Annotated in this window: 42 protein-coding genes, 3 tRNA genes and 5 pseudogenes (1 of these 50 running past the window's edge); 14 read left to right on the top strand and 36 right to left on the bottom strand. The window is 35.5% G+C overall.

The features are described 5' to 3' along the window. A protein-coding gene (locus LA754_RS00250; RefSeq protein ID WP_255324046.1) for an IS5 family transposase crosses the window boundary here: on the top strand, positions 1 to 69 show its 3' end. The gene continues 459 nt to the left of window position 1, outside the view; the window shows 69 of its 528 coding nt (coding positions 460-528); its start codon lies off the left edge, out of view; the stop codon is at positions 67 to 69. A gap of 537 nt (positions 70 to 606) precedes the next feature. Here the strand turns inward: LA754_RS00250 and LA754_RS00245 are convergent. From LA754_RS00245 to LA754_RS00205, 9 genes and pseudogenes are all read right to left on the bottom strand, one after another. Then, positions 607 to 1,241: pseudogene (locus tag LA754_RS00245) on the bottom strand (hypothetical protein). Between the two features lie 128 nt (positions 1,242 to 1,369). Continuing rightward, positions 1,370 to 3,886 carry a leucine--tRNA ligase gene (gene leuS / locus LA754_RS00240; RefSeq protein WP_006279878.1) on the bottom strand — a complete coding sequence of 839 codons (2,517 nt, stop codon included), beginning with the start codon at positions 3,884 to 3,886 and terminating at the stop codon, positions 1,370 to 1,372. A gap of 12 nt (positions 3,887 to 3,898) precedes the next feature. Beyond that, the gene (locus LA754_RS00235) at positions 3,899 to 4,495 is read right to left on the bottom strand and encodes a murein hydrolase activator EnvC family protein (protein ID WP_006279879.1); all 597 of its coding nucleotides are present in this window, start codon (positions 4,493 to 4,495) and stop codon (positions 3,899 to 3,901) included. A 45-nt stretch (positions 4,496 to 4,540) separates the two neighbouring features. Further along, positions 4,541 to 4,867, bottom strand: coding sequence for a MerR family transcriptional regulator (locus LA754_RS00230; protein WP_006279880.1), 327 nt, complete (start codon positions 4,865 to 4,867; stop codon positions 4,541 to 4,543). Beyond that, positions 4,867 to 5,172, bottom strand: coding sequence for an integration host factor subunit alpha (locus LA754_RS00225; RefSeq protein WP_006279881.1), 306 nt, complete (start codon positions 5,170 to 5,172; stop codon positions 4,867 to 4,869). Before LA754_RS00225 ends, LA754_RS00230 begins: the two co-directional genes overlap by 1 nt. Positions 5,173 to 5,232: 60 nt before the next feature. Beyond that, positions 5,233 to 6,420 carry an MFS transporter gene (locus LA754_RS00220; protein ID WP_006279883.1) on the bottom strand — a complete coding sequence of 396 codons (1,188 nt, stop codon included), beginning with the start codon at positions 6,418 to 6,420 and terminating at the stop codon, positions 5,233 to 5,235. Positions 6,421 to 6,721: 301 nt separating this feature from the next. Continuing rightward, a pseudogene (locus LA754_RS00215) lies at positions 6,722 to 7,670 on the bottom strand (IS5 family transposase). Positions 7,671 to 7,858: 188 nt separating this feature from the next. Next, on the bottom strand, positions 7,859 to 9,361 hold the full coding sequence (locus tag LA754_RS00210; protein ID WP_174930903.1) for a leucyl aminopeptidase: 1,503 nt from the start codon (positions 9,359 to 9,361) through the stop codon (positions 7,859 to 7,861). Between the two features lie 96 nt (positions 9,362 to 9,457). Continuing rightward, complete coding sequence (locus LA754_RS00205) at positions 9,458 to 10,099, bottom strand: protocatechuate 3,4-dioxygenase (RefSeq protein WP_006279956.1); 642 nt, start codon at positions 10,097 to 10,099, stop codon at positions 9,458 to 9,460. 424 nt (positions 10,100 to 10,523) lie between these two features. On the opposite strand from LA754_RS00205, the pseudogene LA754_RS00200 reads away from it, so the two are divergent. After that, positions 10,524 to 11,109: pseudogene (locus LA754_RS00200) on the top strand (DUF6444 domain-containing protein); the annotation flags it as partial. Between the two features lie 7 nt (positions 11,110 to 11,116). Here LA754_RS00200 and LA754_RS00195 read toward each other — a convergent pair. Then, positions 11,117 to 11,527 (bottom strand): annotated as a pseudogene (locus LA754_RS00195) (IS4 family transposase); the annotation flags it as partial. Here LA754_RS00195 and LA754_RS00190 point away from each other — a divergent pair. From LA754_RS00190 to LA754_RS00165, 6 genes and pseudogenes are all read left to right on the top strand, one after another. Further along, a pseudogene (locus tag LA754_RS00190) lies at positions 11,519 to 11,797 on the top strand (hypothetical protein); the annotation flags it as partial. The pseudogenes LA754_RS00195 and LA754_RS00190 sit on opposite strands and share 9 nt — an antisense overlap. Before the next feature lie 218 nt (positions 11,798 to 12,015). Then, positions 12,016 to 12,963: a hypothetical protein gene (locus LA754_RS00185; protein WP_006279723.1), complete on the top strand. Its 948-nt coding sequence runs from the start codon at positions 12,016 to 12,018 to the stop codon at positions 12,961 to 12,963. Between the two features lie 63 nt (positions 12,964 to 13,026). Continuing rightward, positions 13,027 to 13,104, top strand: a tRNA-Arg gene (locus tag LA754_RS00180). 82 nt (positions 13,105 to 13,186) lie between these two features. Then, on the top strand, positions 13,187 to 14,305 hold the full coding sequence (dnaJ, locus tag LA754_RS00175) for a molecular chaperone DnaJ (protein ID WP_006279724.1): 1,119 nt from the start codon (positions 13,187 to 13,189) through the stop codon (positions 14,303 to 14,305). A 208-nt stretch (positions 14,306 to 14,513) separates the two neighbouring features. Further along, positions 14,514 to 16,148: a ribonuclease J gene (locus tag LA754_RS00170; RefSeq protein ID WP_006279725.1), complete on the top strand. Its 1,635-nt coding sequence runs from the start codon at positions 14,514 to 14,516 to the stop codon at positions 16,146 to 16,148. Between the two features lie 5 nt (positions 16,149 to 16,153). Beyond that, on the top strand, positions 16,154 to 17,416 hold the full coding sequence (locus tag LA754_RS00165; protein WP_006279726.1) for a Tol-Pal system protein TolB: 1,263 nt from the start codon (positions 16,154 to 16,156) through the stop codon (positions 17,414 to 17,416). Between the two features lie 41 nt (positions 17,417 to 17,457). On the opposite strand, the gene gatC is transcribed toward LA754_RS00165, so the two are convergent. The 3 genes from gatC to LA754_RS00150 all read right to left on the bottom strand — a co-directional run bounded on the left by gatC (position 17,458) and on the right by LA754_RS00150 (position 19,897). Then, positions 17,458 to 17,811 (bottom strand): Asp-tRNA(Asn)/Glu-tRNA(Gln) amidotransferase subunit GatC, encoded by a 354-nt coding sequence (gatC, locus tag LA754_RS00160; protein WP_006279727.1) that lies wholly within the window; start codon positions 17,809 to 17,811, stop codon positions 17,458 to 17,460. Continuing rightward, positions 17,801 to 18,727, bottom strand: a complete 927-nt coding sequence (locus LA754_RS00155) for a ribose-phosphate diphosphokinase (protein WP_006279728.1) — start codon at positions 18,725 to 18,727, stop codon at positions 17,801 to 17,803. Before LA754_RS00155 ends, gatC begins: the two co-directional genes overlap by 11 nt. A gap of 303 nt (positions 18,728 to 19,030) precedes the next feature. Further along, positions 19,031 to 19,897: an ankyrin repeat domain-containing protein gene (locus LA754_RS00150; RefSeq protein WP_006279729.1), complete on the bottom strand. Its 867-nt coding sequence runs from the start codon at positions 19,895 to 19,897 to the stop codon at positions 19,031 to 19,033. Positions 19,898 to 20,310: 413 nt separating this feature from the next. Here LA754_RS00150 and LA754_RS00145 point away from each other — a divergent pair, with 413 nt between their 5' ends. Continuing rightward, positions 20,311 to 21,810, top strand: a complete 1,500-nt coding sequence (locus tag LA754_RS00145) for a WD_0033/WD_0034 family tandem repeat-containing protein (protein ID WP_236718307.1) — start codon at positions 20,311 to 20,313, stop codon at positions 21,808 to 21,810. 93 nt (positions 21,811 to 21,903) lie between these two features. Then, on the top strand, positions 21,904 to 22,179 hold the full coding sequence (locus LA754_RS00140; protein WP_010962319.1) for a hypothetical protein: 276 nt from the start codon (positions 21,904 to 21,906) through the stop codon (positions 22,177 to 22,179). Between the two features lie 636 nt (positions 22,180 to 22,815). Here LA754_RS00140 and purD read toward each other — a convergent pair. Together purD and serS are read right to left on the bottom strand one after the other, a co-directional pair. Next, a complete protein-coding gene (gene purD, locus LA754_RS00135) occupies positions 22,816 to 24,087 on the bottom strand; it encodes a phosphoribosylamine--glycine ligase (protein WP_457923645.1) in 1,272 nt (423 codons plus the stop codon). A gap of 34 nt (positions 24,088 to 24,121) precedes the next feature. After that, positions 24,122 to 25,399 (bottom strand): serine--tRNA ligase, encoded by a 1,278-nt coding sequence (gene serS, locus LA754_RS00130; RefSeq protein WP_077188478.1) that lies wholly within the window; start codon positions 25,397 to 25,399, stop codon positions 24,122 to 24,124. A gap of 143 nt (positions 25,400 to 25,542) precedes the next feature. Between serS and LA754_RS00125 the strand changes: the two genes are divergently transcribed. Then, a complete protein-coding gene (locus LA754_RS00125; protein ID WP_077188476.1) occupies positions 25,543 to 27,474 on the top strand; it encodes a Ulp1 family isopeptidase in 1,932 nt (643 codons plus the stop codon). A 5-nt stretch (positions 27,475 to 27,479) separates the two neighbouring features. Then, positions 27,480 to 28,442: a tRNA dihydrouridine synthase DusB gene (gene dusB / locus LA754_RS00120; protein WP_457923644.1), complete on the top strand. Its 963-nt coding sequence runs from the start codon at positions 27,480 to 27,482 to the stop codon at positions 28,440 to 28,442. Between the two features lie 6 nt (positions 28,443 to 28,448). Here dusB and LA754_RS00115 read toward each other — a convergent pair whose 3' ends face one another. The 12 genes from LA754_RS00115 to rpsL form a co-directional block, all read right to left on the bottom strand. Beyond that, entirely contained in the window at positions 28,449 to 36,962 is an 8,514-nt protein-coding gene (locus tag LA754_RS00115; protein ID WP_457923643.1) for a DNA-directed RNA polymerase subunit beta/beta', read from the bottom strand. A 58-nt stretch (positions 36,963 to 37,020) separates the two neighbouring features. After that, a complete protein-coding gene (gene rplL / locus LA754_RS00110) occupies positions 37,021 to 37,422 on the bottom strand; it encodes a 50S ribosomal protein L7/L12 (protein ID WP_006279537.1) in 402 nt (133 codons plus the stop codon). A 26-nt stretch (positions 37,423 to 37,448) separates the two neighbouring features. Then, the gene (gene rplJ, locus LA754_RS00105) at positions 37,449 to 37,967 is read right to left on the bottom strand and encodes a 50S ribosomal protein L10 (protein ID WP_006279539.1); all 519 of its coding nucleotides are present in this window, start codon (positions 37,965 to 37,967) and stop codon (positions 37,449 to 37,451) included. 12 nt (positions 37,968 to 37,979) lie between these two features. Continuing rightward, complete coding sequence (gene rplA / locus LA754_RS00100; protein WP_006279540.1) at positions 37,980 to 38,633, bottom strand: 50S ribosomal protein L1; 654 nt, start codon at positions 38,631 to 38,633, stop codon at positions 37,980 to 37,982. 4 nt (positions 38,634 to 38,637) lie between these two features. Beyond that, positions 38,638 to 39,078: a 50S ribosomal protein L11 gene (locus tag LA754_RS00095; RefSeq protein ID WP_006279541.1), complete on the bottom strand. Its 441-nt coding sequence runs from the start codon at positions 39,076 to 39,078 to the stop codon at positions 38,638 to 38,640. Between the two features lie 2 nt (positions 39,079 to 39,080). Beyond that, a complete protein-coding gene (gene nusG / locus LA754_RS00090; RefSeq protein WP_006279542.1) occupies positions 39,081 to 39,917 on the bottom strand; it encodes a transcription termination/antitermination protein NusG in 837 nt (278 codons plus the stop codon). After that, entirely contained in the window at positions 39,907 to 40,107 is a 201-nt protein-coding gene (gene secE / locus LA754_RS00085) for a preprotein translocase subunit SecE (protein ID WP_022626186.1), read from the bottom strand. Before secE ends, nusG begins: the two co-directional genes overlap by 11 nt. Before the next feature lie 19 nt (positions 40,108 to 40,126). Continuing rightward, positions 40,127 to 40,199 (bottom strand) — tRNA-Trp (locus LA754_RS00080). A gap of 13 nt (positions 40,200 to 40,212) precedes the next feature. Further along, positions 40,213 to 41,385 (bottom strand): elongation factor Tu, encoded by a 1,173-nt coding sequence (gene tuf, locus LA754_RS00075; protein WP_457923642.1) that lies wholly within the window; start codon positions 41,383 to 41,385, stop codon positions 40,213 to 40,215. 11 nt (positions 41,386 to 41,396) lie between these two features. After that, positions 41,397 to 43,472 carry an elongation factor G gene (gene fusA / locus LA754_RS00070; RefSeq protein WP_077188470.1) on the bottom strand — a complete coding sequence of 692 codons (2,076 nt, stop codon included), beginning with the start codon at positions 43,470 to 43,472 and terminating at the stop codon, positions 41,397 to 41,399. Positions 43,473 to 43,493: 21 nt separating this feature from the next. Further along, positions 43,494 to 43,973 carry a 30S ribosomal protein S7 gene (gene rpsG / locus LA754_RS00065; protein WP_006279788.1) on the bottom strand — a complete coding sequence of 160 codons (480 nt, stop codon included), beginning with the start codon at positions 43,971 to 43,973 and terminating at the stop codon, positions 43,494 to 43,496. Positions 43,974 to 43,978: 5 nt separating this feature from the next. Beyond that, a complete protein-coding gene (rpsL, locus tag LA754_RS00060) occupies positions 43,979 to 44,353 on the bottom strand; it encodes a 30S ribosomal protein S12 (protein ID WP_006279787.1) in 375 nt (124 codons plus the stop codon). A 971-nt stretch (positions 44,354 to 45,324) separates the two neighbouring features. Between rpsL and prmC the strand changes: the two genes are divergently transcribed. After that, positions 45,325 to 46,164, top strand: coding sequence for a peptide chain release factor N(5)-glutamine methyltransferase (gene prmC / locus LA754_RS00055; protein ID WP_006279785.1), 840 nt, complete (start codon positions 45,325 to 45,327; stop codon positions 46,162 to 46,164). Positions 46,165 to 46,320: 156 nt separating this feature from the next. Here prmC and LA754_RS00050 read toward each other — a convergent pair whose 3' ends face one another. From LA754_RS00050 to LA754_RS00015, 8 genes are all read right to left on the bottom strand, one after another. Beyond that, positions 46,321 to 47,187 (bottom strand): P44/Msp2 family outer membrane protein, encoded by an 867-nt coding sequence (locus LA754_RS00050; protein WP_006279784.1) that lies wholly within the window; start codon positions 47,185 to 47,187, stop codon positions 46,321 to 46,323. Positions 47,188 to 47,308: 121 nt separating this feature from the next. Further along, on the bottom strand, positions 47,309 to 49,312 hold the full coding sequence (locus tag LA754_RS00045) for a type IV secretory system conjugative DNA transfer family protein (protein ID WP_077188467.1): 2,004 nt from the start codon (positions 49,310 to 49,312) through the stop codon (positions 47,309 to 47,311). A 30-nt stretch (positions 49,313 to 49,342) separates the two neighbouring features. Then, positions 49,343 to 50,335 carry a P-type DNA transfer ATPase VirB11 gene (gene virB11 / locus LA754_RS00040; protein WP_006279783.1) on the bottom strand — a complete coding sequence of 331 codons (993 nt, stop codon included), beginning with the start codon at positions 50,333 to 50,335 and terminating at the stop codon, positions 49,343 to 49,345. 1 nt (position 50,336) lies between these two features. Next, positions 50,337 to 51,797: a TrbI/VirB10 family protein gene (locus LA754_RS00035; protein ID WP_006279782.1), complete on the bottom strand. Its 1,461-nt coding sequence runs from the start codon at positions 51,795 to 51,797 to the stop codon at positions 50,337 to 50,339. A 16-nt stretch (positions 51,798 to 51,813) separates the two neighbouring features. Next, positions 51,814 to 52,614, bottom strand: a complete 801-nt coding sequence (gene virB9 / locus LA754_RS00030; protein WP_174930886.1) for a P-type conjugative transfer protein VirB9 — start codon at positions 52,612 to 52,614, stop codon at positions 51,814 to 51,816. Further along, a complete protein-coding gene (locus tag LA754_RS00025; protein ID WP_006279780.1) occupies positions 52,601 to 53,281 on the bottom strand; it encodes a VirB8 family type IV secretion system protein in 681 nt (226 codons plus the stop codon). The genes virB9 and LA754_RS00025 overlap by 14 nt, the downstream gene beginning before the upstream one ends. A 72-nt stretch (positions 53,282 to 53,353) precedes the next feature. Continuing rightward, positions 53,354 to 54,436 carry a GTP cyclohydrolase II gene (locus LA754_RS00020; protein WP_006279779.1) on the bottom strand — a complete coding sequence of 361 codons (1,083 nt, stop codon included), beginning with the start codon at positions 54,434 to 54,436 and terminating at the stop codon, positions 53,354 to 53,356. 29 nt (positions 54,437 to 54,465) lie between these two features. After that, a tRNA-Leu gene (locus LA754_RS00015) sits at positions 54,466 to 54,553 on the bottom strand. Between the two features lie 190 nt (positions 54,554 to 54,743). On the opposite strand from LA754_RS00015, the gene LA754_RS00010 reads away from it, so the two are divergent. After that, the gene (locus tag LA754_RS00010; protein ID WP_006279778.1) at positions 54,744 to 56,018 is read left to right on the top strand and encodes a metallophosphoesterase; all 1,275 of its coding nucleotides are present in this window, start codon (positions 54,744 to 54,746) and stop codon (positions 56,016 to 56,018) included. Between the two features lie 27 nt (positions 56,019 to 56,045). Here LA754_RS00010 and dnaA read toward each other — a convergent pair whose 3' ends face one another. Next, the gene (gene dnaA / locus LA754_RS00005) at positions 56,046 to 57,428 is read right to left on the bottom strand and encodes a chromosomal replication initiator protein DnaA (RefSeq protein WP_006279777.1); all 1,383 of its coding nucleotides are present in this window, start codon (positions 57,426 to 57,428) and stop codon (positions 56,046 to 56,048) included. Positions 57,429 to 57,671: the final 243 nt, after the last annotated feature.

Genomic DNA, 57,671 nt, shown 5'->3' with positions numbered 1-57,671 from the left:
ACAACATCTACTGAAAGTTTCATATATCTGGCTATGAGTAAAGTTATGTTAAGTAGGGAATATGCTTGATTTACTGGTTTGTGGACAACCTCTAACTATTGCATTCCAGAACAATTTGATGCATCATTCTTTTTGTAAAAAACATTCCAAACTTTCTCTCCACTTTTTCTGGGTAAGGTCAATTGATAACTGTCCACTTTCTATTCCCATGGATTCATATTTTTTGCCTTGACCAAGAAAAAATTCAGCTATTGCCTTACTTTCTCTTGCAACAACTTCTTCCTTAACAATTTTTCCTTTCTCATCAACGATACTTATAAAAGTTTCTTTTAGTGAGATCGCTATAATATTCCATGAGACTGCTCCTACTAATAAAAGTTTAAATTATTTTTGAAGAACTTATTCTACTGAATTCGTTACTTCGTGCTAAAATAATGGACTCCATCATTCAACAGCAATTACAGTATGTTTACCCTTTTTCTTGTTATTTTTCTAATCTATAGCTAGCGTTCAAAACCATATTCGAAAATACGTTTTCGGATTTTTTTTAATGCTGTTTATTTCATCCTCAACATCGTCTCTACCTTTATGAACTAAGTAGCAGCATTAAAAATTATAACGTACCCCTATCTCTAGAGTTGCATCTGGTATTTGTTTTGCTTTTATACCACTTAGTTGCCCACCCATGGTCATACCAACTGCACCAATTATCTGCGGAGTAATTTCATAATCAACACCTAACTTTAGTTTATAGGAAATAGAACTCAGTATTTTATCTACTACAGATGAACCAGCAGCTTCACCACCTGATTCTGGAGCACCTTGTGTTTCTTCTTCCTTTTCTTTTTCTTCTTGTGAACTATTGTCATCACCATCAACTGTATCACTAACACCAAAGCCAAAAGGTGTTATTTGGAGATATCCTCCTAAACCTCCGCTGACATATAGTTTAACGGGATCAATATCAAGGTCAGGATAGAAGCGGTAGTTTGCCAATAAGCTAGCTCCTATGCTCTTTAATGACTTAATATTACTGAGAACCTCAAGTTCAAATTTAGAGTTTTGGTCATAATGGTAACAAGAACAACACCAGGTTTCATTTTAAAGCCACCACCCCAACCAGCACCAAAGTTTAAACCTGCATAGTACTTATCTTCTGACTTACTTGCACTATTACTAGCTGCACCTGCTAGAGATGAAGTAAGCAACACAGCCAAAACGCACAATCTCTTTATTTTCATATAACTCCTCATACAAAAAAATATATAATGCATAAGTATATATCCTTTATATTAAAAAAGATATAACTACATGTCAAAAAAAGTATAGCCATAAAATCAGATTATATAAAACGTACTACTCAGGTCTTTTATATAACTATATTTACTATCTTATTTGGTACAGCATATACAGTGCGAACTTTGCTTTGATCGATCTTACTGGACACAGAGTCTATCGCTATTTTCTTCAATTCTTCTTGAGGTAAGTTAATTGCCACCTTGATTGTTGTACGTAATTTTCCATTGATTTGCACTGCTATAGTTACCGTATCGTCAACTAATAATGATTCATCAGCTTTTGGCCAAGGTTGACCTCCTATTTCTTGCCATAGGCTTTCAGCTAGATGTGGTATGAATGGTTCGATTACTCTGATTAATATACATATACCTTCATCAATAAGAGATTTTCCAGTTTTTACGTCTATTTCAGCTATTAAATTCGTCATCTCACGAAATTTTGCCACTACACAGTTTAATCTGCAGTTTTCCAAGTCATCTGTAAGTCCGTGTAAGAGTTTATGAATTTTTTTTCTGTACTCTAGAAGTCCACCCGTAACATTTTCATTATCATAGTGTATATTTACAGGTCTTAGCTGCATGACCATACGCCACAATTTATTTACATAACGAGAACAACCTTCCACGCCATTATCGGACCATTCCATATCTTTCTCCGGAGGAGTGTCGGACAACACAAACAAGCGGGCAGTATCAGCACCATACTTTTCTATGATAAAATTTGGATCAACTGTGTTCTTTTTCGATTTGCTCATTTTCTCGACTTTTCCAACTTGAACCTTAGCTCCTTGTGCAATCAACTCTTTTGCTTCTGCGGGAAATAGCCACTTACCATTTTCGTCTTTATAAGTTGCATGGCAGACCATTCCTTGAGTGATTAAAGTAGAGAAAGGCTCTTTAATATCAAAATAGCCACATTTGGTTAAAGCACGGCAGAAAAATCTTGAATAAAGCAAATGCAGAATTGCATGTTCTATCCCACCTATATAATAATCAACAGGCATAGAACGATTACATGCATCTTTGTCTATTGATTTATCTTCACTACAGAATGCAGCAAAATACCAGGAAGATTCAAAAAAGGTGTCGAATGTATCAGTTTCACGCTCTGCTTGCTTTCCGCACTTTGGACAATCAACAAATTTCCAAGTTGGGTGCTTATCCAGCGGATTGCCACCACTTGTAAATTCTACATCTATTGGTAGAACTACAGGAAGGTCTTTTTCTGGCACTGGAACAGTTCCGCAATCTTTGCAATATATGATAGGTATAGGGCATCCCCAATAACGCTGCCTTGAAACTCCCCAATCGTGCAAACGATAGTTTATTGTTTTTTTGCCTATTTTTTTTTCTTCAAATTTTTTAACTATGGCTTCCTTTGCTTCACTAACCATTAATCCGTTTAAGAATTCGGAGTTAAACATTGTCCCGTCTCCAGTATACGCCTCCTTTGTCATCTGAGTAGCTTGACACTGGGATCCATTGTAAGAATTCTGGTCACGCGCTGGAATGACACCTAAGTGGGCTGAAGAAATAACGGGAATTATCGGCAAATTATATTTCTGTGCAAATTCAAAGTCACGCTGATCATGTGCAGGGCAACCAAAAATCGCGCCTTCCCCATATTCCATCAACACAAAATTCGCTATGTAAAGCGGCAATTCCTTATCAAGAAATGGATGTTTGACGTTTAATCCGGTGTAAACTCCTATTTTTTCATCGTTCTCTCTTTTCGATTTTATTTCCTGGATCCCAGTGTCAAGCACTGGGATGACAACAGAAGAACCATTCTTTAAATCCTGCACAATAGGATGCTCTGCTGCCACTGCACAAAAAGAAGCCCCAAACAAAGTATGAGGATAAGTTGTAAAAACTTTTAATTTCTTATTCAGGCCAACTACTTCAAACTCTATAGTTGCTCCTTCAGATTTTCCTATCCAACGCTCCTGCATTGTTTTGACTTTTTCTGGCCAATTTTTCAAACTTTGCAGGCACTTGAGTAAATCTTCAGCGAAATCAGTAATCTTTAAAAACCATTGGGACAACTTACGTTTTTCAACAACTGCACCTGATCGCCATCCTTTTCCATCAACCACCTGTTCATTTGCAAGCACTGTTTGGTCCACTGGATCCCAGTTAACCCATGATTCTTTTCGATAGGCAAGCCCATGCTTTAAAAAATCCAGGAAAAATTTTTGTTCGTGTTTGTAATAATCAGGCTCACATGTGGAGAGTTCACGCTCCCAATTATAAGAAAGACCTATAGATTTCAACTGTGTACGCATATTATCTATATTCTCTTTTGTCCATGTTTCGGGGCTAATATTGTTATCCCTTGCTGCATTCTCAGCTGGTAATCCAAACGCATCCCAGCCAATTGGATGCAAAACCTCAAATCCATTAGCTCTCTTGTAACGCGCTATCACATCCCCTATTGCATAGTTACGTAAATGTCCCATATGAATTTTACCAGATGGATATGGAAACATTTCCAACACGTAACACTTTTCTTGTTTACCACTCTTGCTTACAGAAAAATCCCATTTATCTTGATAAAATTTTTCAACACTTTTAAAATCATATTTCATATAAATCCAAATTCAATTACAGTTCATATGCATCAAAGGATCAACCGCTTGGCCATTATGTCGTATTGTGAAACACATCTGTGGATCTTTATCTTGTGTGCTTGATTTACCTGCAGATCCAATTACTTGACCTTGCTTTACTTTATCGCCAATTTCAACATGTATGTTTTTTAAATAGGAGTACACAGTCATGTAATTATCTTTGTGTTCCACTATAATTAAATTCCCATACCATCTCAGCCCTTTGCCTACATATATCACTTTGCCTGGTGCAGAGGAAACTACGTTCGTTCCATTTTGAGCAGCAATTTTTATGCCATCCTTACACATTTCATCAGAAGAGGTAGCTGAACCTTTAACTGGCATTACAAATTTACAATTTACCCCCACATTTTGTGTATTATTGTTATCTTTGTATATCCTATTTATGATGGCTTTTCTACTTTCTTTTTGCACTGAAGGCTCCCTAATTAAATGGTACTCTCTTGTATATTCCAGATCTCTTTTTCCGTAAAATTCTTCGCCTTTAAGCAGCACAGGTGCAGGTTTTTGCAGGCCACAGCCTATTAATATTGCTAATAACATAAGAAATGAGGCTATATGCCACATTTTAAACTCTCACAAAACTCCAAAATTTTAGCGAGACGTAGTGTTTCACGCCTGCTTGTTACTTTCCTCGTTATTTATTTTACTAGTTAAATAGTCCCTCAAATCGGTGAGTTCTTGCAACAAATTCTTTGTGACTTTTATATCATTACCAAATTCTTTTTGCACTCCTTTTATTGTATATCCTTTATCATATAGCATGTATTTTACTTTCTTTATGGCCTCTATACACTTGCGATCATATAGCCTTCTTCCTTTACGCTTTGTAGGCTTAATTTGATGAAATTGACCTTCCCAAAATCTCAAAACATGCTGTTCCAAATGTAGCTCTTCAGCTACTTCCCCAATCGTATAAAATAATTTTTCCTTGTTCATTAATTATTGATTGATTTTTTTATAATTTTTGAAGGCCTAAAAGAAACTGAATTTCTTGCCTGAATCATCACTTTCTCCGATGTATTTGGTATATTTCCTGGTCTTTCCTTCTTTTTCTTAACCAAGAATGTTCCAAATGACGATATTTTTACTATTCCATCCTTTACCAAGCTTGTCTTTATTTCGTCCAATATATCATCTATTATCGAAACAGAGTCTTCCTTTGATAATCCTATTTCTTGGTTTATATCTCCAGCTATCGTTGCCTTAGTTACTGTTGTGTCTTTTGTTGTAACGTGATCCATTATTGATAAATATTACAATACGTAAATATAATATAGCAATCGACTCGAGATTCAGCTACTTTATTTTTTAGAGTATGTCTCTTTTGTTGCATAATTTAAAATACCGGCAACTATCAATATCGCAAATATTGCAAAAAGTGCCATTTTATGATCTGTAAAAAGTGCTAACATTGACACTATAACTCCACTGCCAATAAACATAAATCCATTGATAATGGATGATGATGTGCTGATGTATTTTCGTTTCACAATCTCGCTGCCGACAGTAAAATTAAGCATATGTCCTCCCGCAAAAAACCCGAACATTAACATACAAAAGTACACAACGTGGACTGTTAAATGGCTGTATAGTAAAATAATAATTGAGACGCCTTGCAATAAAGCAAAAGCAGAAATTACATGTTTCCTATTTTTAAATAAGTTTGAGATTCGATCTGCAATTGGAGCACCAACTGCAAGACCAAGCCATAGTATTGCAGTTGCTATACCTGACTCCATTGCATTGAGTTCTGAGTTGCCCAGTAACCTTGGAGCCCACAAGGTATTAAGTGCTAAAAATGTTCCAAAAGTAATAGCACCCACCACTGAAGTTATCCAGATATCTCTTAATTTTAGCACTGTTAATATAGAGCACATTACTGTCTTCATAGAGCTTTTTATTGTGCGCTTTTCTGAGCTGCTTTCTGGAAGTGTGTTTGGACAAAAAAGCGTAAGTACAAATATCAACACACCAAATAGTATTATGCATACAATCAGATTTTTCCAATATGCATCTTCGGCAAGCAAGTTAGAGAACAGTATTTGAATTACCAAAGCAGAAAGGCTTGAAATTGTCTGCACTAGTGAAAACATTAGTCCAAATTGGGCAGCGGAAAAACATATGCTACTTGTGTGAGCAGCACCAATAAAACCAAATGATGCTCCAGTTGCAATCAACACTTGAGACAAAATCAAATGGGAGAAATTGTCACTATTAATAAGGACAAAAAACCCCAAGATCATAGTTGATAACGAGAAAAAATAAATTTTTTTACTGGAAAAAACATTAAACGTTGCTCCACTAAAAAATTGTAAGATGGCGAAAGTCCAAGTATATACTGAATTAGCCAGTGCAACTTGCGCGATTGTAAGTCCAAGTTCCTTTTCGAGATTTACACTTATAAAGGTATAAATTATCTGCATGTTGCTGAATATAACAACCAAGTTACTAATCAGCCAAATGAACCAAGCCTTAGCTCTGCTTTCCATAAGATTTATTTTTATAAGTAATCTATTAGAAATTTAACACTAAGTCTCTTTTTAAGCTATTGTTTCCTGACTACTGTTATAGCTAACCCAAAAAACGGTTTCCCTACGTCATGCCGCCGCGGTATCTCTTAGCCGCTAACAAGCAGCGGGACGACGATTGTCAGGGTGTCATCCTAGCGCCCCTATGATGTCATCCGAGTAGCCAACACTGGTTTCCATCCAAGACGGTGTCATTCCAGTGCTTGACACTGGAATGGCTTTGTTGCATCGCTCTTCGGATAGTAGGTAACGTACAATAAATTCATGAAGCTATCTCAAACTTAGCCATGCCTATTTCAGTAAATTTGTTAAGCAAATAACACTTGAGTAGCAGTTCCTTCTCACGATTAATTTCAGATTTGCTCCTAAAACTAAACCCAAATATTCGCTTCAACCTTGAGAAAAATCCTTCAATATACGATCTTTTTCCGTAATTTACTTCTTCTTTCCATCTTTTTATACCATTCTCACCATGTAATTTCATTAACTGAATAGCGGCATTTCTATCAAGCATATAATCCAATTTTGGATGCTCTGCTGCGTTGTTTTTCGGAGGAATTTTCGTTTTTATACCATATTGATTACACAGCTTATAGAGCTTTTCTCTGTCATATGCCCTATCTGCATATAGTACTTTTATGACATACTGAAAATCGACTTCTTTTAGCAAATCACAAGCTCCATAGTGATCAGAGTAGACACCGTTACTGTATTTTACAGCTATGGCTTTTTTGCTGTTTGTATTCAACATTACATGCAATTTTCTTGTCTGTTCATAGCTGCGATACTTTCTATCTTCGCTATTTTCTTTGCTATGACCAGGAGTGTTGTTGTATATACTAATTCCTGTACTGTCTATAGCAATTTCGATATCTTCCATATTATTTTCTGCAATCATTGATCTTAATATTGGGTTTCTTAAACCTTCTTGATGATTGTGAATAGCTGATAACTTGCAAATTTTTCCCAATTTGCTCAAGGTATCCTGCTATAAACCCAACTGTTTGCCTCAGGCCTATTCTAAATAAACAAGTTATTATGTGCACCAAAATTACAACTTTATCGCTATAAATATTGTTGCCACCTGGTATTTTTGGACCATTCTCGTACCACTTTTCTATGGCTTCGTTGATATAATGAAAAATATTTCCTCTTTTTTCTAGAAATTTGTTATATTCGCTATGGTTACTGACCCTCATTTTTTGTGGCATATTTTTTCTTCAACAGTTAAATCGCTATTTATAATGAATTTTGTCAGTAGCCACCAGATTTTTCAGTTGCTATGCAACAAAGCCCACTGGCATCCAGAAAAAAAGAAATATGTATCAGCTACTTTCATTTGCTGCGCCTCGAAAATAAACGTTCATGTAGCTAAGCCATAAATCCAGTATAAAGACCTTTAATCATTGGCTTCGTAGTACTTCTCAACCAACTTATTAAGTAACCTTACACCAAAACCTACTGCTCCTCTTGGACAAATGTCAGTACCTTTCTCGTGCCAAGCAGTGCCTGCGATATCTAAATGTGCCCAGCAAGTTTCATTCACAAAACGCTGTAAAAACTGTGCAGCCATTATGCTATCTCCACCAGAGCCTGCAGGAGCGATGTTTTGAACATCAGCAATCGGTGAATCAATAATTTTGTCATAAGTTTCATTCATAGGAAAACGCCATAACTTCTCATTTACTTCATTTCCTGCATCAATCAGACGGTTTGCTAATTCATCATTATTTGAAAAAAGACCAGCATATTCGTTATTTCCAAGTGCAACCACTATAGCACCAGTTAAAGTTGCAAGATCAATCATAAATTTTGGTGAGAATCTATCTTGCGTATACCATAAAGCATCTGCAAGTATGAGCCTTCCTTCTGCATCGGTGTTCAACACTTCTATTGTTTGTCCAGACATTGAAGTTACTACATCACTTGGTCTTTGAGCATTACCACCCACTGCATTTTCTGCAAGTGCGACCACGCCAATTGCATTTACTTTTGCTTTTCGTCCTGCTAAAGCATGCATCACCCCAACCACAGTAGCAGAGCCTGCCATGTCATATTTCATCGACTCCATACCACGTGAAGGTTTGAGTGATACTCCGCCAGTGTCAAACGTTATACCTTTACCAACAAAAGCTATAGGCTTTTGTTCTTTAGAAGCCCCATTCCATTTTATCACTACTAATTTTGGTTCTTTACTACTTCCTTGTGCAACTCCAAGCAAGGCTCCCATTTTTTTCTCTTCCATCTGCTTTTTATCAAGCACCTCGATTTCAAGGCCAAGCTTAGTAAGTTCCTTTTTTATATGATCAGCATAGGATTCTGGATATAGAATGTTAGGAGGCTCTGTTATAAAAGAGCGCGCAAGGAATATACTCTCACCTTCTTGCCTTAAGTGCTCAAATGATCTTTCAGCATTACTTAATTGTTCATCTTTTACTAATACGGTAATCTCCTCTACCTCTGTAATTTTCTCATCCTTTTTAGTTTTATACTTATCAAACTTAAAACTACGCAGAAACGCACCATATGCAACATTTGCTGCACTATCTTCGATTAAAACCGCTGCTTTTTTAATTTTTAATCTGCTTAGCTCACAATATATTTTACCACCAATATTTAATTCTTTATTTTCATTCCATTCATCCTTCTTACCCAGTCCAACAACTATAACATTTTTTTCTTCTGGCAAAGCAGTAGAGAAAAATTCACCAAAACTTCCATTGAAATCGCTAAATTGCTTTATATTATCTATGACCTGTTTTCCTTGCAAAACTCCGCCATCATTTACGGTTTCGTTGTCTTCAAATAAACCCATTACTATTGTTTTAAAATCGGGCGAAATTTTAGAAATTGTTATTTTCATTGCTGGTATCTCCGTTGCAAATAATTGTAAACTGTACATAAAACATAGCAAAAACATCAGTAAGATATTTTTCATATACATCCTAAGTACAATAACACTTAAGTTTACTATGGACTCCCTTACATGCAAGTTTTTTTATCTTTTATTAGAGAACTTATTATATCCGCCCAAGGTAATGTTAAACGTATAGGTTTTTATGACCTGATCACTGTAAGTAAATGGTGTTATGAGAAGGCTTGCAAGCCCATTACTAACAAAATCTTCAAGAACAGGATCAGCGCAATTATCGCAATTATGGTCAGCAAAAAACATTTGCGTTGTGAATTCTGGAAAATCCGGATGTTGAACTAGAAAGTTGATATGTGGAGCTCTATCACCAATTTTACCAGGTGCTATCGTAATAAAATTATAATAGCCAAGATTATTCACTACAAACCTTCCTGATCCAGCAAAATTCGGATCATCCTCTATATTCTTATCGTAATGGTTCACGCCGCGTGAATTCGCGTGCCATATAGAAACTACAGCATTTTGTATTGGTAAACAGTTTATATCAGTAATTCTACCCACTATGTGTATTAATTCTCCTGTTGCACTATTTGGAGAACCAGGTTTCCTTCTTAAATTGTTTGAAGAGCTAAAATTTTTTGGCCTTGCATCAAGGTCATATATTTCTGGAGTTTCAATGCAGTTGAGCAAAACAGGATCAGCTGCAAATAGCGGCAAACTGAATACCATTTGTACTAAAAACGCTAATAAGATATTTTTCACATTCATTTCATTTATAATAGACTTCTTGCATAACCATATAACAAACTTTTATTGGAAATAGAAACGAAAAAACTTGCTTGACACCCTTCGCCAGCCCCCTTATCATAAAACTGAAGGTATTCAGTTATCTTCATCTGTGCAGATTAAACAGCAAGAAAACAACGTAGTTGGCGTCTTATTTTTAGTTTTTTGCACTATGTGCACCTTATGTCTTCACAATATTTCTAGGTTTTTACCTACACAAGCTGAAACGCGCTATTTAAAACATTAAAAAACGCCAACTTAAAAAATGGATAGTGAATAACTAGCTACCCTAGGGTTTCTTTTGCCTTTTTTTCTGTTTAGTAAATTGTATCCGTTCAGCGGAGTGGTAGAATAAGGTAGACAAAGCAAGATAATAAAGATAATCATAGAGCAAAAGTGAGGTAATGTGGTAAACCTTTTAGAACTTTGCAAAAATTTACAGCAAAAAATAGAAAAGTTGGAAGGGAGGATAGAAGAGTTAGAGGCAGAAAATAAGGCCTTGAGGATTGAGAACGCTGAGTTGAAAGAGAGGCTTGGTTTAAACTCGAAAAATTCATCTCTACCGAGCTCTAAAGAATTGTACAAAACAAAAAAGGACAAGCCAAAAAGCGAAAGGAATGTTGGCGATCAGGTTGGGCATAAAGGAAATTTTCATGCCACAATGGAAGCGGATAAAGTAGTAAAAATAGAGTTGCCTAATATTTGCGAATGCGGAGGAGAGCTTGTAATATGCGAAAAACCTTATGTTCACCAAAAAGTTGATCTTCCGGAAATTAGGCCCTATGTAGTAATTGGAACATGGTCGTTGTCGGAGATGCAGAAAAAGAAAAAGTAGCAAGTTACCAGAAGGTGTTACGCCAGATGCATTTGGTCCAAGGGTTAAGTCTATAATTGCAGCACTCAGCGGATTTTACAAAAACTCAAAGCGTGAAGTGGCTAGTATCATAAATGACATTTTTAATTTGAACATAAGTGTTGGCAGCATATCAAATCTTACTATTACCCACAAATATGAGGTTCGTGAGCAAGTCGCCATCCTTCTGCTAAATCAAAGAGACGTTTATATCCTTTCCAAAGAGTAATTGGTCCTGGTTTTGGGTCATTTTTTCTTGCTAAATGGCCTCCAAGTTCATGAAACAGCTTCTTTTATGTTGGGAACTACACTTGGACATGGTTTTCTGTGTATTTTAACGTATAAAACTTTCCATTCTTCTTCAGCTAATAAAGTAGTACATGGTAATGTTGGGTTAGCTCTTGCAATTGATGTAATAAAGAAGATCCTCCAAGCAATAATACTCACAACTGTTAGATATCTCATTAGTCTTTCTGCTATTCCAAGCCTACATTCTTCAACTTTGAGACCGAATTTAAAATTTTATGTAATATCTCTATTTTCCATCTAAGGCAATAGCAGAAAAAGCACCAATAATAAAGTTAGCCTACGATGAATTAGACAGGTTTAGCTGGAATGAAAAAGATTTAGTAGCATATGAAGAAAGAATAATGGATCTACGTAAGGAAGAAGCCATTCTTGAATACAAACTTGAGGAAGGTATAGAGAAAGGAAAAATCGAAGTTGCAAAAAATTTACTTAAAGCTGGTGTATCTGTTAATTTAATAGCTGAATCCACTGGCCTTTCTCAAGCTGAAATTGTACAGCTTAAGCAAGAAGTGGCCTAAGTATCACGGTTTTTAGGGCTTTTTTAGCTCGGCAGTGGTCTGAAAAGTCCATTTTTCACTTTATAAAATGTTTATATTTTACCACCTACTTTATTTGAATAAGTTCTTCTGCCACACTCTGAACGGATATTTGAATCAGGCTCAAGTTGACAAGTAGATGTTATCTTGTTATAATAAGTAAGTACTTATTAATTTAATCTTAAATTAAGAGGGTATTTATGGTGGCAAGTGGTAGTGTTTTAAAAAGGTATGCGTTAGCCTATATAAAGAAATCTGGTAGTAACAGTGATGTTAAAGAGTTTTTACAATTTTGTAATACGCAAAATACCACAAATTGGAGTGAGGAGAATTTTAAAAATGCGTATGAAAAATTTACACATCCAAATTCAAGCAATAGGCACGATACAGGAAGCAGAAATGATCAATATAACGCAGGGAATAACGCACAACCTACAGGCTCTCAGATTACACATATACATGTACACAATAGAGGTTTAGACTTTTGGGATTATTTGCTATTACAATGCTGGATGGATTCTTTATTCGGTGGACGTGGTCACACTACGGTTAATAATATAACGAATATTAACAATGGTAATACCACTCATCAAGGGAGAAAAGAGAATAAAAAAGAATCAGAAGACAGTAGAAAGCTATTAGCTTTGGGTATAGTAGCTGCAGTTGTGTGTGTTGCTTTCCATGCTGGTATGTGTTTTTGGTATAACAGCAGCAGAAAAGTGGCTAGAAAAGAAGAAAGAATAGATTACCTGGATGGTAAATTTAAAACGTTCAGAAATATAGAATTTGCGGTTGGCGTTGTTTCTTTGGCAGCTTTGGTAGCTTGTGCTGTTTACCCAGTCTTACCAGTGTGGGGTTTAGCTATCCTTGGCGTTAATTCTCTCGTATGTTTTGCTGGTGGTTTAGCTTTTCATATGAAGCATGAGGAAGAATCAGAAAATATCGAGAAAGCTAAAGGAGCGGTAGATAGCTGTCTTAGACAAGGGCATGGTTATGGAGATCCTTCTCGTTATGATGCACCACCTCCTTACTTTTCTCAAGATCCTAATACTACTCCAACTGCTCCTCCTTGTAGTGAATTTGATAATCCTAATGCGAAACGGCAGTCTGAGAATTGTGAGGGGTTCGCGTATGATAGAAATGAATAGTTTTATTTTTAGCCAAATTAATTGAATCAAGCTACAAAACCTGCTAAAGTTAACTTTGTGAAAGCACCCTTAGCTCAGTTGGATTAGAGCATTTGACTACGGATCAAAAGGTCGGGCGTTCAAGTCGCTCAGGGTGCACCACATTTTATAGGAAACAGAAGTCATACTTGAAATTAATATATGTAATACCTATCTTTAAAGGTTAAGCACTAAACTATTATATATGAGCAAAAAAGACTACTATGATCTGCTGGAAGTAGGCAGAAATGCCAGTATTGATGAGATAAAAAAAGCGTATAAAAAATTAGCATTAAAATATCATCCTGATAGAAATCCTGGCAATCAAGAAGCAGAGGAAAAATTTAAAGAAGTAACAGCTGCATATGAAGTTCTGTCTGACTCTGAGAAAAGGGCAGGCTATGACCGTTATGGCCACGAAGGTGCTTCTGGTGGATTTCAAGGCTTTAGCTCTGCAGGAAATTTTAGCGACATATTCAATGACTTCTTTGGTGGAGAATTCGGTGGTGGTGCAAGTAGATCGAGAGCAAAAAGAAGTACAACAGGAGTATCTGGAGCAGACCTACGTTATGATCTTGAAATTACCTTAGAAGATGCATTTAAAGGAATACAAGCGCCTATACATTATGTGACAAATGTAAAATGTGATACATGCCAAGGCACAGGTGGCGAAGGAGCAATTAAACCAGTTCAGTGCCACACATGCCAGGGAAGCGGTAGGATTAGAACTCAACAAGGCTTTTTTACCGTCGAAAGAACATGTACTACATGCTATGGAGAAGGAGAAATAATACAAAACAAATGTAAGAAATGTGGTGGAAGTGGACGTAGAAGAGATGAAGTAAATATATCCGTTTCAATTCCAAAAGGCATAGAAGAAGGAGCTAAGATAAGGATAAGTGGTAAAGGAGAAGCTGGAACAAAAGGTGGAAAAAGTGGAGATTTATACGTATACGTGAAAATAATTTTCCATAAAATCTTTACTAGAAATAAAGCAGATTTACACTGTAAAGTGCCTATAAGAATGACACTAGCAGTGCTTGGTGGTGAAATCGATATTCAATCAATTGATGGAGCTAAAATAAAAGTAAAGGTCCCTGAAGGCACTCAAACTGGTACCAAACTACGTTGTAGGGAAAAGGGTATGCCATATATGAACTCACATGCTCGTGGTGATTTATACGTACAGGTAATAGTTGAGACTTTAAATCCAAAAAATTTAACTAAAAAGCAAATTGAACTATTAAAAGCGCTTGAAGAAGAGGAAAATGCAAGTGTACAACAGCAATCTGAAGGGTTTTTTAGTAAAGTAAAAAAAAAATAAGAAATCTGCTAAATGACATAAAGGGGTAACTGTTTACGGGTTTTCATTTAATCCTGCAATTCTTTGACCTTATTAATGGAAAACTTAACAATAGTGTTATTATTAGCCAACAGAAACTTCTTAGTTCCTTAAAACTATGTAAAAGCAATAAATTTCTTTATTTAAGGTCGAAGTTTTGCTATTCTCAGGTTTTAATAATTTAAATTTAATGAATATAAACAAAAATGAGTTTTTATTTCTTCCGCTTGGGGGAGTAGGAAGAATCGGGATGAATGTTAGCCTATATCATTACCAAGGTAAGTGGATTATGATCGACCTTGGTGTTGGTTTTGCAGATGAAATTATGCCAGGTGTTGAGCTGCTCATTGCTGATATAGATTTTATTGCTCAAAGAAAAAAAGATTTACTTGGAATAATAATTACACATGCACATGAGGACCACTGCGGTGCAGTGCCCCACTTGTGGGAAGAGTTGCAGTGCTCCATATATACAACAAAGTTTACGGTTAATTTTCTTAAAGAGAAACTAAAAGAATTTCGATTGGAAGGTATAGTGCCTGTGAAAGAGGTAGACATAAATGGCAGCATAAATTTGGGTCCTTTTACCGTCGAGTTTATAAATGTAACTCATTCAATTCCTGAGGCAAATTCAATATTAATTAGCACTGAAATGGGTAGTGCACTCCATACCGGAGACTGGAAATTTGATCCAAAACCTGTTGTTGGATTAACTTCTAATATGGAGCGTCTAAAAGAAATTGGCGATAAAGGTGACCTGCTTGCAGCAATTTGCGATTCAACCAATATATTAAGCAAGCATCACCCTGAGTCAGAAGGTGAAATTTATAATAATATTTATAACATAATAAAGCGGTCTAAAAAATTAGTTGCTGTTTCGCTATTCGCTTCAAATGTGGCACGAATTGAAACGATAAGCCAAGCTGCAAAAGCACTAAATAGAAAAGTAGTTTTACTTGGTAGATCTTTATGGAGAATAGTGAAAGTTGCGCAAGATAGTGGTTATTTAACTGATTCTCCTCAGTTTCTTGAAGCAAAGGAAGCAGTAAATTTTCCAAGGGAAGAACTGGTGCTACTTTGCACAGGTTGTCAAGGTGAGCCACTGGCAGCTACCGCAAGACTTGCTGCTAAGAGTCATCAAGCATTTAAAATGCAGCAAGGTGATACCATGATCTTTTCGTCAAAAATCATTCCTGGAAATGAAACTCGTGCGCACAACATGCTCAATGCCTTTATTGAGATGGGGGTAGAAGTTATTACTGAAAAAACAGAGCATGTTCATGCTTCTGGGCATCCAACAAGAGAAGAGCTAAAGGAAATGTATTCTTTAATAAAACCGAAGATGTCTATTCCAGTTCACGGCGAATATATTCACACGCATGCACATGTAAAATTTGCTAAAGAGTGCGGTGTGGCAAAAGCAATAATGATTGCACCAGGTGATATTGTTAATTTGGAGAACGGAGAAAAGGTTGATTCAATTGATGTTGACTACTTTGGTATTGATGGTATGTTGCTACGTCATCCGGAGAGCAGTGTTATAAAAATGCGTAAAAGAATGAGAGATGCCGGAGTTATTGTGGTAACAGCAGTTGTAAACAAGAAAAATAAATTGCTTGCTAAACCAAAAGTATTTGTACCTGGTGTTTTTGAAGTGCTAGAAGATGCAGCTACCATACAGAAAATTGTCAAGAAAGTTGAGTCGTTGTTTAGTTTGCAGCCAACAAAAAAAATTAAAAATAAGATTGAAAGTTCAATATTGAGTATCTTAAAGGAATATTTACTAAAAAGACCTATAATTGAGGTTCAGATAGAACAGGTATGAAATGAATGAAGCTATTCGTTCATCTGGTGTTATTTATTTCGTTATTTATTCCTTATTTTACAAAAGCTGCTTTATATGTTGATATAAAAAAAAGCAGTGTTGGTAACATTGGTCTTGTTGTATCTAAATGTACATGTAAAACAGCGTTGGAAAGCGAATTAAGCGAAAATATTGCAAAGGTAATAGGAACAAATTTATCTAATTGTGGCTTATTTAATGTAAAACGTGGCGCGGAAGCTGAATCTAAATCTTGGAAAAGCGATACTGTAGTCACAGTAAGTTTAAGCGAAATATCTGGTAGTGCATTAGAGCTATCATTTCGTTTATTTGACGCTTTTACAAAAAGAGAATTACTTACTCAGTCAGTTGTTTTTCCAGCAAAAGACTGGAGAAAAATTGGTCACCTCGTTTCGGATGTGATACATGATAGATTGATTGGTGAGAAAGGGCACTTCAACACAAAAATCACGTATATCGCTGAAGAAAAAGATAGCAACTACAAATCTGTGCGTAAAATTGCTGTGATGAATCAAGATGGAAGTAATATAAAATACTTAACAAATGGCGATAGATTTGTGTCAACACCGAGATTCTCACCAAATGGAAAGGGTATTGTTTATATCTCGTACGCAAATGGTAAAAGTTATATAATATTAAAAAATTTAAAAGATAACACTGAATCAATAATCAGCGCATTTGAAGGAGTTGTTTCTGCACCAAGATTTTCTCCTGATGGTAAATCTCTTTTAATTTCCCACTCATTGGGTGGTGAAACGAATATATTATCTTTAGATTTAAGTAGTAAACGGACAAAAAAAATTACTAAAGGTTCAGCTATAAGCACTTCTCCCTCTTTTTCTCCAGATCAAAAGTATATGGCTTTTAGTTCTGATATAAGTGGGAGTCAGCAACTGTACGTTATCGATTTTACTAACAAAAGTAAAAAACCTAAAAGAATTAGTTTTGGAAGTGGAAGATATGCTACGCCTGTTTGGTCGCCAAAAGGAGATCTGATAGCTTTTACAAAGATTCAGTCAGGAAAATTTTACATAGGAGTTATGAAGCCAGATGGCAAAGAAGAACGTCTGCTTTCAGAGGGGCATAAAATTGAATCCCCGGCATGGCTACCAAATGGTAGAGAAATCATTTTTACAAGAACAGAATCACCAAGCAACTCTAAACTATATTTAGTAGACTTAGTAAAGAAAAATCAAAAAATGGTTTCCACTCCCACAAATGCTTCTTTACCGGATTGGTCTTATTTTTGAAAGTAGATCTATTATAGGTTTGATATGAGCCTTATTTTACTTTAATCGCTTATAACCTTTGGCACTACAAAATACCCATGCTCAGGTTTTGTATTGGACAATATCTCTTCTTTAATATTTTGAGAATTTATAACATCATCGCGTACATGAATGTCCTTGTCTATACTGCCATAACGCATAGGAGAAACACCTTCAGTATTAACTTGCAATAAAGTATCGTGTATCCAATCCAGCATTGTCAGTTCTTTGGAGTAGTGATCAATCTCGTCATTTGATAACTTAATCCTTACAAGCTGTGCAATTTTAAGCATTTCTTCCTTGGTAATTGTTATTTTTCTCTTATTTGCAAATTCTATTAGTGAAGTAATAACGTCTTCTGTTGACTTAGCTGGCATCTTTACCTCCTTGGATAAAGTGAGTTAAAATATCTACGACCGAAACAACTTCTATTTTACCAGTTTTTTCAAATTTGTGAAGTATGGTATCCGTAATCACTAATTTATCTAAAGAAGAGGAAGAGATTTTCTCAACTGCACTTCCTGAAAGCACACCGTGTGTGATGCATGAAGTTACGGACTTTGCTCCGTAACTTTTTAAAGCAAGAGCTGCATTACACAATGTTCCACCAGAGTCAACTATATCATCAACAATGACACAATTTTTGTTTGCAACTTCTCCTATTATGTTCATTACTTGAGATGTGCCTGCTTTCTCCCTATATTTATCTACTACAATAATCTTATCACTTAACCCTATCTTGTACTTTTCCTCTAAAGTCTTTGCAAAAGCACGTGCTCTACCAATTGCTCCAACATCAGGTGCAACAATTGCCAAATTTTCCGTGTGTATAGAGTCAACAAATGCTTCAAAGCAGTTCAAATTAGTTATCGGTACATCAAAGAATCCTTCAATTTGACTTGAGTGCAAATCAATAACTGCAACACTACTTGCACCTGCAGTTTGAATAAGATTTGCAACTAATTTGGCACTTAAAGCAGACTGCACATTATTGTTCTTGATAATTCTATCTTGCCTGCTATATCCATAATAAGGGATAATTACTACTATCCTTTTGGCTCCTAATCTATTTACTGCATCAATTATGAGCAGAAGCTCCATAAGGTTATCATTCACAGGGGGAGAAAGAGATTGTATTATATATACTTCTTGATTATATAGATCATTTGCTACTTCTACATTTACCTCGCCATCGGTAAACTTTGATATCCAAGCAGAGGATGGTTGAACATCTAGCCGGTTAACTACTGATTCCCCTAATTCCTTACTAGCATTACCTATTATTATCTTCATAACGCACTAATTGAGTTTTTAAGATTATACAGAAATTGTGAAATAATTGAAATGTAAGTGTCTTTATCTAGCATTCTTGTCGGTGAATTAGGTACCTCTTGTACAATGACCTGTCATTTTCACGCGTTGTTTCAATATACAGACCCAAATTGAAACAACTATACAAAATCCTGCTTATGTTTCAAGATAAATGACTTTAATGAAATATAATTTATCTAGTCATTTGTATCTGCTAACATACTACACTTCCCATTGTAGAGCCTCTGCAACTTACTGAAATTTATAATCGCTTTATAAAAAGCTTTATACTCTTTGCTTAATTGGAGGCGCTACCTCTGCACTTTCTGCTCTGTCTAGGGTACTACTTGGTTTTTCTGCAGTAATTTTTTGAATGCTACCATCTACCTTATTCTTGATATCTGCTCCATATGATCTTAATACTTCAATAGCTTTCTCGTTTCCACTATTCAGCGCAATATCCAAAGCATCCATTCCATCATTATTTTTGTGGTTGATAAAATTCTCTAACTCAAAGATTTTTATATATTGCTCAATGATGAATTCTACCACTTTTCCAGGGCAATTATTAGCGGCAGGAAAGAGTACTGCATTGTTATTATTGTCTTTCTTTGTTACATCTGCTTTGAGCTTGTCTATCAAACACTTGATAATTTCTATTCTGCTATCATCTTCTGCTTCAGTGCACTGCCTAGCAGCTAAAAACAGAGCTGTTCGCCCATTATTGTCCACATCTTCAATATCTTGTCCCTTATCAATTAAGGCTTGTATTATATTTTTGTTCCCATATAAAGCAGCAAAGTGAAGAGGAGTATACCCTTCGGTACTTTCTCTTTCATTAATCAATGCACCATGGCTAGCTAGTAATTCTATAAATTCTGGCGTATTTGTAAAAACTGCAAAGTGCATTGGTGTTAGATCATCTTTACCATGATTTTGAGTTTTTGCATTAACGTTTGCTCCATTTTTTATCAGCAATTTTGCTATTTCTAATTGTTTGCGTCCGATGGCAATATGCAGTGGCGTACGATTGCGTTCATAATGATCATTGACGTTTGTGCCACATTTTATTAGTAGTTCTGCAGCTTCAATATTACCTTCCTGAATTGCAACGTATAAGGAAGCATATCCATCTTTTGTTTCCTCTGTCATACGAAATTGCGAACATGTTAGTTCATATATTATTAAGGATTATTATTAAGTTTTTATTAATACAATATTAATGTAGCGGGATGACGAGCTTATCGTCATCCCGCCGCGAACCGTCATACCACTGCGAACCGTCATACCGCCGCGGTATCTCTAGATCCCGCTAACAAGCAGCGGGATGACGGTTTTTCAAATTATCGTAAGTCAGTTTAGCTATAGCTACAAGTTTCATTCTTCCCTTACAAATAACTTTACTGCGTCCTTTTTTCGGATTCAGAATTAGCAAGAAACGTTCTTGTAAGGTGGTCTACTAAAATTTTGCTTTATAAAACAATGTCTGAACTATGCAATTAATACATTATCAACACAACTGATTCATAAAAGCAAATATTATAACCACGAAGAGAGAAAATGTTATGCTTAGTTTAATAAGAAAGACCTTGAGAAAAAAAATGACTCATCAGGTAAACGATTCGAAATTGAAAGAGAAAGATGAAAAAAGTATTTTAAAATTAGCATCAAAAATAAAAGGCAAAAAAAGTAGCATTGCTGAAGAACTAGAAAAAATATCTAAAAAGGAAAAACAAAGGATTCTTACTACGGAAGTAAGCAAACATCGGGGTAAAGAACCAACTATTATATCACTTGCTTATGCTATACTACGTAAAGATAGTATAGCTGTTGAGAAAATGTTAAGAGTAGCTAAAGAAAACGGTATTCTGAAAGACATTCTTGACGCAACAACAACTATAAAATATCTAGATGGTCAAGAAGAAATTTACACACCGCTTACTTACGCCATATCATGTAAAAATAGCAAAACTATTGAAGAAATTTTAAAAGTCTCTAAAGAAAACGATATTCTGAAAGACATTCTTGACGCAACAACAACTATAAAATATCTAGATGGTCAGAAAGAAATTTACACACCGCTTACTTACGCTATATCATGTAAAAATAGCAAAACTATTGAAGAAATTTTAAAAATCTCTAAAGAAAACGGTATTCTGAAAGATATTCTTGATGCAACAACAACTATAAAATGTCCAGATGGTCATGAAGAAACTTGCGCACCGTTTACTTATGCTATACTACGTAAAGATAGTATAGCTGTTGAGAAAATGTTAAGAGTAGCTAAAGAAAATGATATTCTGAAAGACATTCTTGACGCAACAACAACTATAAAACATTCAGATAGCCGGGAAGTAACTTACACACTACTTGCTTATGCTATACTGCGTGAAAATAGTATAGCTATTGAAGAAATTTTAAAAATCTCTAAGGAGAACAGTATTCTGAAAGATATTCTTAACGCAACAATAACTATAAAATGTCTAGATGGTCGGAGAGTAACTGTTACACCACTTGCTTATGCTATACTACGTAAAGATAGTATGGCTGTTGAGAAAATGTTAAGAGTAGCTAAAAAAAACGGTATTCTGAAAGACATTCTTGACGCAACAACAACTATAAAATATCCAGATGGTCAGGAAGAAACTTGCACACCACTTGCTTATGCTATACTACGTAAAGATAGTATAGCTGTTGAGAAAATGTTAAGAGTAGCTAAAGAAAACGGTATTCTGAAAGACATTCTTAACACAACAATAACCATAAAACATAAAAATAATCAAAAAGTAACTGATAAGTTACTTGCCGCATTACATGATCGCAAAGTTATTCAAGAAATTTTAGACATAGCTAGAGAAAACGATATTCTGAAAGACATTCTTAATGCAACAATCACTATAAAATATCCAGATAGTGAAGAAAAAATCTACACACCACTTACTTATACAATATCATGTAAAAGCAACGAAGCTTTTAATACAACAAGAGCTATAAATCAAGATGGTCAGGAAAAAACTCACATCCCATTTCCTACCCTTGATAAAAGAGAAACTGAATTAAAATAAAAAGAAAAAAGACAAAGTAGAAGAGATGAGGGATTAAATTTTAACAATGGTAGTAGTGACAAAAATGTTGAAATAAAAGTTAATGGGGATATCTTGTTGCAGCATAGTAGTGGAATTGAAAATGAAATAAATCATACTGCTGTACGTAATGATGTAAGGGGGGTAAAGCCTCTAATAGAAAGTAGAGTAAATGTTAAAGTACAGAATATAAATGCAGTGATTGCAACTTCTGTGACATTTAAAATGATTGCAACTTCTGTGACACTTGAGTTGGTAGCTAGTAAAATAACATGTGTACTGTCAAAACCCACCACTAAATTGGAAGAAGTAGCTATAACATATTTTCAAGGTTTAGCACTATATTTGTGAAACTTAATTTATATGTGCTAAACAAGATGCTGATTAGTTTTATAGCTAACCCAAGAAAGGTTTCCCTACGTCATACCGCCGCGGTATCTCTAGATCCCGCTAACAAGTAGCGGGATGACGATTGTCGTTTAGCCATAAATATTTAAGAAATTTACCAAATGAAAAAAAAGGCAAAAGAAGCCCTGGGGTTATTATCTGCTTTAAAATATTGGCGTTTTTTATGTTTTAAACGCTTGACAAGCAAGATTTAGCTGCTTTTAATTGCAACTAACCTATGCTGCAAATGTTTAAGAAATTTACCAAGCAGAAAAAAAGACAAAGAATCCCCGAGTTAGCTAGTCTTTTACTATCTCTGTCGAGTATTGGCATTTTTTGATGTCTTGTAACGCTTTATAAGCGCGTTCAGCTTATTTAGATAAAAATCTAGATGTAGATGAAGTTTTGTAAAGACATACAGTATCTATATACTGCAAAAAATTGAACATAAGACGCCGATACATTAAGTAATCCTTACCTTTTAATCTGCAGATTGGCGAAAGCAAATACAATAGCTTCAGTTTCATGATAAGGGGGCTGGCGGAGTTTGTCAAGGAAGTTTTTCGTTTCTGTGAACCACCTGCTAACCGACAGCTAACATTAACTACCGATATCGTATCTGAAGAAGCCCCCTGGCCATTCTAAAAAATTTAATGCTGAGTACACCTTACTTTTGGCTTCCTCTATAGTGCTCCCTTCTGCTACTATATTTAGCACTCTTCCGCCATCGGAAACTAAGTTACCACTTTCATCGAATTTAGTACCAGCATGAAACACCAACACACCAGGAATGCTTTCAATCTTATCTAATCCTTTAATTACTTCTCCCTTTTGATAATCACCCGGATAGCCTTTACTTGCAACAACTACACAAACTGTAGATTTGTTGTTAAGTTCCACCATTTTGACATTTAACTTTCCTTCTGCAACTGACAACATCAATTTTAACAAATCGCAATTTGAATCAAATCTAGGTAATATAGATTGCGTTTCTGGATCACCGAATCTAACGTTATACTCGAGAAGTTTTGGGCTATCTTTGCAAATCATTAAACCAGCAAAGAGTACTCCTTTATAAGACGTACCCATGTTAACCAATGCTTGAGCTGTAGGGTATATTATTTTTTGGATAATTTTTTGCTCCATGTCCTTACTTATAATTGAAGGTGATGAGTACGACCCCATACCTCCAGTATTTTGGCTTCCATTACTTTCATCAACTCTCTTATAATCTTTTGCACACCCAAGAGTTACTACTTTCAACCCATCAATAAGAGCAAAAAAACTTACTTCTTTTCCAACTAAAAACTCTTCTATGATTATTTCTTCACCTGATTCACCAAATTTTTTCTCCACTAGCATTGAATTTATTGCTGAAAAAGCTTCGCTTTCTGTATTACATATAACCACCCCTTTTCCTGCTGCAATTCCATTTGCTTTCACTACAAGTGGAAACTTTATTTTATTGCTACGTACAAAATCTTTAGCTAACCCTTCATCAACAAAACACTCGTACTTGGCAGTTGGTATACCATATCGTTTACATAGTCCCTTGGTGAAAGACTTCGATCCCTCAAGTTTTGCAGTTGCTTGACTTGGAGCAAAAACATTTATTCCCTCTGCAACTAAATCATCAGCAAGCCCATCAATTATTGGTTGTTCTGGACCAATAACAACCAACTCTATATTTTCTCTCTTGCAAAATTGTGTAACATCCACTGAATTTTGAATATTTACATCCACAAGAACTCCCAAATTTTCCATGGCCTGGCGACCAGGAGTTACATATAACTCAGTCAAGATAGGAGATTTTTTTAGAGCCCAAAGTAGAGCGTGCTCACGCCCACCAGAACCTATAACCAGAACCTTCATCTTTATTTCCTCGCTTTTCTATATGTCAAAATTATTATTTGCTTATAACAGTATCATTACTCATGTATTTTTGCAACACGTTTGGTATTGCAATCGACCCGTCAGAATTTTGATAATTCTCCATTATGGCAATAATCGTTCTTCCTATAGCTAAAGCTGAGCCGTTTAAAGTGTGAATATATTTTTTCATCTTTTTATCAGTTTCTGAAGAGTATTTAGTGTTCATCCTTCTTGCTTGAAATGCACCACAATTTGAGCAGCTTGATATTTCTCTATATTTATCTTGCTCAGGTAACCATACCTCTATGTCATAAGTCCTTTGTGCAGCAAAACCCATATCACCACTACAGAGTAGCATTACTCTATACGGTAATTCTAGTTTTTTTAATATCTCTTCAACAATACTCGTCATGCGCTCAAGTTCATCATTTGATTGGTCTTCAGTTGTGATACTAACCAATTCCACTTTACCAAATTGGTGTTGCCTTATCATACCTCTCGTGTCTCGCCCTGCGCTGCCTGCTTCTTTACGAAAGCACTCCGAATATGCAGTAAAGCGAATAGGCAGTTCTTTTTCTTCCATTATTTTGTCAGCAACTAAATTTGTTAAAAACACTTCACTTGTGGGAATCAACCTCAATTCGTCGGTAGTTAAATACGAATCGTCAGAAAATTTCGGTAGCTGACCAACATTATACATAGCCTCGTTTTTCACCAAAGTCGGGTGGTACAGCTCAGTATAGCCAAATTCATTAACATGCATTTCAAGCATAAAATTTATTAGCGCTCGTCCAAGCTTAGCTAACTGTCCTTTTAATATCGTAAATCTTGATCCGGAAATTCTCGCCGCTTGTTCGAAGTCCATTAAACCTAATTTTTCTCCGAGTTCATAATGAGATTCTGGTACAAAATCAAACTGTCTTTTTCCTCCATATCTTCTCACCTCTAAATTAGAGTTCTCATCTGCGCCTATTGGCACATCTTGCGCAGGAATATTCGGCAAGTTAGATAAAACATTCACTAACTTATCCTTTTCTGCTTGTTCTTTTAAGCTGATTGCCTCTATCTCATTTGTGATGCTTTTTGACAACTCTATTTGCTCTTCACAGGGGCTCTTGCTCATTTTAAGCTTTTTTATTTCCTCTGTGATTTCATTGCGCTGCCTATTCAAATCCTGCAGTTTAGTGGTTAATGATCTTTTCTCGTGATCGATTTCTAATATCTCTTCCGCAGTAGATTCTCTAATTCCCCTGCTTTTCATTGCCTTTTCAAATCCTTCAGGGTTTTTGCGTATATATTCTATATCGTGCATATATTGTGCTATTACTAACATTGTTACTGTACTCCAAAAGCTCTTAATATTCAATATTTTCTCATACTACTAAAATTATTATGGTTGATTTTTTTGTTAGAATTTGTTAAAATTTAATTAACTTAGCGTTCATAGGGTGTAGTATGTTGGGCATTACAAAAAATAATCAGAAAGAGAGCACTTACTTTGCTGGTGAGGAATTCGTTATCTACGCTACTTGTGTATGCCTAGCAGCCACATTCGCTGCTGGCTGTTTAGGGGCGGTAATAGGATCCCCTCTATTGACCTTTCCACTTGCTATGCTCATCTCTAACCCCGTAGTTTGGGTTTTAATGGGAATAATTCTTACAGTAGCATACAAAATGGTTGTTGAACCTTTATTTTACTTAGCGAAGAACTATATTAATGGAAAAAGAGCTTCAAAGGGGGAAAAGAGTGAAGAAAAAGATACAGAACTACAAGATTTGCAAGGCAAGACTCCAGAAAAGCAAGCAAGACCGAAAACTCCCGATAGGGATAGTGGTGTTATTACATCGGAAATAGCTATAGATAATAATTCTTTTTTACATCAAACAGAGAAAGAAAAGAATTATAATTACAAATTAACTACTACTGATATTAGAGATATTGTAAAAAGCAAATATGGGTGGATAGCACACAAAAATAAAAAAGGCTTAAAAGATACTTCTGAAGGTGTGATTTTTGCTTGTCCTGACTCTACATCATCTTTAGAGCAAGAACTAAAAGAATATAAAAATAAAGTAGAACGAGAGGGTAGTGATTTAGTGTTCACTTCAATCCTTAATTTAAATGGAAACCATTGGGTAACACTGGGTGTTTCTTACGACGAAAAGAGTGAAAAGTTTAGAGCTTGCTATTGCGATTCATTTGGTGAACCATTACCAGAAGAGGTATCAAGTGCGCTACAGAAAACTCTAGGAATAGACAATAGTAGTATTAGAAACTCAAAAGCTAAACAACAAGATGATAAGTATAATTGTGGAATATTTGCCTTAGAGAATGCTAAGAAAATTACAGATATGCTGAAAGCAGGCAAATCGTTTGATGAAATTGATGATCAGCTAAAATATGAACTTAGTTCAGAGCAATTAATAGAGAAGAGAAAAGAATTTGCAAAAGCGTTGAAAAAGGATGAACAAAGCAGGGCTGGCACGCCAAGCCCTGTATTAGGTGGTCCAGGAAATATAAGTCGTAAAGATAGCGGAGTAAGTTTAGATTCAGTAGAAAGTAAGCAAACAAAAATTGTTCAATATAATACTACAGGTGATGGCAACTGCTTTTTCCATGCGGTATTTGGTGATAATAGCTCTGGTCAATATAAAACTGAAAAAGCACAAGATATGAGAATGGAATGGCACAAATTTTTAAGTCAATTTAACTCTTTGAATAATCCAAGGATGCCTGAGTTATTGAAGGGACAGATGCAGAAAGTTTTTGGTGCATTCTTAGAAAATCCAAATCATTTGATTGGTATGTCGGACTCAATAAAAGATTTGGTTCAGCATACAAACAGACGGGTAGAGAAGATCAAAAAAAAGACTAATAAATTAATAAAAAAGTTATGTTGTCTTACGACATTAAAAGAAAATGAAGTTATAGGTGATTTAAGAAGCATTAGTGCTAGTAATCTCAATATTAGTGAAAGAAAATATGATAGAAATTATAATAGTGATACTGCAGCAAATTCTTTTCTCAATGGCAAATCCATTTATAGATCTTATCTAGAGGCAATCAGCAGCCAAAGTTACCATGTTTTCATAGAAGAAATTTCTATCTTAGCTTCGCTGGCTAATATTGAAATTGACGTCTACTATAAAAATAATGGTAATGATGTAAATACATTGTTTCTGCCAAATGCGGGAATGATAAATGAAGGTTATCAGCAGAACAACGAGCTATGGGGAAATAAAGAACAAGAAACGGTATACTTGGCACCTGGTCATTATGAGAGAGCTGAGATAGTAGAGGTAGAGCCTTCTCTTATGGAAAAAGTAAGTTCGGCTATACAAAGTGTTGTAACAGTATGTGTAAATGCGCTAGGTTTGAACACATAGAATATATGTCCCTACAAGTAGGAAATTTGACAATTGATTCTCCAGTTATTTTAGCTCCAATGTCTGGAGTGACTGATTATCCGTTTAGAAGTATTGTGAAGAAACTTGGTGCAAGTTTGTTAGTTTCAGAAATGATTGCAAGCAGAGCTATGATTATGCAAACTCATCAGAGTCTGCAAAAAGCAAAAGTCGATGCATTAACTGCTGTGCAGCTTGCTGGGTGTGAGCCATATGTTATGGCGGAGGCTGCAAAATTAAACGAGGACATGGGAGCAAAAATTATAGACATAAACTTTGGTTGCCCTGTTAAAAAAGTTGTAAACGGTTATGCAGGATCAGCGCTAATGCGTGATGAGAAAAAAGCCGCTGAGATAATTGAAGCTGTGGTCAAGGCAGTGAATGTGCCAGTTACAGTGAAAATGCGCACCGGGTGGAACGATGAAAATCGCAATGCACCGAGACTTGCGAAAATTGCCGAAGACTTAGGAGCAAAGATGATTACTGTACATGGAAGAACAAGGGCACAGCTTTATAACGGTCAAGCAGATTGGAAATTCGTTAGAAATGTTAAAGAGCAAGTAAAAATCCCAGTTATAGTAAATGGCGATATTAAAAATTTAAATGATATTCAGAATGCTCTCAAAGAATCTGGAGCAGACGGAGTGATGATAGGTCGTGGTGCCTACGGTAAACCTTGGCTGATTAATCAAGCAATGAACTTTCTCAGTGGAAGTGAAACTTCTGAGCCAACAGCTTCAGAGAGATTAAGCATCATACTCGAGCATTACGACAATATTCTTGAGTACTATGGAAATGACACAGGAATAAAGATGGCCCGCAAACACATAGGTTGGTACAGTAGCGGGCTTCAAGGCTCATCTGAATTTCGTGTGAGAGTAAATAACATGACAGATAGCACAGAAGTGAAAGAAAATATTATTGGCTTTTTTGGTCAAGAGACACACTAGCTGTACTCAATTCGACTGATCGTATGCCACTACGCTCTCTTCCTCACCAGAGTGTAAATGACAACCATTATCCATCAACCATTCCTCGTCATAAGTTTCAATATCAAAATATTTTTCATATTTATCCACATTATCACAAAGTGAAAGTGCTCTGATCTTATTCATAATCAAACCTGTACCAGCAGGAATTAATCTTCCTACTATAACATTTTCTTTTAATCCACTTAAAGGATCACTCTTCCCGCAGAATGCTGCTTCTGTAAGTACCTTTGTTGTCTCTTGGAAAGAGGCAGCAGAAATAAAGGAGCTAGTTTCAAGACTTGCCCTAGTAATCCCCTGCAGAATAGGAAGATAATGAGTAGGCCGTTTGCCAGAGTTACTCATAGCATCATTTTCCCTATCAACTTCCAGCTTGTCAATGCTTTCGCCAACCAAGTACATAGTATCACCAGGATCAGTAATTTCCACTTTTTGTAGCATTTGTTTTAAGATCACCTCTAAATGCTTATTGTCTATACGAACACCCTGCAATCTATAAACTTGCTGTATTTCAGAAATCATATAGTGCGCTAAAGCTTCTAACCCAAGCACACGTAAAATATCATGGAGATCAGGGTCACCATCCATCAATAGATCACCTTTACGTACAAAATCACCTTCATTGACTATTACATGCTTACTTCTTGATACCAAATATTCAACTGGAGAAATTTGTTCATCTACAGGTTTAATTAATATACTGCGTTTTCCTCTACGGTCTTTTTCAGAAAACGCTACATAGCCATCTATCTCACTAACAATAGCATGCTCTTTAGGACGACGTGCTTCAAATAACTCTATAACCCTCGGTAAACCACCAGTAATATCACGAGTTTTAACTGACTCTCTTGGTGTTCTTGTAATAACATCACCTGCATGAACCTTCTGGCCATCTTGTACATTGAGCACTGCACCGATTGGTATAAAATAACATGCTTCAACGCCACTTGCGAGTGTCATTACTTTACCATTATCGTCAAGCAGCACAATACGAGGACGTAAATTAGCTCCACCAGAATGCAATTTCCAGTCTTTTACTACTTTGCTTGATATTCCTGTAGATTCATCCATCACTTCAGTGATCGAAATTCCATCTTTTAAGTCCTGATAAGACACTGTACCAGTCTTCTCCGTGATAATAGGCAATGTATAAGGATCCCATTCCGCAACTTTATCGCCAATTTTTACTGACCCACTCTCATCTACATAAAGCTTAGCGCCGTAAGGTACACTGTGCTTCAACTTCTCACTACCAAGGCTATCAATCAACACGACTTCACAGGAACGGCTTATCACAATTTTATTTCCGTTTCTATCTATAATTATATTACTATTGTTTAACTTTATTTTAGCATTAATAGAAGCTATAATATTCGAGGATTCAACGCCTCTAGTCATTACTCCACCTATATGAAAAGTACGCATCGTTAACTGAGTACCTGGCTCTCCAACAGATTGAGCAGCTATAACACCAACTGCTTCACCTATTGAAACAATTTTACCAGCTGCAAGGTCTCTTCCATAACATAAAGAACATACACCAGGACTTATTTCACAAGTTAAAGGCGATCTAATTTTTACAACATCAAGACCTGCAATGCTGATTTGCTTTACTTTATCCTCATCAATTAATTCCCCTGCTTTTACTAATAATTCTTTTGTCACTGGGTTATATATATCATTTGCAGCTGTTCTACCCAGCACAACACTCTCTAGAGATGCAACTATAGTACTTCCTTCAACTGTAGCTCTCACAACAAGACCATTTTTTGTTTTACAGTCATGCTTTGTAACTATGCAATTTTGAGATACATCAACTAAACGACGAGTTAAGTATCCAGAGTTTGCAGTTTTAAGTGCAGTGTCAGCTAAACCTTTACGCGCACCGTGAGTAGAATTAAAGTATTCAAATACGTTCAATCCTTCACGGAAATTAGAAATTATAGGTGTTTCTATAATCTCACCAGAAGGTTTGGTCATGAGCCCTCGCATTCCTGCTAGCTGTTTCATCTGTGAAGTAGAACCCCTTGCACCAGAGTTAACCATCATATACACTGAGTTGTACTTACTATTTCCATCATATATAGATATTGCTTTTAACATATCATTAGCTATCATATCCGTACACTTAGACCATTCATCTATAACCTTGTTATACCTCTCACTTCTAGTTATTAGCCCATCTTGATATTGCATAGAGAATTTCTTAATTTCACCCCTCGCGTGATCAACATGTGTAGCTTTAGTTTCAGGTATAACCATATCACAACGACCAAAAGAGACACCAGAAAATGTGGCATACTCAAAGCCAAGTACCATTAATTTATCAGAAAATGCCACTGTAGCACTTTGACCACAGTTACGATATACCAAATCAACTATACCAGTTATTTCCTTGACTGTTAATATCTGATTTATTAGATCGAAGCCTAGATTCTCATGCTTAGGAAAAATTTGCCATAATATTAAACGGCCAGGAGTTGTACAAACAGTTTTATAGTGAGTTTCACCGCTGCTATTAATATACTCCATCCTATACTTTATACTAGAATGAATATGTAAAGTACCATCACTCAAGGAATGCTCAACTTCACAAAAAGCACCAAAAGATGGTAAATTATCTTCCTTAGGTTCTTGTAAAGTCAGATAATATATACCAAGTACTATATCTTTACTAGGAACTATAATCGGTCTGCCATTAGAAGGACTTAAAACGTTATTAGTGGACATCATCAACACCCTAGCTTCAAGCTGAGCTTCCAATGAAATTGGCACATGCACTGCCATTTGATCACCATCAAAATCAGCATTAAACGCCGTACAGACAAGCGGATGAAGCTGTATTGCTTTGCCTTCAATAAGGATTGGCTCAAAAGCCTGAATACCAAGTCTATGTAGCGTAGGCGCTCTATTCAACAAAACAGGATGCTCTTTTATTACCTCTTCAAGCATATCCCAAACTTCTGGTTTTTCTGCTCTTATCAACTTACTAGCAAACTTAATAGTTGGAGCCATACCATACATCTTAAGCTTTGAGTAAACAAAAGGTTTGAATAGTTCAAGAGCCATTCTTTTTGGTAATCCACACTGATTTAGTTTCAAAGTTGGACCAACAACTATTACAGAACGTCCAGAGTAGTCTACTCTTTTTCCTAAGAGGTTCTGGCGAAAACGACCCTGTTTTCCTTTTAACATATCACTAATGGACTTTTTATATCCAACAGCACCAGCTTTATTTACCAAAGTATTACGACGACTATTATCAAAAAGAGAATCAACTGCTTCTTGTAACATCCTTTTTTCATTACGAATCATAATCTCAGGAGGATTTAAGCTCAACAATTTCCTCAACCTGTTATTTCTATTAATAATAGTCCTATAATGATGATTCAGATCAGAAACTGCAGGACGACCACTCTCAAGCGATACCAAAGGACGCAAATCAGGTGGTAAAATAGGTATAGTTGTAAGTATCATCCACTCAGGCCTATTTCCAGATTTAATGAAGTTTTCAACAATACGCAATCTCTTTATAATTTTCTTTCTTCTTATCTCAGAAGCAACAGATTCTAATTCTAGTCTTAAATCCTTCCTAATTTCATGTAAATCGAGGCGCGTTAGCAACTCTCTTATAGCTTCAACACCTTGCATAGCTACAAAACTATCGATCCCATAGCTATCTTTAGCTTCATTATAAGCTTTTTCACTAATAATCTCACCTTTTTCAAAAGGCGAAACAAGAGGATCCATTACGATATAATTATCGCTATATAAAATATTCTCAATATCTCTGAGAGACATATCCAATAATGCTCCAATTCTTGAAGGAAGCGATTTCAAAAACCATATATGAGCAACAGGAGATGCAAGCTCTATATGACCCATCCTTTCTCTTCTTACTTTAGAAGATGTAACTTCTACTCCGCATTTTTCGCATATGCGACCTCTGTGTCTTCTTTTTTTGTATTTTCCACATAAACATTCATCGTCATTGACAGGGCCAAAAACCTTAGGGCAAAATAATCCACCTTTCTCAACTTTGAACGTACGATAATTTGCAGTTGAAACATCTTCTATCTCACCACAAGATATACGCTTAATACTTTCAGGGCTAGCAATCGATATGCTAACCTCATTAAAAGGTTGTGCAATGTTAGTGTGAGATATATCTTCAACCACTACATCATTTTGCTTTAAATCTACATTTAAACATAAAGAACGTAGTTCTTTTATCATCACATTAAAGGATTCAGGAATTCCACATTCAAAATTACTGTCACCTTTTATTATCGATTCATAAATCTTAACTCTACCATTAATATCATCAGACTTCACAGTTAACATTTCCTGCAAAGTATAAGCAGCACCATAGGCTTGTAATGCCCAACATTCCATTTCACCAAAACGCTGACCACCAAAATGAGATTTTCCTCCAAGAGGTTGTTGAGTAACCAAACTATAAGGCCCTACTGAACGCGCATGAATTTTACCATCAACCAAGTGGTGCAACTTAAGCATGTACATGTAACCAACTGTAACCTTGCGGTCGAATTTTTCACCACTGCAACCGTCATATAATACAGCTTGTCCAGAGTTATCTAAACCAGCAAGTTCAAATAATTTTGCTATTTGTTCATCTTTTGGACCCTCAAATACAGGTGCAGCAACAGGAACGCCATCACGTAATTTGCGTGCAAATTCAATGAGATTATTATCACTAATATTACGAATATCATTACAGATAGATACGTTACTGCCATAGCTATAAACCTCAATCAGGAAGTTACGTAAATTGCTGTATGAACTTTTACAAGAGTTCAAATAGTTCTCTACTAACTCATTCAACTCGTCATTTAGTGCATTCTTATTAGGTGTATTTAAAACAGAAGCCGTTATTTCATCATCATCAATATTTTCAATTTTTTTATTATCAAGGTATGCTACTGCAAATTGTGTAAAATTATCATCGTTAAGGGACCTAATTCCCTTGCAAAAAGCACTTTTGATCTTATTGATCTCATCGAGAATATTACTTACCTTTTCCCCTAATTTTCTACAAGCCCAACCTACATGCGTTTCCAGTATTTGCCCTACATTCATTCGTGAAGGAACACCAAGAGGGTTAAGAATAATATCAACAGGAGTACCATCTTCCAAATAAGGCATATCTTCCACTGGCACAACTCGAGAAATCACACCTTTATTTCCATGTCTACCAGCCATTTTATCCCCTGGTTGCAGACTATGTTTCACAGCAATGAAAACTTTTACTGACATCGACACACCTTGAGGCAGGTCATAACCTTCATGTAATTTTTCTACTTTTCGCTTAAACTGTGCTATTGCATGTGACACTTTTTCATCAAAATCTTTTTTTAAGCTCTTAACTTGCTCAGAAATGGATTGGTTTTTTAATCCTATACCCCACCATTGCTCACGTTCAATAGAGTCAAATTTTTCTCGATCTTGAGAACCAGAATTAATAAGAAGTTTCTTCAGTTCATCATAGAAATATTCACTAGTAACATTGATTATATAATCTCGCTCTTCCTCAAAGTCATTTATCTCTTTTTGTTTGATGAGTAATGCCCTTTCATTTTCTTCAACCCCCCTGCGTGTAAAGACTTGTACATCAATTACTGTCCCTTCAACATCTGGAGATGTATATAAAGAGGAATCCGCACAATCGAATGACTTTTCACCAAAAATTGTCATCAATAACTTCGTTTCAGGAGGCAATGAAAGAGAAGGTTTAGGTGTAACTTTACCTACCAGAATATAGCCTGGACCAACTCTTGTACCAATTTTCACTATACCACTATCATCCAAGTGATATAGATTTTCTTCATTAACACCAGGTATAGCACGAGTTATTTTTTCTGATCCTAAAGGGGTATCATGTACAACACAGTCAAATTCTTCTATATGAATAGAAGTAAAGAGATCTTTTTTAACAACTTCACTAGAAATAATAATAGAGTCTTCAAAATTATAACCTTGCCAAGACATAAAAGCGACTAGCAAATTTTTACCAAGCGCCAACTCACCACTGTTAATTGCAGGACCATCAGCTATTACATCACCCTTTTTAACATAATCACCTACGCACACTAGCGGTCTTTGATTAATACAAGTATTATGGTTAGAACGCTGAAATTTCCTTAGATGATAAATATCTACGTCCAAGTAGTTAACACTTTCTTTATCAAAAGCACGTATAACTATAGAGTTACTATCAGAACTATCAACTATGCCATCGCGTTTTGCTAAAACTACAGCACCAGAGCCAGAAGCTACAAAAGACTCCATACCAGTAGCAACCAGAGGAGCGGTAGGCTTCAATAAAGGTACGGCCTGACGTTGCATATTTGAGCCCATTAATGCTCTATTAGCATCATCATTTTCTAAAAATGGAATCAAGGAAGCTGCAACTGATATTACCTGCTTAGGAGATACGTCAATGTAACTAACTTGGTCGCTACTTACCATGACGAAGCTACCAGCATATCTACAGTATAGCATGTCATCAACAAAGCAATTATTTTCATCAAGCTTTACGCTAGTGTCAGCTATATGATGTGAGCCTTCGTCTATAGCAGAAAGATACTCAATTTGATCAGTAACAACCCTATTGACTACTTTTCTATAAGGGCTTTCAATGAAACCATATCTATTAATACGCGCGTATATAGCTAAGCTGTTGATTAACCCTATATTTTGCCCTTCAGGAGTCTCAATAGGGCAAATTCTTCCATAATGAGTTGGATGAACATCACGCACCTCAAATCCTGCCCGTTCTCTTGTTAAACCGCCAGGACCTAACGCGGATAACCTTCTTTTATGTGTTATTTCAGATAACGGATTAGTCTGATCCATAAATTGAGATAATTGAGAAGAATTGAAGAAATCTCTTAAAACATTAGTTAACACTTTTGGATTAATAAAATCAGATGGAGAAACTTTATCTAAACTAGAAGTGGACATAGAATCAACTATTGCGCGTTCCAATTTCAACAACCCAGTTCTAAATTGATTTTCTATAAACTCTCCAACTGATCTTACTCTTCTGTTTCCTAAATGATCAATATCATCTACAGATCCTTGACCGTCACGTAACAATACTATTTTTTTCACAATTTCAATAATATCTTCATGCGTTAAAACAGTTAAATCCTCATCATAATTTAATCCAAGGTAAGAGTTAAGCTTCAACCTACCAATGTTAGACAAATCATAATATTCCGGACTGAAGAAAAGATTACGGAAAAACTCTTCTACTATCTCTAAAACAGGAACTTCACCAGGACGCAAAACTCTATATATTTCATATAGTGCATCCTGATAAGACATGTTTTCATCTAAGAAAAGCGTATTTAATATATAAGGTCCAACAAACAAATTATCTATGTTCAACACTGATATTTCATCTACAGATAATAACTCAAGCTTCTTTATGTCTTCCAGCTTTATAGATTCACCAGCAGATAAAATTTTCGTAGAGCTAGCACTATCCATTAAATCTTCTGCGAGGAATAAACCACATATAGAATTAAAAGGAACCAGATACTCTTTCAATTCATTATCATATAGCTTTTTAGCTAGTCTTGAGGTAATACGAACGTTAGCTTTAAGCAGCACATTACCCTCAATATCCATTAAGTCGAAAGGCAGCCTCACTCCTTTAAATTTATCAGGAACAAAAGGCACTTTCCAACCATCTTTATGTTTTACATACTTTATTTTCTCATAAAATCTATCGAGTATATCATTATTTGATAGACCCAACGCCTTTAATAAAACTGAAATTGGCAATTTTCTTTTTCTATCAACACGAAAATACAAATGGTCTTTAACATCAAATCCAATATCAAGCCAAGAACCCCTATAAGGAATAATTCTAGCAGAATAGATCAATTTACCAGAATTGTAAGTTTTTCCCCTATCGCTATCAAAAAATACACCAGGAGACCTATGCATTTGTGAGACGATAACTTTTTCCACACCATTAATGATGAAAGTGCCTTTATCAGTCATCATAGGCAACCCACAAAAGTGGACTTTCTGCTCTTCTATAGATTTTACAACGGTTGCAAGTTTAGAATGATCTCCACTCTCTTTAATCGATTTATATTCATCAAGAGAAATACCATCCTGCATAACAACAAGACGTATAGAAGCAATAACCTGAGCAGAAAAAGTTACACCACGCTTTATACACTCAGATTCATCATACTTAGGATCATCTACCCTACAACTTATAAACTCAATAGTAGCGCTACGCAAAGGATCATTTATTGGAAAGATTGTATGAAAGATAACTTCAAGTCTTTCATTACCCTTATTCTTAGGAGTAAAAGAATCATATGATTCTTTTTGAACCTTAACCAAATCCAATAAAGAATCTTTTAAATCAATCGACCTAGAATAAGAAACTCTAGGAACAAAAGCACCAGAAGCGTACATATAAGAAGAATCAACCATTAAAATACCCCAAACTAATTAAAAGAGCTATATCAATATAAAATTAATACATTAAATATTATTCAAGCTCCACTTTAGTTGCTCCTGCTTCAATAAGTTTTTGCTTGATTTTTTCTGCTTCGTCTTTAGGAACATTAGCAGTCAAATCTTTAGGTAAAGATTCAACCAACTCTTTTGCTTCTTTTAAACCCAATGTAGAATTAACCTCTCTCACAGCTTTAATAACTCCTATTTTTTTACTCGCATCAATTTCTTTAATCACAACTTTATACTCAGCTTTTTCTTGAGCAGCAGGAACAGCAGCATTATCACCAATAGGCGCCCCAGCACCAACAGCTCCACCAAGAAAAGAACCAGCAGGCAACCCTATTTTCTCTTCTAAAACTTTTACAAGTTCAGAAGCCTCTAATAGGTTTAAAGATAATATCTTATCAACCAAATCACTTGTTACATTACTCATAATTACCACCTTACTTAACAACAAATTTATTTTTTAGAACTATAATAATCCAAAACTCTCATAAGCCTCATAGAAGATGAATTAATAGACAACGCTAACCGAGCAGGAATATCATAAGATATTAAACGCATAATTTTAACACGCAATTCATCCAGAGAAGGCAACTTAGCCAGTTTATTAACATCTTCCACTGTTAACAATTCATTTAAATGAGCTGCGCAAATCACAGACATTTTTTCTTTGTTAGCATTAGTAAAATCAACTATTAATTTTGCAGCTTCTACTATGCCACTAGAGTATATAATAGCAACAGGACCGGAAAATTTGCCTGATAAATAAGAGAATTTACCAGTCCTTTCCAAAGCCAAGCGCGCTAGAGTGTTTTTAACTACTAATACCCCACCTGCTATAGACTTCAGACTATTCCTCAGAGTTAATGAATCATTAGCATTTATAGATTTAAAATTTACTAATATCAAGAAATCATTATTTACAAATACGTTTATTGTGCTCTGTATAAATTCATCCTTATCTTTACGCTTCACGGTATCACTCCCTTAAATTATATCTTCCACTTTGCCTATCTTATAAGCTTTACCCATAGTTGAATTTAAAAAAACACCCTTAAAGTAAATTCCTTTCGCAGAAATAGGTTTATTATCTTTAATTACTTTAAGAAAGGCTTTTAAATTTTCTAGCAAGTCATCAATATCAAATTTAATATTTCCTAATTTACCATGAATAACACCATTTTTATCTGTTCTAAATTTTACCTGACCAGACTTAATGGTTTTAATAGCTTCTGCAATGTTAGAAGTCACAGTACCAAATTTAGGGTTAGGCATCAGCCCTTTAGCACCCAATACTTTTGCAATAGGAGTGATTTTTGCCATAAAATCAGGAGTAGTAATGCACCAATCAACATCTAACTTTCTACCTTTCTTTATTTCTTCAACTAAATCCTCTCCTCCTGCAATATCAGCACCAGCTTTTTCAGCTTCTAATAAATGTTTATCTTGAGCGAAAATAGCTACTTTAATATTCTTCCCGATACCTTTAGGCAAAACTACTGTACCACGCACCTGCTCTTCAGATTTACGTGAATCTACGCCTAAATTGACCGCAATATCAACTGATTCATTAAATTTTGCTGAAGCAGACTCAACAATCTTCCTCAAACACTGCTTAGGATTATCATTATATGTATTCATTTACCTAACCTTCCACAACTTCTATACCCATAGATTTTGCAGTGCCTACAACCATTTTCACTGCTGAATCTTCATTATCCACTTTCATATCAACCATCTTGCACTTTGCTACTTTAATTATAGCAGACATAGGTAATTTAGCCACTAATTCTTTACCAGGATTACCAGAACTTTTACTTAATTTAGCCTCCTGCTTAAGTAAATAAGCCACAGGCGGACCGCTGACAGTAAAATCATGAGAGCGATCATCCTTTATGGAAATTCGCACTGTTACTAAATCGCCTACTTTATAATTAGCGTTAGCAGCACTAGTAACTTTATTAAAAGCTTCACAAAACTTAGGAACAGGTATACCACGTGGACCAAGTACTGAAGCAATTTTCGGTCCTGGAACTGCTTTCCCAGCTTCCATAAGTAAGTTAATCTTAGCAACTATAACACTCATAATTAATCCTCTATTTTCTCTACTTGAGCCAGATCAAGCTCTATTATTGTCGGCTTACCTAAAATCGATACTTCCACATTAATAATTTTTTTCTCATCGTTTACCATATTTACCTTACCAGTAAAATTTTGAAAAAGACCATCATTAATTTTCACTTTTTCACCTTTTTCATAACCATAACCTAACTTCTTTGTCTCTTGAGCATTATAAAGTGCATTACACATTGAGTGAATCTCATCATCCAAAATCACCTTTGGAATATTACCGTTTTTCAAAAATCCATAAACCTTAAGAGATTTTGGTATATTATTGATAAAATTCAATACTTCATCGCATAAATTCACGTATAAAAAGACATAACCAGGAAAGCATTTCCTTCGTGTAGCAATTTTCTTAGATTTCAACTCTACTTCACTTAGCTCTTCATATGGAATAAAAACTTCCTTAAAGTAATCATTAACACCCAATCTCATAGAATTTTCTAATATATGTTGGCGCACTTTCTCTTCACAATTAGAAGCAACTCTCAAGATATACCATTTATACCTATTAAATTCTTTACACTTTAAACTTATCTCATCATCTAAAATCATCTCAAAATTACCAGATTCGCCACTGCAGAATCCAGGCGTTTGATTCAAAATATTTTTGCTTTCATCACACAGATGCATATACACATACACTTCACATAATTCTTTTATATCAGACTTTGAATTACATACCGTTTGATAAGGAATAAACACTTCCTTAAAATAAACAGCATTACTTACCAATTCGCGTATACCTTGCTCATATCCATAACCAACTTTAATGATATACCATTTATATTCACATTCCATAAATAATTCCAAATAAAGCCTTAATTACGTAAAGAGACATAAAATCCACAAAACAGAAGAAAATCGAAAAGCATAATATAACAATCATCACAACAAATAGAGATGACAACACCTCCTGTTTCTTTACCCAAGCAATTCTTCGTATTTCTTGCTTTATATCACAGAAAAAACCACACAAACTTTTTAACATTTCCACCACAACATTAATGCAGGAGCGATAGGAATTGAACCTACAACCTCTGGTTTTGGAGACCAGCGCTCTACCAATTGAGCTACACTCCTATAACTCAAACTCTCACTCCAAAATTTCAGAAACAACACCAGAACCAACAGTTCTACCGCCTTCTCTTATCGCAAAACGCAATCCCTTATCCATTGCTATCGGTACTTGCAATTCTACTTCTACACTCACATTATCTCCTGGCATTACCATCTCCTTCCCATCTAGCAATTTTATGCTCCCAGTTACATCCGTTGTCCTTAAATAAAACTGTGGCTGGTAATTCGCAAAAAATGGTGTATGCCTTCCTCCTTCCTCTTTCTTTAATATATAAACCTCCGCCTTAAACTTTCTATGCGGTGTTATCGTCCCCGGTTTCGCTAATACTTGCCCTCTCTCCACTTCTTCTCTTTTTGTTCCTCTTAACAATATTCCTACATTGAGCCCTGCACTTCCCTTATCCAGCAACCTCTTAAACATCTCAACACCTGTGCATATCGTCTTTTGCGTCGCTTTCAGACCTATTATCTCTATCTCTTCTCCCGTCTTTATCTCTCCCTTCTCTATTCTTCCTGTTACCACTGTTCCTCGCCCCGATATCGAAAATACATCTTCGATTGGCAATAAAAATGGTAAATCCACAGGCCTTGGTGGAACCGCTACATATTCATCTAACTTTTCCATCAATTTGTCTATTGATTTCTTTCCATATTCGCTGCTGTCATCCTCCAGCGCCTTGAGTGCTGAACCAACCACCACAGGCACTTCATCCCCTGGAAATCCGTATCTACTCAGTAATTCCCTCACTTCCATTTCTACTAAATCTATCATATCAGCATCAGCAACATCAGCTTTATTTATATACACCACGATATATCCAACACCTACCTGCTTCGCCAGCAATATATGCTCTCTCGTTTGTGGCATTGGCCCATCAACCCCCGACACTACCAATATCGCCGCATCCATCTGTGCTGCACCTACTATCATGTTCTTTACATAGTCAGCGTGTCCAGGACAATCAACGTGTGCATAATGCCTTTTTTCCGTCTGATACTCAACATGCGCTGTTGCTATCGTTATCCCCCTCTTCCTTTCTTCTGGCGCTTTATCTATCTGATCGTACGCTACAAAATTTCCATAATGCTTCGTTATCGCCGCTGTTAACGTCGTCTTCCCATGATCCACATGTCCTATTGTTCCCACATTTACATGCGGCTTTCCAAATGCTTCCACTACTGCTGTCATAATTATTACCCTTAATTATACTCTAACTTTAACTCATCAACCACATATTGTGGCACTTGCTCATAACAAGAAAAATGCATACTATACTGCGCCCTTCCCTGAGACATAGAACGCAAAACGTTGATATAACCAAACATATTTGCAAGGGGTACCGAAGCAGTAATTATTTTACTATTATTACCTAAATCGAGCATATCAGCAACATTTCCTCTTCTACTATTTATATCACCCATAACATCACCCATATATTCTTCAGGAGTAATGATTTCAACTTTCATTATAGGCTCCAGCATTTTTGGACCAGCTTTATTTGCCATCTCTTTAAAAGCACCTTTAGCAGCAAGTTCAAAAGCTAAAGGACTAGAATCAACCTCATGAAAAGCACCATCAAGAAGGGTAGCCTTAAAATCAATCAACGGAAATCCCGAAATTATACCACCTTCTTTTATCAACTCCAAGCCATTTTCTACCCCAGGAATATACTCTTTTGGAATAGCACCACCTACAATTTTACTTTCAAATTGAAACCCAGAACCAGGCTCAAGAGGTTCAAATTTTATTTTAACCTTAGCAAACTGACCAGCTCCACCAGATTGTTTTTTATGAGTGTAATCAATTTCAACAGATCTAGTGATAGTTTCACGATATGCAACCTGAGGAGCACCGACGTTAGCCTCAACGTTAAATTCGCGCTTCATTCTATCAACAATAATCTCAAGATGGAGCTCACCCATGCCTTTCAATATAGTCTGGCCACTTTCCGCATTTACTGACATTCTCAAAGAAGGATCTTCTGCAACCAACCTATTTAGAGCAATACCTAATTTTTCCTGATCTGAAGTGGTTTTAGGTTCCACAGCAATTTCAATAACAGGCTCAGGAAATTCCATACGCTCCAATAATATAGGAAAATCAACAGAACATAAAGTATCTCCGGTGGTTGTTTTCTTTAGCCCAACTAAAGCAACTATATCTCCAGCCCTAGCCTCAGTTATATCTTCTCGGTTATTTGCATGCATAAGTAACATTCTGCCAATCCCTTCAGTTTCGTTTTTTAACGCATTTGAAGCGGTAGATTTAGACTTTAATTTACCAGAATAAATACGGATAAACGTCAAGCTGCCTACAAATTTATCCGTCATCACTTTAAATGCAAGAGCAACAAATTTCTCTTTTTCTGAAGGTTTGACCTCAATTTTCTTTTCTGAATCTTTAGGATCAATTCCAACAATTACATCAACATCAATAGGAGAAGGTAAAAAGTCAACCACACCATCTAAAAGTGGTTGTACGCCTTTATTTTTAAAAGCTGATCCACACAACACAGGAACAAATTTTCCTTTAATGGTCCCATTTCTCACGCATTTTTTCAGTAAATCCACTGGCAGATCATTAGACTCAAAGTAAGTATTCATCGCTTCATCATCCATCTCAGCTGCAGCATCTAATAAAAGATTTCGATATTCTTGAGCCTTATCAAGCAAATCAGAAGGAATATCTTCATAAGAAAATTTAGCGCCCAACGTTTCTTCTTGCCATATAATGGCTTTCATAGAAATAAGGTCAATTATACCTTTGAAATCTTTCTCACTCCCTATTGGTAAATGAATAACTAAAGGTGCTGCACCAAGCTTCGTCTTTATCATATCAACACATCGATAAAAATTTGCCCCTATTCTATCCATCTTATTAACAAAGCAGATACGAGGAACGCTATATTTATCAGCTTGACGCCACACTGTCTCAGATTGAGGTTCAACTCCAGCAACTCCATCAAATACAGCAACTGCACCATCCAAAACTCTTAAAGATCTCTCAACTTCAATAGTGAAATCAACGTGACCAGGAGTGTCTATTATATTGACCCTATGATCATTCCAAAAACATGTTGTTGCAGCAGATGTGATTGTAATACCACGCTCTTTTTCTTGCTCCATCCAATCCATAGAAGCTGCACCATCGTGCACTTCACCAATTCTATTTTGCTTACCAGTATAAAATAAAATACGCTCTGTTGTGGTAGTCTTACCAGCATCTATGTGAGCCATTATCCCTATATTTCTGTATTTAGATATTCCAATTTCCATATCACAATTAATTAGCTAACATTAAAAACGAAGATGAGAAAATGCCTTATTAGCTTCAGCCATTTTATATCTTTCTTCGCACATCTTAAACGCACCACCGCGTTTATTATAAGCATCCAGTATTTCAGATTGCAAACAATCAACAGTGGTTTTTCCACTCTTTTTTCGAGCGGCAGAAGTTGCTTTAGCAATCCACCTTAACGCTAAAGAAACCGCTCTATCTTGTCGAACTTCAACAGGTACTTGATAAGTTGCACCACCAATGCGTCGAGAACGCACTTCTATAGAAGGAGTAACATTTCCTACTGCTGTCTCAAAAATTGATAACCCACCTTCGCTTATTTTCTTTTCAGCTAAAGACAAAGCGTCATAGATAATCTTTTCTGCAGTAGATTTTTTACCACATTTCATGATTGTATTAATGAAACGCATCAGCAAAACACTGCCGTAACGCGAATCAGGACTTATTTCTCTTTTTTTTGCTTTATTCCGACGAGCCATAAACTTTAACCAGATTTCTTTACACCATATTTTGAACGAGCTTTCTTTCGATTTTGCACACCACGCAGATCAAGGGCACCTCTTATTATGTGATAACGCACACCTGGCAAATCTTTAACCCGCCCACCACGTATCAAAACAACAGAGTGTTCTTGTAAATTATGACCTTCACCAGGTATATAAGCCGTCACTTCACCATACCCACTAATTTTTACTCTGGCTACTTTACGGAGTGCTGAGTTAGGCTTTCTAGGAGTTGTAGTATACACCTTAGTGCAAACACCTCTCCTTTGAGGGTTGCTTTCTCCCAAAGCTGGTACCTTTTTCTTATGGGTCAATCCTAATCTACCCTTACGTATTAATTGATTTATCGTAGGCATATGTTATAAACTCAAGCTCATTAAAATAACTAAGTTTTTAGTTATAAAATAATAAACCTCAATAGTCAATATAAAAATAAACATTACTACTCTAATAATTAAGCTCAACTGCCTTGAAAGCCATCAGTAGACTTCTTGCACTACCTCCCAAGCCACAACTGTCATTCAGTAGAAACGAAAAAATTACTTTACAAGCTTCGCCAGCCCCCTTATCATGAAACTGAAGCTATTTATTTATCTTCTCTGCACAGATTAAATGACAAAAAAACTCACGTATCTGGCGTATCATGTTTAATTTTTTGCACTATGTGCACTCTATGTCTTTATAAAATTTCTAGGTTTTTACCTAATATAAGCTGAAATGCGCTTATAAAGCATTTAAAACATTAAAAAACGCCAGCTTAAAAAATGGATAGTGAATAACTAGCTACCCTAGGGTTTCTTTTGCCTTTTTTTCTGTTTAGTAAATTTCTTAACGTTTATAATTTAGATTAGTTGCGGTTTAAAAGCAGCCAAATCGCGGTTATTAAGTGTTTAGAATAAAAAAACGCCATACTTGAAAGTATAATGTAAGTAATTAGCCAACCACGGGGCTTCTTTTGCCTTTTTTTTATTTGGTAAATTTCTTAAATATTTATGGCTAAACGACAATCGTCATCACGCTACGTGTTAGCGGGATCTAGAGATACCGCGGCGGTATGACGTGGACTGCTGTCATTCCGCTACGTGTTAGCGGCTAAGATACCGCGAATGAATCGCGGTATGACGGTTCGTGGCGGTATGACGTAAAGCTCGCGTTAGCTATACTTTTATGCTCACCAACTTAGCTGGATCCAAGTAGTCAAGCTACTTGGATCTGCAAATTGCAATGTTCGTACAGCTGCGTGCTTGACACCGGGATTTAGTGCAGCTACCCTAAACTGGAAGCTCATCTTGCTATTCTTGGCTGAAAGGAACATATTTTTAGAATAATGAAAACAATCAGCACTTTAATTCAAGAAGGATCGGAGTTATTATCGTCACATAAAGTTGAATCACCACATTTAGATTGTGAAATCATCATGCAGCACGTACTTGGAGTGGAAAGATCATTCATAATTATGAACCATGCTGATCAAGTGCCGATGGAGAAAGAACTTTTATTTTGGAAATTAACAAAAAAAAGAGCGGAAAGATATCCAATATCGCAAATAATAGGTAATCGTGAATTCTGGAGTAAAAATTTTATAGTTAACCAGCATGTTTTGGATCCAAGACCAGATAGTGAAACATTAATCTCAACAGTGTTAAAATATTACCCAAATAAAAAGCAGAGACTAAAAATTGCAGATTTTGGTACAGGCACAGGTTGTTTATTGATATCCGTACTTAGTGAGCATGAATATGCCGTTGGTATCGGTTTTGAAAAAAGCTTGGAAGCATACAAAGTTGCCTATCAGAACACAAAGAAACATGATCTTCTCAGCAGAGCCAAAATATTTCCAAGCTCATGGACAGAGTGCAGAGGTTCATTTGATCTGATAATTAGCAATCCTCCATATATTAAAAGAAGCAAATTAAAAGACTTACAAGCCGAAGTGCAAAAAGAGCCAAGAATTGCTCTTGATGGTGGAATTGATGGTTTAAACTGTTACTTGAGTATTTTTCCAATATTGAAAAAGTGCCTTAAAAAAAATGGGTTTGCAATATTGGAGATAGGTGAAGATCAAAATGATATTGACAAAATAATACCCTCATACAAATTAGCTTTTCAGGAATATGTACATGATTTGGCAGGAATGAAGAGGTGCATTGTTATGCAAAAAACATAGCTAATGTTTTCTTCCTTCATCCCATATTATCCTATGTCATCCCAGCACCCTCTAGCTAGTCATCCAAGTAGCGTGACCACTTGGATCTATATTTACTATGGTCAAGGCATAGGATGACAGGAACGGTTTTATGCATTTTTTAAAAGGGCAACATGTTTAAGCTTTGCTGGCAAAGTGGAAAGTAAGGCCAGCCTCTATACCGTGTGTGTAAAACAATGTATTACCTATATTTATATCTTCTTTTGCTGCATTTGCTGGTTTACTCTGATCATCAAGCTTCTTTTTACCCCTGTTATTAGGATCATCTATAATTTCTCCAAGCGCATCCGTTGTAAGTTTAAGACCATCACCAATAACACCACCAATAGCACCAAAACCTCTATATCCGATATGCATATTTACATCTTCGTTTATGTGATAATCAAGGCCAGCTTTTAATTGACCTGCGGGTCTTATTGACGATTTTTCAAACATTGTCATTCTTGTTGCACCGACTCCAACCCCAACATAAGGAGAAAAAGAGAAACGGTCACTCTTCCAATAATGATAAACATTTGCCATTAGAGACATGTTTTCAATTTGGTCATGATTAACTGTAGCACTATAGATATAAGTTTTTTTACCAGCATCCTTACCAATGTCCTTTAGGTATGAAACAGTTATTTGACTACTTGTTAAACCAACATTATCCACTTTTACAGAAGAATACATCCCTTCCAATTCAGCTCTATAGCTGTTGTTACCCAATTCTCCTGTGTAACCAAATGCCACATTTGCAGCAAAAGGTGGATTATAATCTCCTTTATACTCACTTAGTGACTGACCTTTTGTGTTCTGAGCATCCCTGTCATTTATAGACAAATTTTTGATATCTGTAGTGCTTGTTTTTAGTTCACCCATGCCATTAAAAAATTGACCATAATACCCACTACCAAAGTAAAACCCTTCTGTTTCACTCGCAAAAGATTGTTGTGACAACAATAAAGCAAGTGCTGTAACCGCTAATGTTTTTTTACTAATCATTACTACTCCCCTAGTTAAAATAGCTAATCTAATACTAATTAATTAAAAATGGCTTAATATGAAAAACCTAATTATTTGCATAACTTGCACTTTTCTGAGCTAAAAATAGGCAAAGTTAACCTTACTTCTCGTCATTTTTTAATTTATCCTCATCTTCAAATTCATCCTCCTCTTCTTCGTCATCAAACCCATCATCGCTCCTATCCTCATCTTCCTCGTCATCATCTTCAAACTTATCGTCGATATCTTCATCATCAATATCTTCGTCTGCAAATTCATCTGATTCATCATATACTGCATCTTCGGTTTTAGTTTCAGCAGGATAATCAACTGAATTAGGTCCCTCAAGAACATTATTCCCCTCGTTATTAACCTTATCTTTGCTCGCAGCGGCAGAAAGAACTTTGTTTGGGTCATATGGTTCTTGTGTAGGCACACGAGTTTGTTTGAGCAGCCTTCTTGTGAAGGTGGTATCACTGTAGTACAAAATTTTCTTTGATTTAATTGGGTAAGTCGACTCTATTAAAATTATCTGATCGTCACGTGGCAACATAATAACTTCTTGAGGCAATAGCAATGCTCTCTGTATTTCAGAGATATGTAATGACCTTGAAGCAGGATTTAAATCTAAAAATTTAGGCTTATTCAACGATTCTTGTTGTACAGTTTTGTTTCCTATAAGTTGCGATATTAAATTAGCTGTTTCAATATTATTGGCTGCAAAAGTTATTCTGTAAGTCGAGTTTGACAAAAAGGAGTTCATCCCTGCTTCTTCGTATATTCCTTTGAGCTGCTCAGTATCTTGAACAATTAAGAATAACCTAACTCGATAACCACGAAAATATGCAATACCTGTTTGAAATTGCTCCATTTTTCCAAGTGTAGGAAACTCATCCATTAAAAACAATACGCCATAAGGCTCGTCATCCGATGGCAATTTTCTACATAAAAACTCAGTTGCCTGTTGGTAAAAAACCTGCATTAAAGGCCTGAGCCTAGTCAAGTTGTCAGGAGTTAAACCAACATAAACTGTAATTTTCTTCTTTTTAAAATCTAGAATATTAAAATCACTTGACGCAGTTGCAGTATCAATCAATGGGTTTGCCCACAATTCAAGTGATGAGTTCATGGTTGATACAACACCTGACCTTTCTTTATCAGCTTTTTGTAAAAAAGCTGCAATATTCATATATGCTACAGGGTGTAGTATTTTACCCATTGTATCAAGAGCAACAGCAAGATTATAAACCACGTCATCACTACGCATCGTACGCACAACTTCACCAAAAGATTTAACTTTCTCTGGTGCAGCAAGTAAGTATAATACCACTCCAACAAATAAGCTTCTTGCTTCATTCTGCCAAAAGTCTTGTTCAGGCATGATTAGGTTAGCTATTTTCTGCACATCGTCAACCATCTGCCCAGGTTTTTCACTAATCCATTGTAATGGATTGTAACAGTGACTTATTCCATCTGGCTGCGCTGGATTCCATACGTATACTTTTTGTCCTTGTCGTTCTCGCCAACCACTTGTTATTTCATAGTTTTCTAATTTTATGTCGTGTACAATTACCGAGTCAGTCCAAAATAATAAATTAGGAATTACAAAGCCAACACCCTTACCAGAACCTGTAGGTGCAAATAACAATGCATGCTGAAACCCATCAGAAATGAAGTATCCTCTTTTATCTTTACCAAGCAATAATCCCTTTTTGCTTCTTAATCCTGCTTTTCGTATGTCTTTCTCTGATGCCCACTGCGAATCTCCATGAAGTGATTCCTTCTTTTTAAATGGTCGCCACTCAATTATCCTTTCTCTTAAATTCCATAAGATAATCATTAAAACAATGATAGGCAGTGCAGAAGATATAATTAATGTGATTTTGAGCTCAAGGCTATATAACTCTGGATGATGCCAACAATATTGTATATGATCAAAAATCGTTGGCCAAAGAGCTTGAGGGAAAGGCGTCAAACTAGGATTAATTGCCTTAAAATCCACAGCATCCGGACCATCAGCAAACAGAACAAACAATATACCAGATAGATAGAAGCAAAACTCAAGTACGCTAAAAGCTACTACACCTCCTATGAGAATATTACGTAGGTGATTTCCATTACTCATAAACTACTCTTCCTTAACTTATGTATAAATTTAAGCATTTTCGCTCGCAGATCTAGTAAATAATATCTCAGAAATGCTTCTTTTGCCCCCACCGGTTCTTTTTAGCTGAATAACAATATCAATCACATTTCTAATGTATGGTATAATTTGGTCTGGAGGAATGCCAAGATTTGCCTGCATAACCATCAATTTTATTTGCTCAAGGGCCATTGTTGGACTATCTGCATGAAGGGTTGATATTGATCCAGGGTGACCAGTATTTATCGCCCTGAGAAAACTAAAAGCTTCCGCTCCACGGAGCTCACCAACTATTATTCTGTCTGGCCTTAAACGTAAGCACGCTTCTATCAAATCTTGAGTGGTTACTTTTGCTCTGCCCTGCCCTCCTTTAGAGGCAATTAGATGGACTTTATTGGGATGATCGTTCAAAACGATTTCCCTTGCATCCTCAACAGTAATAATTCTTTCCTCAGCTGGAATAGCACGCAAAGTAGCATTAGTAAAAGTAGTCTTACCAGTGGAAGTTCCACCACTAATTATAATATTTTTCTTACTTATTACAGCGTATTCTAAAAACTCTTTTATTTTTTTTTGCCTTAACAATAAATCCAAATGACGGTCAACTGGATTATCATTTGCTTCTGTAACAGTTTCAGAAAAAGCCCCCATTTTTTCGTAATCATCGAGTGCTAACTGCATGCTAGAAGGCTTACGAATCGACATGACTACTTTATCAGGTTCACATGCTGGCGGAAATACTATCTGTATACGATAACCATTTGGTAATGTTGCCGAAAGTAACGGCGCTTCTTCGCTAAGTTTTTGTTCTGTAGCTTGAGCAATCAGTCTGCCAAGAGATTTCAAATGGTTAAGATCGAATACTTCTAATTTTTCACACCTTATTTCACCGCGATTTTCAATCCATACTTCCTTTGGCTTATTTATTGATATTTCATTTACGCCTTCTTCTTGAAATATGCCTTGTAATGGCTCCAAATATGTATCAAGTGCAGCATAGTTCATTTCATTGATTTAATATTGCCTGTGGAGGAAATACTATATCTTGGTTAACAAATACTTTCAATGCAGTGCCTTGATCAACATAAATAGTTGGTTTTTTATCTGTATATCTGCCCACTACATCCCGCATATCTTTAGAAAAATCCTCGATTGATTTCCCGATTGCTTCATCATAAACAGACTTGCTTTTTCTTTGAATTTGTTCTAACAGTTGATTTACAATTTCCAGGCTTATATTTACCTCGTCTTCTTCAATTCCTAGTGCTTTTGCTATTTCCTCTTTCATTATTTTTAGTAAATCTTGTCTGCTTTTGGCACTCCGAATTCTTCCGATAGCCCCAAGGCCTAATTTCCATTTGTCACTAGATATCTTCTTTTCTGGGTCAATAATGAGTTGGAGAGAAGAAAAATCTATTTCGGTTGCAGTGATAGACTTTACTGCATCTCTGATAGTTAGCGTATCAACAAGATTAGAAGCCTTTTGCCCTATAACAGCAGAACCAATCGAAACACCAGCAAGTGTCACTGAAGAGAATAACGCACTTACTATTTTGTTATCAACTATTCCTGCTATTCCTGCTCTACCAAGCTCGTCAGTACTAAGTGATGAGATTGCAATATCTATTCCATGTGGCAGAATCACTCTATTCCAGTTTATATTTACACGAGATTTAGCAACATTCGAGTCAAATGAATAACTGCCTATCAATCTTGAGCCTTTAGGTATTAAAACTGTATCACCAGTTTCTGCATAAACATCTCTACTCACCATAGCACGCAGCATTCCTTGCAGATCAGAGTTTATTGCAGTTTCAAGAACAGCATCAATAATTTTACCTTGAGTAATCATTAAACCAAGCTTTCCTACTCTGGTAGCTTTGCTCGATTGTGCTGAAGTGTCGGATAAAATAGCATCAGCAGCCTTGTTCTCTCCACTACCACCTGAAATTGTCAACATCTGTGCACTACGTCTGTCTCTAGGATAACCGCCACCCCCTATTGTAGGAAACGAGGTAGGTAAATTGCCCATAACATTACTAGAAGGAAAATTTTGCTTTGGCAAAATAGGTATATTTGACACAGGAGTTTCTTTTGGTTTCTCTTCTTCTTTTTTCATCACTTCTTCTTTTCTAATTTGTTTTATTTCTGGTATGATTAGTGGTGTAGGAAGAGGAGGTAAGGGTGGTAAGTGATCAGTTATTATTCTTTCAGGAACCATTACATTATCTGGAACTTGTTCCAACTTTCCTTTTAATTCTTGAACGTTTTGCTTTGTTTCCTCTTTTTTAATAACTTCTGAACCCTCTTTAGGAGAAGGACTAAAATAGAGATAATACACTCCACCAACCAGAAGCACTAAAATAATGACCATCAATGCCCTATGACCTTGATTAGAGCCAACTGTTACTACCTTATTCTCTATTTCTGATTCATCTTCTGAATTGTTACGCCTTTCTTTATTCATATTGCATGTACCACAGCTAAAGTGACCTATTTATAATTTCAACTTCACCATCTTCATAACGCATAAATAGCTTTTTATGTACTCCTTTTATTATAACATAATCATCAAATAACAGCCTTTTACAAGGTTTATCCTCCCCTTCTACAAAAATCTGAGGTATTTTATTATTATTTCTAAATTTTAAATAGGTTAAATAACCATCATCAAATAACTCAATCGGAACTATATCCGCATTACCACCTTCATCAATATATGTATAATTGTACTTCGTATCATTTTCTTGTATTATTTTTTCTGGCTTGTCTTTAGTATATTGCATTTGAGTAGGTAAAGAAACCTCATCTAAATCAACATCAAATTCACCTTCTTCTTGAGGATAATAAAAACGTACTACGTAAGATATATCCTTTTCAGCAGAATAATCGTGATCCACTTTCTTAGCATCAGTACCCGGGTATTTATCGTAGTTTGGCCTTGAGATTAAATCAAAAATGTAATTTCTTTTTTTAGTTGTCGTAATAATCATGTTAGTGCGACTACTAACTTCAAATGGCATGATAAGCAATTTATTGTCATAAGGATTAATTTTCCAACTTGATGCATCACCAACAGCGATATTTTTAACTTTTTCTCCTTCCGCAAATTCAATATAAGAATAGTAACCCTGACTAAAAACCACCGTAAATACTTCATTAGGGCTATACACAAAAGTCTTTATTCTACTATCTATAGAAATAGGCTCATTATAATTAATGGATGCGTTTAAATTGCCACTTACAAGTAAAGCTAAAACTAATAATATCCTATACATATTCATCATCTACTCTATATGAAATAACTTGAAATCCTAATGGGTTAATATATCTTTGCTGATCATCCATTTCAAGCGATGCATATCTATATGACATAATAACTATCTTATTTTTTCTCGTAGAACTTCCATCTTTCCGTGTAAATTCCACAAAAAATCTCACCTGAAGAGCATCGTTACCCAACTTTTGAATTGAGCGAATTTTAAATTCACTTTTGGTATCTGAATATAAATTAAAAAGATCATCCATATTCTGCGATCCTACATAATTTCTAAATTCATTATACACATTAGGTGAGGAAAACAACCTCACCTTTGTATAATAGTTATAATTATAATGATATGGATCAAAAACCTCCCTTGCTTTTATATACTCTGAAATAAAATAATCGTTTAGCGCTTCATCTGCAGAATACTGTTTTACTGTGACAGGATCAACCAATTGCACTATTCCTGATTTCTTGTCAATTTCTATAACAAATGGCTCAATAGTGCTACTTGTGCTAATTTTAAATACGACTAATATGCTGATAGAGGTCGTTGCTAATAATATTAATGCAAATAAAAGTAGAATATTCCTTTGAGCAATAACTGTGCTGTAGCGGTTTGAATTCCAATTTATATCCTTATCTAAGGATTCAGTATTTTTTTCTCGCTTAAAAAATCTTAGCATTTTAGTATTCCTAAAAATCTTAACTTATGTTAATAAACATAGCAAATTAACAAAGTAGTTACAGCAAAAAAGCTAAAAAACTCTTAATCTATGGCCTAATTTACCAAACTTTGTCTCCATATATGAATCGTTATATTTATTACGTTCCACAATAAGTGGTAGACACTTTGTAACTCCTATACCACTACTTTCCAATTCTGACAATTTCCTATCATTGTTTGTAAGTAATTGGATTTTGTTAATGTTCAATTTCTTAAGCATTTTAGCTGCAACAGCAAAACTCCTTTCATCATCTTCAAAACCCAATATTCTATTTGCATCAACAGTATCAAGATTATGTCCTCTTTGCATACTGTACGCTCTTAACTTATTAGTTAAACCAATGCCTCTTCCATCTTGCATCAAATACAATATAATACCACTTCCAGAGTCAGCTATCATTTGAATTGCTTGATGTAACTGACTTCTGCAATCGCATGACAAGCTATCTAACAAGTCACCCGTATAGCACGAAGAATGAATTCTCACTAATGGTTCGTCATCTTTATCTGGATTGCCAATGATAATTGCATGATGTTCTCTTCCACCACTTTCGGTTCTATAAGATATGATATTTACTTCTTGAGTCTGTTTTAAAAATAATGATGTTTTGCACACTTCATATACATCCTGATTTTCTTGAAAATTATTTATGAATGACGTGTCCAGTGCAATAACGTCATTTTTCTCGCACCAATTTCGCATTTCATGGTTATTCTCAAAAGTCATATCAGCCACTAACGCGCATGGCAATAATTCTGAGAACTTAAGCAAGGCAATAGCACATTCATCTATTGTCTTTGAGCATTGCAACTCTTTTATGCAATCTTCCTTTGAACAGTTTATTAAATAGAGCAGTTCATCAAAATTATTCACCAACAGACGTTTGCTGTTACGTTCTTTATTCTGAGATATGTATTTTACCTTACTTGAAGTTAAAGTAACATATACATTACTTGATGTAAGCTTGTATTGATTAAATAAATCTCTTTCTAAAGCCTCAGCAGCAGCAAACAATAGGTAATTACTTTCATCATATATTACAATTGGCCGACCGCGCCTGATTTCGCTGATAGCTCTTTCTACCTTATTGCTACTCTGATTTCCTATAAACATTTTTACCCATATTAAACAGCGATAAAAACTGGTGCGGCCGAGAAGACTTGAACTTCCAAGGCCTTATGAGCCACAGCGACCTCAACGCTGCGTGTCTACCAATTCCACCACGGCCGCACTATATTCTAGTTTTTATATAATTATTTTAAATTACTTAATCATTTTAGAATTTTTCATCTAGAGTGTCAATCTGATACTAGAATAATTTAGAAATTGTTTGTATAATTTGATTATGAATTTTGTGATTATAAATTTTAATCATTTAAGATAACCTTACTACTAATTTTTAACTTAGGTTTTTATATAAATGAATATAGCTAATATCTTTATTTTTTTAGCTCTCTCTCTTATAACTAGCTTTCATTTCGTCCATGCACAAATATTATACACATGGTCTCAAGTTATCCCAGAAAATAAACTAAGCATACGCGCAATTACGGACAATGACATGTGTCCCATTGTTTATGTTGATGGCGAGGAAACAGAAATGCTGAATCGCAGCTCAATTAACAATGGTGATCATAACGAAACAGTTTGTGAACTGACAGTACAAACAAGTGCCAAAAACATTAGTATTGAGGATCTACGGGTTCCTATATTACCAAAAAAGGTTAATAAAATTGCTTTCATTGGTGACACGGGCTGTAGAATAAATATGTTATTTCAGCAGGAATGTAATTCAGTAGATAGCTGGCCTTTAAAAAAAAATTTAGATTCAATCGCCCTTCATAAACCAGATTTAATTATCCATGTTGGTGATTATCATTATAGACAAACAAAATGTAGAAATACAAAAAAGTGTGGCGATATTTATGGATATAATAAAGAAGTTTGGTACGCTGATTGGTTTGAGCCTGCAAAGGATATTTTATCACAATCCCCTTTCCTTTTTGTTCGTGGAAACCATGAGAGTTGTGATAGAGCTTATGAAGGATGGTTCAGGTATCTAGATTCATACCCCTTTTCGTCTGAAAAATGTGGAAACTTCGTTTCTAGTTGGTCCTTAGATGCTGGACCGATGAAATTTTTTATCTTCGACTCTTCATCCGGTGAGGATATTTTTACAACCCAAAGCACAATTGATGCTTTTGAGAGGCAATTTGATAAATTGATACAAAATAGTTCTGACAAGCCCATGTGGTTTTTAACTCATAAACCGCTTTGGAGATCTCCAAAAAAAGAATTTTTGACATTAAAAAGCCATGGTAATCTTACACAAATCGAAGCTTTTGGAGATAAATTTCCAAGCAATGTTACTACCATAGTTTCTGGCCACATTCATATAGCCCAGATTTTATTAATGGATAATGTTCCAGACCAAATTATAGTTGGAAACGGTGGTGCATCATTACACGCTCAAGATCAAGAATCTGTTTATCAAAATGTAGAATTTGACTATTTAAATGGTAAAAACTACTTAGCACACGAGGTTAGAAACTTTTTTGGCTTTGGCTTTGCAATACTAAATTTAGATGATCACGAATTTACCTTCTATAATCAACACAATAAGGAAATGTATTCTGCGAAGCTAACAGAAGATTTTAAACTTAAACGGATTAAAACTATAGTCGATTCATTTTAGGATTTGTTATTAGCTATTTTAAAAACGCTACTTAAACGTTTTTTTTAATCGATTGATTTCATCAGCAAATTTTGAGTCGGTCTTTATAAAATTTTCTACTTGTTTTACTGCATGTATAACAGTAGCATGGTCTCTGCCACCAAAGTTTCTCCCAATATCTGGTAGGCTTTTTTGCGTAAATTTTTTGGCAAAATACATAGCTATTTGTCTTGGCCTTGCAAGACTGCGAAGCCTTCTATTGGATTGCATATCTGCAACCTTTATATTGAAAAATTCAGCTACTTTCTTTTGTATTTCTTCTATTGTGACTGACCTATGATTTGACCTAAGAAGATCGATTAGGGTTTCACTAGCTGATTCTACCGTCATACTTCTTCCAATTAATGAGGTATGGGTAACCTTATTTAATGCTCCTTCTAATTCTCTTATATTAGATTTTATGTTCCTTGCTAAAAACTCTAGGACATCTTTCGGAACATACATATTCATCTGCTCCACTTTTGCCTGCAATATACCAAGCCTTAATTCAAAAGTTGTTTCATTAATATCTGCCACCAACCCCCAACCGAGTCGTGATTTTATTCTTTCTTCCACTCCATCAAGATCACTAGGAGACCTATCAGCTGATATAACCAATTGTTTATTTTGGTCTATCAATGCATTGAAAGTGTGAAAAAATTCTTCTTGTGTACTATCTTTACCACTGATAAATTGCACATCATCTACCATCAATACATCTACTGATCTAAATTGCTCTTTAAATAACATAATATCTTTGCTTCGCAGCGCTGTAATATATTGGTACATGAATTTCTCTGCTGATAAATACACCACTTTTCTTTTTGCTGATGGGGAATTGACTATGTGCCAAGCTATAGCATGCATTAGATGTGTTTTACCAAGTCCCACTCCACCATATAGAAACAAAGGATTGCTGCCTAATATTGGATCTATAGATTCTGCCACACGCTTTGCCGCCGTAAATGCTAATTCATTTGGCTTTCCCACTACAAAATTATCAAAGGTGAATCTTGGATCCAGCGGCGAACCAAGATTATGATTACTTTCCTCTCTGTTTTTTAGTATAACATTAAAATTTGAATTCCTCTCCTCAATTACTTGAATATCAATAGAACGTATACTTTTATCTTCGCTTTGCCATAATGATAATATTTTTTTCATGTAATGAACTGTAATCCACTCTTTTATAAACCTTGTTGACACGGATAAAAGAACTTCCCCATTTCTGCTACTGACAAATTTTAGTGAACTCAGCCAACTATTATATGTTGCTTCTCCATAAAGATTATAAAGACAATTTTGGATTTTTTCCCAAGTAACATTGTGATCCGTTACTGTAATAATCTGATCAAAAAACATAGTAGAAACCTTAGGGCTAGTTAAGTTCATATACCACACCAAGAAAAAAACAATAATTAGAAAAATACAAGATAATCAATAGCTTACTGCAAAATGAAAAGCTAATACTACTTAATACATACTAAAAATTATGGTGATTTTTTGATGGGTTGTAAAGGGTATAAAAACATCAAAATTGATCATTTTTATTTCAAAAAAATGAAAAATTTGTAAATGTCGCTTGTATCGAGGATTAGAAGCATGCTATTAAAAACAGTAATACATTATGTATAA

The sequence above is a fragment of the Wolbachia endosymbiont of Muscidifurax uniraptor genome, assembly GCF_054149795.1.
The sequence above is the reverse complement of the archived record's forward strand: the minus strand, read 5'-3'. Positions and strand labels throughout refer to the sequence as shown.

Coding starts and splice junctions, on each gene's coding strand:
- leuS (WP_006279878.1), bottom strand. CDS start 3,886: ATGAAATATGATTTTAAAAGTGTTGAAAAATTTTATCAAGATAAATGG.
- LA754_RS00235 (WP_006279879.1), bottom strand. CDS start 4,495: ATGTGGCATATAGCCTCATTTCTTATGTTATTAGCAATATTAATAGGC.
- LA754_RS00230 (WP_006279880.1), bottom strand. CDS start 4,867: ATGAACAAGGAAAAATTATTTTATACGATTGGGGAAGTAGCTGAAGAG.
- LA754_RS00225 (WP_006279881.1), bottom strand. CDS start 5,172: ATGGATCACGTTACAACAAAAGACACAACAGTAACTAAGGCAACGATA.
- LA754_RS00220 (WP_006279883.1), bottom strand. CDS start 6,420: ATGGAAAGCAGAGCTAAGGCTTGGTTCATTTGGCTGATTAGTAACTTG.
- LA754_RS00210 (WP_174930903.1), bottom strand. CDS start 9,361: ATGTACAGTTTACAATTATTTGCAACGGAGATACCAGCAATGAAAATA.
- LA754_RS00205 (WP_006279956.1), bottom strand. CDS start 10,099: ATGAATGTGAAAAATATCTTATTAGCGTTTTTAGTACAAATGGTATTC.
- LA754_RS00185 (WP_006279723.1), top strand. CDS start 12,016: ATGGTGGCAAGTGGTAGTGTTTTAAAAAGGTATGCGTTAGCCTATATA.
- dnaJ (WP_006279724.1), top strand. CDS start 13,187: ATGAGCAAAAAAGACTACTATGATCTGCTGGAAGTAGGCAGAAATGCC.
- LA754_RS00170 (WP_006279725.1), top strand. CDS start 14,514: ATGAATATAAACAAAAATGAGTTTTTATTTCTTCCGCTTGGGGGAGTA.
- LA754_RS00165 (WP_006279726.1), top strand. CDS start 16,154: ATGAAGCTATTCGTTCATCTGGTGTTATTTATTTCGTTATTTATTCCT.
- gatC (WP_006279727.1), bottom strand. CDS start 17,811: ATGCCAGCTAAGTCAACAGAAGACGTTATTACTTCACTAATAGAATTT.
- LA754_RS00155 (WP_006279728.1), bottom strand. CDS start 18,727: ATGAAGATAATAATAGGTAATGCTAGTAAGGAATTAGGGGAATCAGTA.
- LA754_RS00150 (WP_006279729.1), bottom strand. CDS start 19,897: ATGACAGAGGAAACAAAAGATGGATATGCTTCCTTATACGTTGCAATT.
- LA754_RS00145 (WP_236718307.1), top strand. CDS start 20,311: ATGCTTAGTTTAATAAGAAAGACCTTGAGAAAAAAAATGACTCATCAG.
- purD (WP_457923645.1), bottom strand. CDS start 24,087: ATGAAGGTTCTGGTTATAGGTTCTGGTGGGCGTGAGCACGCTCTACTT.
- serS (WP_077188478.1), bottom strand. CDS start 25,399: ATGCACGATATAGAATATATACGCAAAAACCCTGAAGGATTTGAAAAG.
- LA754_RS00125 (WP_077188476.1), top strand. CDS start 25,543: ATGTTGGGCATTACAAAAAATAATCAGAAAGAGAGCACTTACTTTGCT.
- dusB (WP_457923644.1), top strand. CDS start 27,480: ATGTCCCTACAAGTAGGAAATTTGACAATTGATTCTCCAGTTATTTTA.
- LA754_RS00115 (WP_457923643.1), bottom strand. CDS start 36,962: ATGGTTGATTCTTCTTATATGTACGCTTCTGGTGCTTTTGTTCCTAGA.
- rplL (WP_006279537.1), bottom strand. CDS start 37,422: ATGAGTAATGTAACAAGTGATTTGGTTGATAAGATATTATCTTTAAAC.
- rplA (WP_006279540.1), bottom strand. CDS start 38,633: ATGAATACATATAATGATAATCCTAAGCAGTGTTTGAGGAAGATTGTT.
- LA754_RS00095 (WP_006279541.1), bottom strand. CDS start 39,078: ATGAGTGTTATAGTTGCTAAGATTAACTTACTTATGGAAGCTGGGAAA.
- nusG (WP_006279542.1), bottom strand. CDS start 39,917: ATGGAATGTGAATATAAATGGTATATCATTAAAGTTGGTTATGGATAT.
- secE (WP_022626186.1), bottom strand. CDS start 40,107: ATGTTAAAAAGTTTGTGTGGTTTTTTCTGTGATATAAAGCAAGAAATA.
- tuf (WP_457923642.1), bottom strand. CDS start 41,385: ATGACAGCAGTAGTGGAAGCATTTGGAAAGCCGCATGTAAATGTGGGA.
- fusA (WP_077188470.1), bottom strand. CDS start 43,472: ATGGAAATTGGAATATCTAAATACAGAAATATAGGGATAATGGCTCAC.
- rpsG (WP_006279788.1), bottom strand. CDS start 43,973: ATGGCTCGTCGGAATAAAGCAAAAAAAAGAGAAATAAGTCCTGATTCG.
- rpsL (WP_006279787.1), bottom strand. CDS start 44,353: ATGCCTACGATAAATCAATTAATACGTAAGGGTAGATTAGGATTGACC.
- prmC (WP_006279785.1), top strand. CDS start 45,325: ATGAAAACAATCAGCACTTTAATTCAAGAAGGATCGGAGTTATTATCG.
- LA754_RS00050 (WP_006279784.1), bottom strand. CDS start 47,187: ATGATTAGTAAAAAAACATTAGCGGTTACAGCACTTGCTTTATTGTTG.
- LA754_RS00045 (WP_077188467.1), bottom strand. CDS start 49,312: ATGAGTAATGGAAATCACCTACGTAATATTCTCATAGGAGGTGTAGTA.
- virB11 (WP_006279783.1), bottom strand. CDS start 50,335: ATGAACTATGCTGCACTTGATACATATTTGGAGCCATTACAAGGCATA.
- LA754_RS00035 (WP_006279782.1), bottom strand. CDS start 51,797: ATGAATAAAGAAAGGCGTAACAATTCAGAAGATGAATCAGAAATAGAG.
- virB9 (WP_174930886.1), bottom strand. CDS start 52,614: ATGAATATGTATAGGATATTATTAGTTTTAGCTTTACTTGTAAGTGGC.
- LA754_RS00025 (WP_006279780.1), bottom strand. CDS start 53,281: ATGCTAAGATTTTTTAAGCGAGAAAAAAATACTGAATCCTTAGATAAG.
- LA754_RS00020 (WP_006279779.1), bottom strand. CDS start 54,436: ATGTTTATAGGAAATCAGAGTAGCAATAAGGTAGAAAGAGCTATCAGC.
- LA754_RS00010 (WP_006279778.1), top strand. CDS start 54,744: ATGAATATAGCTAATATCTTTATTTTTTTAGCTCTCTCTCTTATAACT.
- dnaA (WP_006279777.1), bottom strand. CDS start 57,428: ATGAACTTAACTAGCCCTAAGGTTTCTACTATGTTTTTTGATCAGATT.